The organism is Rhodanobacter sp. IGA1.0, from assembly GCF_040208325.1.
Classification (GTDB): domain Bacteria; phylum Pseudomonadota; class Gammaproteobacteria; order Xanthomonadales; family Rhodanobacteraceae; genus Rhodanobacter; species Rhodanobacter spathiphylli.
On sequence record NZ_CP157948.1, the window covers coordinates 3,514,166 to 3,571,836 of the forward strand.

Sequence of the window (57,671 nt, forward strand, 5' to 3'; positions counted from 1 at the left end):
GGTGACGAAGTCGCCGGCCTCGCCGAACTTGGTGCGACCGGCGCTGTAGTAGCCCAGCCCCGGCGCGTACAGGCAACGCTCCATGTATTGCGCGAATGGCATCGGCCCGTGCGAGGCGATCTGCTCGCGCAGCAGTTGCAGCAGGTGATCGGAGTGGGCGCGCTCGTCGGCGCCCGGTTCGGGTAAACGGGTTTGCATGGATGCGGCCCTGAAATTCAGCGCCGCAAGGATAGCGGATGAAGCCGCCGATCCCGCGTGACGGATGCCGTCGCCACGCGGGCCGGGGCTCAGAAATCCTTCTGCAGGCTCAGGTACACGCCGCGACGCGGGCCGAATTGCGGGGCGCCCACGCCGATGCCGCTGCCATCGCGCAACTCGTAGGTGCGGTCGAGCGCATTGATCACCGCCAGTTGCGCGTGCAGCTTGCCGAAACCGTCGAAGGCGAAGTCGTGCGCGACGTTGAGGTTCAGCTGGAAGTACGCGGGCAGCGAGGCGCCGTTCGGCACGTCGCCGTCCTTGCGCAGGCCGCTGCCGAAGAGATAGTCGGCGCCGACGCGGGTGCTGTCGTTCAGCGCGAGGTTGACGCCACCGGACGAGGTGAGCCTCTGGTCGTGGTCGAGGAAGATCCAGTGGTTGTTGACGTAAGCCAGGTCGTCGGGATCGAAGTTGTACTGGCTGGTGATGATGCGCCGGCCGATCGCCTTGCCCAGCGAGGCGTTGAAGTACGCCGACAGCGGGCCCTGCTCGTAATTGGCGGTGAACTCCACGCCCTTCACCCGGCCCGCCGCGTAGTTGAAGGTGGAATAGACCAGGGCGGAACCGAACTGGCCTTCGTCCTGCAGGCGCTGCACCTTGCGGTAGTAGGCGTCCACGCCCACGGTCCAGGCCGAGCCGAGGTTCTGCGAGATGCCTGCGTCGAAATAGTCCGAGCGTTCGGCCAGCGGCGTGTTGTTGCCGGTGTCCGCCACGGCGTTGGTGGTGCCGTCGAATTTCGCGATGTTGCTGCTGGCGATCATCTCGGTCGCTGGCGGCGTGAAATAGCGCGAATAGCCGGCATGCACCACGGTGCTGCCGGTGGCCTGCCAGACCAGGCCGGCGCGGGGGCTCAGCTGGCTCTCGCTGCGCACCAGCTGATAGCGGTCGCCACGCAGGCCGTAGTTCAGCGTCCAGTTGGCGCCGAGGCTCCATTCGTCCTGCACGTAGGCCGACCAGGTCCTTGCGGTGAGGCGGCTGGCGTCGAGGATGTTGACCGGCGTGGTGCTGGCCTGGTGGCCGTCGGCGTCGACCGGAAACGCCCACGCATTGTTGCCGCTGGCCGCACGCTCGAAGCTGCCGTAGACGCCGTAGCGCAAGGTGTGGCGATCGCCCATCGGCGTGGCGAAGTCCGCTTGCAGCGTGCTGGCCCGGTTGCTGCGGGTGACGGCTGAGGCGACGCCGTTGAACATCAGTTCGCCGATCCGGTCCGGCGCATAGGCGAGGCCGCTGTAACGCTGGCCCAGCGACACCTGATAGCCGGTGGCGCCCAGCTTGCCCTGCAACGCAAGCACGCCGAAGCGGGTGTTCTCGCGCTGACGCTCGTCGAGATCGGCGGAATTGAAATCCACCGTATCCAGATAGCCGAATGCCGGCTGTTGACCCGGATTGTTCGGAATCTGGAAGCGGTTGTTGGCCACACCGAACAGGAAGCTCAGGCGGGTATCGTTGTCGATCAGGTAGCTGATGTCGCCGAAACCCTTCGCTTGATTGGTGTGGTCGTGGATCGGCTTGCGGCTCGCCGTGGGATTCTCGATGCCGGCATCGTTCTCCATGTAATTGCCGGTGAAGAACCAGCTCCAGCGATCGTGGCTGCCCCATACCGACGCGTTCGGGTTCAGCGTGGCGTTGCTGCCGCCGGTGATGCCCACGCTGCCGCCATTGCCGAGGTCGTGGCCGCTCCTCGTGGTGATGTCGACCACCGCCGCCGTGCGCAGGCCGTACTGGGCCGGCAACGCACCATCGAGCAGCTTCACGGTGTGGATCGTGCGCGCGTCGAGACTCTGGCCGAAACCGCCGATCGACTCGGGAATGATCACGCCGTTGATGCGGTACTGCAGGTTCGCGTGGTCGCCGCGGACGTGCAGGCCGCCGTAGGAATCCTGCACCACGCCCGGCGCCTGCAGCAGCACCTGGTTGATCGGCGTCGATGCACCCAGCGGCAGCTGCGCGATCGCCTGGTGATCGATCACGTACTGGCTGCTGCCGGTATCGGGCGACAGTGCGTTGCGTGCCTGGTCGAGCGCGCCCGACACCGAGATCGCATCCAGATCCTGCACCTGCGGTTGCCGGTTGCGACTGCCGCTGTCGGCCGGATCGTCGCCATGCGCCGCCGCGGTGGCAGCCGCGGGGTCGGCAACGGTAGCGTGGACGGCGAGCGGCATGGCCAGTGCGACGGCAAGCGCCAGGGCGAGCGGGGAGTGTGTCATCGGGAGTTCCGGCGGGGACGAGGAAATTGTTGTGATGTTATAACATAACTTTCATGACTTCCGGCCGCCCGTGCCGGAAGTCACGCGTCGCGTTGAACCCCGCTTCACGCGCACTCCCTAGACTGCGAAGGACGCAGCTGCACGCATTCGCCCCATCCGCCCGGAGTCGCCCATGAGCAAGTCACCCAGCCAGCAGGTTCCCGCGGTCATCGCGCCCGGCGAGCCGGGCAGGATCACCGCGGCGATCCTCGATTTCGTCAGCGTAGTGCCGGACAGCCGGATCGACAGCAGCAGGGACCCGGCGAACAAGGCGCGCAGGCTGGCCAGCCGCGCCGCCCAGCGCGCCGCGCTGACCGCGGGCTCGCTGGCCTTGCCGCCGGGCCCGCTGGGCTGGCTGACCTTGCTGCCGGAGCTGATCGCGATCTGGAAAATCCAGGGCCAGATGGTCAGCGACATCGCCGCTGCCTATGGCCGCCACGCGAGTCTGGGGCGCGAGCAAATGATGTGGTGCCTGTTTCGCCACACCGCGGCACAGGCCTTCCGCGACCTGGTGGTGCGCATGGGCGACCGGCTGATCTTCCGCCGCATGTCGTGGGGCGTGGCCCAGCGCGTGGCGAAGCAGATCGGCGTGAAGTTCACCCAGCGCACGCTGAGCAAGGGCGTGTCGCGCTGGCTGCCAGTGGTCGGCGCGCTGGGCGTCGGTGCCTATGCGTATTACGACACCGGACAAGTGGCCGCCACCGCGATCGAGATGTTCGAGAGCGAGGTGACGATCGAGGAAGCAGCCGACGCGGACGCCGCGGCCACCGGCAAACCAAGGCCGGCGCCGAAGCCGAAGCCGAAGCCGAAGCCGAAGCCGGCAGCGAAAGCGGCGCGGCGGGTAGCCGGCAAGCTGGTCGACAAGGCGGTCGCCACGGCCGCCCGCAAGGTCGCCGGCGCCGCGCAAAAAGCTGCCGGCAAGACGCGCCCGAAGAAACTCGACCCACCGCAGCGCGGGTGACGCTGACGCGGCTTTGCGGCAAGCTGCAGGCTGCACAGTTGCCGGAGCCGCCGCATGCCACCTTCCGATGATCGACCCGGTGCAGATCGACCCGGCGCGGCTCGACCCGTCGCGCTGATCACCGGCGCCGGCCGCCGGGTCGGCGCGGTGATCGCGCGGATGCTGCATGCAGCGGGCTACGACGTGGCGCTGCACTACCGGCATTCGGCCACCGACGCACGCGCGCTGGCCGACGAGCTCGAAGCGCAACGCGGCGCCAGCACCCTGCTGCTTCAGGCCGAACTCGCCGAGCTGTCGGCGTTGCCCGGCATGATCGATCGGTTACTCGCGCGCTATGGCCGGCTCGATGCGCTGGTCAACAACGCGTCGGCCTTTTTCCCCACGCCCGTGGACACGGCCACCGCCGAACAGTGGAGCGCGCTGTTCGCCTCCAACGCGCAGGCGCCGTTCTTCCTCAGCCAGGCCGCCATCCCCGCGCTGCGCGCGTCGCGCGGCGCCATCGTCAACATGGTCGACATCTATGCCGAGCGCCCGCTGGCCGGGCATCCGTTGTACTGCATGGCCAAGGCCGCGCTGGCCGCGATGACCCGCTCACTGGCGCTGGATCTGGGCCCCGACATCCGGGTCAACGGCATCGCCCCAGGCGCCGTGCTGTGGCCGGGCGACGGCAAGGCCTACGACGACCAGCAGGCGATGCTGGCACGCACGCCGCTCAAGCGCGCCGGCGCGCCGGACGACGTGGCCAGTGCGGTGCTGTGGCTGCTGCGCGATGCGCCGTTCGTGACGGGGCAGATCATCCGGGTGGATGGGGGAAGGACGTTGGCGGTGTGAGGTTGGGGGCGTCGCTTCGATGGGCGACGCGGCGGCGTGGACCCCACCCCTGCCCTCCCCTGCACGCAGGGGAGGGTATCCCGGTTGCTTCGAGCTTCTGCTTTGCTCCCTCCCCTGCGTGCAGGGGAGGGTCGGGGTGGGGTCGCTCTTGCGCTATTTCTTCTTCGGCGCGAACGCCTGCTGCAACAGGGCCTGGTCGAAGCCCACGCTGGCCTCGCCAGCTTCGGCGTAGCGATACAGCGCCGCCGAATAAATGCCTTGCAGCGAAGACTGGATCAGTGCCAGCAGGACGAAACCCACCACCACGATCACCGCCGCCAGCACGATCGCGACGACCGACTGCATCGCCACCGCGCCACCGATCAGCACGGCACTGACCAGCACCGCCAGGAACATCAGCAGTCCGAACACGACGCCGATGCCGCCGTTGCCGATGAGGTTTTCGCCCCAGCTGCGCTTGAGCAGTTCGACGCTTTCCTTCACCGCGTCGACCGGACCGACGTCCTTGCTGGCCAGCACCGGCACCACCAGGAAGGTGGCCACGGTCCATGCCAGTCCGATGAAGCCGATCACCAGCCGACCGATCAGGCCCAGCCGCTCCTGGATCATCCGCAGCAGCAGGCCCACCGTGGCGGCGATCAGCGCATAGCCGAAGATCTGCGGCAGCTTCGAGCGCGCCAGCGCCAGGCCCGCGCCCACGCTGGTCGGTTCGCCGCGCAGATGCATCAGCGCCACGCCGGTCAGGGCGGTCTGGAAGAAGATGATCACGAAATACTGCACCAGGTAGAACGCGAACATCAGCAGGTAGCTGCCCACCGACATGCGCTGATGGAAGTCCTCGCCCGCGTGCGCGCCGCCGATCACCATCATGCCCACCGGCACCAGGAAACTGGCCGCCACCAGCAGGGTGCACAGGCCCGACAGCAGCGGAAACACCAGCAACGACTTGTCCGAGCGCAACACCGCGGCGCTCGCCTTCATCAACGCCCAGCTGCGGGCAAATTTTCCGGCCATGTTCCTGCTCCCCTCGATCGTGGACACGCATTCAGACAGACGGGCCCGGGCCCGTGAGGTGCCTTTCTAGCATCCGCGCGGCGAACACGACAGTGCGTCGCGTTCAGTCGGCCAGCGAGTCGGCCTGCAACGGTTCGTTCCCCGCGGGAAAGGCCGCCCACAACTCGGCCATGCTCCGCCCGCTGACCGGATGGCGGAAGCCCGGTGCGATATCGGCGATCGGCCGCAACACGAACGCATGCTGCAGCTCGTTGCGGGGAATCTGCAGATGGCCAGGACCGTCCAGCACCAGGTCGTCGTAGAACACGATGTCGACATCCAGCGTGCGATCGGAGTAGCGCGGCACGTCGCGGCGGCGGCCGTGGCGATCCTCCAGCGCGTGCAGCCAGTCGTTCAACGCCTCGGGTACCAGTTCGGTATCCAGTCCTGCGGCCAGGTTCACGAAGGCGGCGCCATCGAAGCCCACCGGGGCGCTGCGATACGCCGGCGACACCACCAGCTCGCCGAAGTGCTCGCGCAATTCCGTCAGCGCCGCACGAAGATGGCGGTGCGGTTCGAGGTTGGAACCCAGGCTCAGATAGACACGCGCCACCGCTCACGCCTCGTCAAGTTGGATCGCCCGCCGATCGACCGTCGATTTTGCCGGGGTTTCGCCGCGCAGCGCCAGCGCCGAACGCACGTCCTGGCCGGAAGGCTGCTGGTAGAGCGCCAGCCCGAACTCCGGCAGCAGGGCAAACAGGTGGTCGAAGATGTCTGCCTGGATGCCTTCGTACTCGGCCCAATCCACCGTGTCGGTAAAGCAGTACAGCTCCAGCGGGATGCCCTGCGGGCCGCTGGCCAGCTGGCGAACCATGCAGCTCAGCTGGTGGTGGATCTGCGGATGGCTGTCCAGATAGGCCTGCACGTAGGCGCGGAACGTGCCCAGGTTGGTCAGCCGCCGCCGATTCGCCGCAACGCCGGCCGCATCGCCCAGCGCCTCGTTCCACTGCTCCACGTCGCGCTCCCTCGACGGCAGGTACTCGGCCAACAGCTGCAGGCGCGACAGTCGGCGGATTTCCCGCTGATCAAGGAAACGCACGCTGGCGGCATCCAGATGCAGCGCGCGCTTGATCCGCCGCCCGCCGACTTCCTGCATGCCGCGCCAGTTCTTGTACGAATCGGAGATCAGCCGCCAACTGGGGATGGTGGTGATCGTCTTGTCCCAGTTGCGCACCTTGACCGTATGCAGCGCGATATCGATCACGTCGCCATCGGCGTTCAACTGCGGCATCTCGATCCAGTCGCCCACACGCAGCATGTCGTTCGAGGACAGCTGCACGCCGGCCACGAACCCGAGGATGGTGTCCTTGAAAACCAGCATCAGCACGGCCGACATCGCGCCCACGCCCGAAAGCAGCAAGCCGACCTGCTTGCCGGTGACGGCGGCGATGATGACCAGTGCGGCAACGATGAACAGGCCGATCTTGACCAGTTGCAGCAAGCCCTTGATCGGGCGCTGCTGGCCCCGCGGGGTGCGCTGGTACATGGCCTCGCTGGCCGACAGCACGGCGCTGACCGCCATCACCACGCAGAGCACCACCAGCGCCGTCATCGCCCTCCCCAGCAGCGCTTCGATCCGCTCCGGCACGCCGGGCACCAGCACGATGCCGTACTGGACGATCAGCGCCGGCAGCGCGCGCGCCAGCCAGCGGAACGTGCCGTAACCGAGCAGGGCGTCGTCCCAGCCGGTGGCGGTGCGCCGCGCGATACCGCCGACCAGCCGGCGCAGCAGACGATGCATCAGCTGGCCGGCCAGCCAGGCCAGCGCGAGCAGGGCGAGCATGCCCAGCGTGGTTTGTATCCAGGGAAGATCCAGCAGATCCTGCAGTCGTTGCATCGGAGCGTCCTGTCGGCTCGTGGGTCGCACGCGGCAGAAAACACGCGCGGATCGGGGCGGCATGGCGCGCGGAACACCGCGTCAACCGGGAAACATGGGGTCTGCGCGGCGACGAAACAACCGCTGGCGCCGTGCGCTACTGTGGCCGCATGCCACGCTCGATGCGCACGCCCACCGACTTCGCGCCGCGCACGGCGCCGGGCTTGGACAACTTCAGCCGCACCCAGCTCACCCCGAATTCCTCGCGGATGATCGCCGCGCAGCGCTCGGCCAGGGTCTCGACCAGGCCGAAACTCGACGCGCCCACGTAGTCGATCAGTCGCTTCGACACGTCCTTGTAGTTCAGCGTCAGCGCGATGTCGTCGCTGGCCGCCGGCAGCGTGTTGTCGAACGCCATCTCGATATCGAACGCCAGTGTCTGCCGCACGCGGCGCTCCCAGTCGTAGATGCCGATGACGGCATCGATGCGCAGGTCTTCGATGAAAACGATATCCATGACGGTATTCATTGGGGCGACAGCCGTAGAGGGTCGACGAGACGGCGTCGGGATGCAAGTCGCGAGCAGGCACCCGTGCGATCATGGACGCATGACCGCCTTCAGCACGCTCCCGCTCAAACCCGCCCTGCTCGCCAGCGTGGAAACCCTCGGCTATGCCGAAATGACCCCGGTGCAGGCACAGAGCCTGCCGCCGATGCTGGAGGGCCGCGACGTGATCGCGCAGGCGCAGACCGGCAGCGGCAAGACCGCGGCGTTCGGCTTGAGCCTGCTGCAGGCGATCGATGTGGACACGATCCGGCTGCAGGCGCTGGTGCTGTGCCCCACCCGCGAACTGGCCGACCAGGTCAGCAAGGCGATCCGCAAGCTGGCCGCGAACATCCCCAACGTCAAGCTGCTGACCCTGTGCGGCGGCATGCCGCTGGGCCCGCAGCTGGCTTCGCTCACGCACGACCCGCACATCGTGGTCGGCACGCCCGGCCGCGTGCAGGAGCACCTGAAGCGGCAGAGCCTGCACGGCGGCGGGATCAGGGTGCTGGTGCTGGACGAGGCCGACCGCATGCTCGACATGGGCTTCTCCGAAGCGATCGACGACATCATCGGACGCATCGCGAAACATCATCAGACCCTGCTGTTTTCGGCCACCTATCCGGACGAGATCCGCGCGGTGAGCCAGCGCGTGCAGCAGCATCCGGTCGAGGTCACGGTGGATGCGCCGGCCGACGAGAGGCCGGCGATCGAGCAGCGTTTCCACGAAGTGGAGCCGGCGCAGAAACTGGACGCGCTGGCGCAACTTCTGGGCGGCGAGCGCAGCGAGCAGGCGCTGGTGTTCTGCAACATGCGCCGCGACGTGGATGCGGTGGCGCAGGAGCTCGACCGCCGCGGTTTCTCCGCGCTGGCCCTGCACGGCGACATGGAGCAGCGCGACCGCGACGAGGTGCTGGTGCGTTTCGCCAACCACAGCTGCGCGGTGCTGGTGGCCACCGACGTGGCGGCGCGCGGGCTGGACATCGTGGCGCTGCCGCTGGTGGTCAGCTACGACATCGCCCACGACCCGGAAACCCACACCCACCGCATCGGCCGCACCGGTCGCGCCGGCCAGGTCGGCCTGGCGATTACCTTGTGCACGCCGCGCGAGCGACCGAAGGCGGGGAACATCGAGGAACTGGCCGGCGTGCCGCTGCCATGGCGGCCGCTGAAGATCGCGCCGCCGCGCGGCAAGACCCTGCACCTGGCGCCGATGAAGACCCTGGTGATCGACGCCGGTCGCCAGGACAAGCTGCGCCCGGGCGACATCCTGGGCGCGCTCACCGGCGACGCCGGGCTGGACGCGAAGGACATCGGCAAGATCGACGTGTTCGCCACCCGCGCCTACGTGGCGATCACCCGCGCCCTGGCCAACAAGGCGCTGGAACGGTTGCGCGCAGGCAGGATCAAGGGACGCAATTTCCGCGTGCGGCCGTTAGGCTGAGCGCAACCACCTCGCCGGACGTTTCCGCCATGCCACGCTGGTTCCACCGCACGCTCGCCTTCCTGCTGTTCGCCCCGGTGGCGCCCGCCTGGGCCGCGATACCGGTTTACGGCTACAAGGTGGTGCACGCCTGGCCGCACGACACCGCCGCCTACACCGAAGGGCTGTTCTACAAGGACGGCCATCTGTACGAGAGCACCGGCCAGGTCGGCGAGTCGACCGTGCGTAAGGTGGCGCTGGAGACCGGCGAAGTGCTGCAGCGCCATCGCCTGCCCCGCCAGTATTTCGGCGAGGGCATCGTCGACTGGAAGGGCCGCATGGTGCAGCTCACCTGGCAAAGCGGGACGGGCTTCGTCTACGACCTGGCCAGCTTCACCCCGCAGAAGACCTTCAGCTACCCCGGCGAAGGCTGGGCGCTGACCCGCGACGACCGCCAGCTGTACATGAGCGACGGCACGGCGGAGCTGCGCGTGCTGGACCCGGAAACGCTGGCCGAGGTTCGCCGCATCCAGGTCACCGCCGATGGCGTGCCGGTCACCCATCTCAATGAACTGGAATGGGTCGACGGCGAGATCTACGCCAACGTGTGGCTGACCGACCGCATCGCCCGCATCGATCCGGCCAGCGGCCACGTGGTGGGCTGGATCGATCTGTCCGGCCTGTTCGACATCAGCCAGCTGCCGAACCCGGTCGACGACGTGCTCAACGGAATCGCCTGGGACGCGGCAGGCAAGCGCCTGTTCGTCACCGGCAAGTGCTGGCCAAGGCTGTTCGAGATCCGGCTGGTGCGCCGCGCGGATCGTTGAGCCGCCGAGCGCGAACGGCTAACGCCGCAGCCACGCCGCCGCGCCGCGCCCCGCCAGCAGGCCGCTGGCGAAACAGGCGGTGAGCAGGTAACCGCCGGTGGGCGCTTCCCAGTCCAGCATCTCGCCGGCGCAGAACACGCCGGGGCGCTCGCGCAGCATCAGCGTGTCATCCAGCGCTTCCAGCCGCACGCCGCCGGCGGTGCTGATCGCCTCGGCCACCGGACGCGGTGCACGCAAGTGCAACGGCACAGCCTTGAGCCGCGCCGCCAGCGCCGACGGATCGGCCAGCGTGGGCTTGTCCAGCAGTTCGAACGCCAGCGCGCTTTTGGCCGCGTCCAGTCCGGCGCGACGGCGCAGCCAGTCGCCGATGCTGTGCTTGCCGCGCGGCGCGGCGAGGCGTTCGGCCAGCACCGCCGCGGCGTAGCCGGGCACCAGGTCCAGCATCAGCAGCGCCTCGCCACGTTCGCGGATCTGCTCGCGCAACTCGGCGCCGATCGCGTACACCAGGCTGCCCTCGATGCCGTATTCGCTGAGCACGAACTCGCCCTGCCGCGAATGTGCGACGCCTTGCCGGTCCACCCAGTGCGCCACCACCGGCTTCAACGGCGCGCCGGCGAAGCGGCTGGACAGGTGTTCGCTCCATGGAATCTCGAAACCGCAGTTCGCCGGCTGCAGGGGCGCGATGTCGATGCCCGCCTGCTGCAGCGGCGCCAGCCAGGCGCCGTCGGAACCCAGTTGCGGCCAGCTGGCGCCGCCCAGCGCAAGGATCACGGCATCGACAGGCACCACGCGTTGCCCCTGCGGCGTGGAAAAATGCAGCGCGTCGTGCGCCTGCCAGCCCAGCCAGCGGTGGTGCATGTGGAAGTTCACCCCGGCTTCGCGCAGCCGGCGCAACCAGCCGCGCAACAGCGGTGCGGCCTTCAGGTCACGCGGGAACACCCGGCCCGAACTGCCCACGAAAGTCTCCACGCCCAGGGCGGCGGCCCACGCACGCAGCGCGTCCGCATCGAAGGCGTCGAGCCAGCGCGCCACCTCGTCGCGGCGCGCGCCGTAGCGTTTGACGAAACCGGCGCGGGGTTCGGCGTGGGTCAGGTTGAGGCCGCCCTTGCCGGCCAGCAGGAATTTCCGCCCGACCGAGCCTTTCGCGTCGTACAGGTCGACCGTTGCGCCGGCGGCACACGCGGCCTCCGCCGCCATCAATCCGGCCGGGCCACCGCCGATGATCGCCAGCCGGGCTGAAGTTTGTTGAGTCATCCGGGCATGGTCGCACGCTGCCCGGGCAAAAAGAATTCGCGTGCCGGCGCGGCGCCGCCGCGCGCGCATTTTTTGCTGAATTGAGCCTGACTGGAAAATCTCCGCGAATCCCGTTCCGGTGAAACACCAGCCTGCTCCTTCGGGTAATGGCGCCCAAGATATTGCGATTACCATTTGGTAATGGAACGAAAGCGCAATCTATTGCGCAATTGACGACGCGTAAAACCACGCGGACCCGGATATCGCAGCATCCTGATAATCCAATCAAAGTCCATGACCGCTTCCGAATGGTCATGTTTCGCGCCGCCAGGCCCGATCGTCGAGTCGGGGCACAAACGGCCGTGCGTAGCCATTTACTCGATGTTTCGACCGTGTCATTGCGCCAATCGCATTAACCGAAAGTTATTGCGATGCTTGTCGTTGCATTAGCACCTGCAGCGATGTGACATGGATCACTCGGCATCCGAAAAAATCCTATTGACCGTTTCTCGAGACAAACCCTAACGTCCACTGATTCGCCAATGGGTCGATTGGCGAACAGACCCCAGCGACGCCATGCGATCAGGCATGGCGCCGGCTTGAACGAGAAAGGGAAATCCGTGCGCCACCCTGACGACGTCATGGGAGGGAAGGACACAGCACGCGCGGGGTCGGAAGACATCCACAAAGCCAAGGCGGCCGTGCCTGTTCGCGGCATTCCATGAGGTCCGCGCGACCCCGGGGGTTCGTGCGTCCTCGAAAAGCCCGGAAGTGCCTGTTTCGGATCACTTGCGCCCGCTGCCGGGCCAGCGATGCAAGCCCGATTTTGCACCGAGCCACGGAATACGTGGCCTGCCCTCAGGTTCGACGGACAGCCGTGTCCGTCGCCTTCATCCACTGATTGGGAATTCGTCCATGACAAACCACGCTGGTCTTCGAGGTATGGCGGCACCGAACTATCGCAAGGCCCTGCTGCCTGCGGCTCTTGCGCTGGCCATGATGTCGTTGTCGGCGCACGCCGCCGACAACTGGGTCGCCACGCGCACCGGCCCCGCGCTGCTGAACACCGCGGCACCCGTCACCACCGCGTCCACGCTGTCCACCCAGGCCACGACCCCGCGCTACAGCCTCAACATGACCGGCAACCCCAGCCTCGCCGGCACCATGGTCAGCCCGCTGGAGGCCAGCCAGCCGCTGCATGTCGCGGTCAGCCTCAAGTTGCGCCACGCCGATCAGCTCGACCAGTTCCTGCAGCAGCTCAACCAGCCCGGCAGCCCCGGGTACCACCAGTACCTCACGCCCGCCCAGTTCAAGGCCAGGTTCGCGCCGACCGATGCGCAGGTGCAGGCGGTGGTCGCCCATCTGCAGCAGAGCGGCTTCACCAACATCGAGGTGGCCGGCAACAACCAGCTGATCACCGCCGATGGCAACGCGCTCAACGTGACCAGCGCGTTCCGCACCAACATGAAGCGCTTCGAGTATCGGGGCAGACCGCACTTCGCCAATGATTCCGTCGCCTCCGTGCCGCAGGCGCTGGGCAATATCGTCAACGCCGTGGTCGGCCTGCAGAACGTGGTCGTCAAGCACACCATGTTCCACAAGGCCACCCTGGTCACCGCCCAGACCCAGGCCGCCAGCGCGGTCGCCCACAGTCCGGCCGACTTCTCCGCGATCTATGGCGGCAGCAGCATGCCGGCCGCGACCAACACCACGGTCGGCGTGATCACCTGGGGCAAGATGACCCAGGTGATCACCGACCTGGGCAGCTTCACCAGCAGCGCCGGCCTGCCCACGGTCAACACGCAGACCGTCAACGTCGGCAGCGGCACGTTCTGGAACGACGCCGACTCCAACGTGGAATGGGCGCTGGACTCGCAGTCCATCATCGGCACCTCCGGCGGCGTGCAGAAGCTGATCTTCTACGCCGCGGTCAACGGCACCAACGACGGCTCGCTGACCGACGCCGGCATCAGCGCCGCGTACAACAAGGCGGTCACCGACAACGTCGCCAAGGTGGTGAACATCTCGCTCGGCGAAGACGAGACCGCCGCCAACAGCTCGGGCACGCTGGCCACGGACGACCAGATCTTCGCCCAGGCTGCCGCGCAGGGGCAGACGTTCTCGGCCTCGGCCGGTGACGAAGGTGCCTACGAATCGTACGGCGGCGACCTCTACAAGCACGGCACGACCACGCTGCTGTCGGGCGTCAGCCTCAGCAACTATTCGGTCAGCGAACCGGCGGTATCGCCCAACGTGATCGCCGTGGGCGGCACCACGCTTTCCACCAACGGCGCGGCCTGGTCCGGCGAGACCGTGTGGAACGAGGGGCTGTCGCAGGATGGCAACAACACGGCCGACGACCGCCTGTGGGCCACCGGCGGTGGCGTGAGCAAGTACGAGGCGGCACCGGCATGGCAGACCAGCGCCCTGGGCAGCTCGATCACCAAGCGCGTGCTGCCCGACGTGGCATTCGATGCGGCGCAGTCGACGGGGGCACTGATCTACGCCAACGGCAGCCAGTACCAGGTCGGCGGCACCAGCCTGGCCTCGCCGATCTTCGTGGGCGCCTGGGCGCGCATCCAGTCGGCGAACGGCAACGCGCTGGGCTTTCCCGCCTCGAAGTTCTACGCCGCATTCCCCGGCAACCCCTCGCTGCTGCATGACGTGACCTCGGGCAACAACGGTTACAACGGCTATGGCTACAACGCGGCTGCCGGCTGGGACTACACCACCGGTTTCGGCAGCTTCAACATGGGCGCGGTGAGCACCTATGCGCAGGCCAACTGGGGCGGCAGCACGCCACCGGCCAACAACCCGCCGGTGGCGAGCTTCGGCGACACCACCAGCGGCCTGACCGCCAGCTTCACCGACAGCTCCACCGACAGTGACGGCACGATTGCCTCGCACTCGTGGAACTTCGGCGACGGCGGCACCTCGACGACGGCCAGCCCGAGCCACACCTACGCCGCCGCGGGCACCTATACCGTGTCGCTGACGGTGACCGACAACGACGGCGCCAGCAACACCAGCACGCAGTCGGTGACGGTGACAGCTGCCGGCGGCGGCGGTGGCAACGTGCTGCAGAACGGCGTGGCGCTCACCGGCCAGGCCGCCGCCACCGGGGCGCAGCTGGCCTACACCGTGGTGATTCCCGCCGGCGCGACCAACTTGGTGATCGCCGAATCCGGCGGCACCGGCGACGCGGACCTGTACACGAAGTTCGGCTCCGCGCCGACCCTGTCCAGCTATGACTGCCGTCCGTACGTCAGCGGCAACAGCGAAAGCTGCACCGTGGCCTCGCCCCAGGCAGGCACCTACTACGTGATGTTGAACGGCTATGCCGCGTTCTCCGGGGTCAGCATCAAGGCCAGCTGGAGCACGGGCGGCGGCAGCGGTGGCGGCAACGTGCTGCAGAATGGCACGCCGGTCACCGGCCTGCAGGCCACGAAGAACAACGCGGTGAACTACACGATGGTGGTACCCGCTGGCGCCAGCAACCTCAAGTTCGCGATCTCCGGTGGCACCGGCGACGCCGACCTGTACGTGAAGCGCGGCTCGGCACCCACCACCAGCAGCTACGACTGCCGCCCCTACGTGGCCGGCAACAGCGAGACCTGCAACATCTCGCCGTCCACCGCAGGCACCTACTACGTCATGGTGCGGGCCTACAGCAGCTACAGCGGTGTCACGCTGACCGGCAGCTACACGCCGTAAGCGGTTGCAGACCTGAGGAGCGCACGGAGGCGCACCCGCATTCAGGCAGGGACCAGGCCCGGTCGGCAACGACCGGGCCCTTCTGCATATGGACGTCCAGACGTCCATGGATTGCGCTGCCGAACACTCAGTCGCGCTGGAACACCGCCAGCTCCGGCTGATGCAGGCTGAAGCCCTGCACCCGGTTCACGCCCAGTGCGGTCAGCGCCTGCACGGTCTCGGCGTCGGCCACCCATTCGGCGATCACCTCCAGGCCCAGTCGATGCCCGATGTCGGTCACCGCCTTGACCATCAGGTGGCTGACCGGATCGGTGAGCATGTCGCGCACGAAGCTGCCGTCGATCTTGATGATGTCCAGTGGCAGGTTTTTCAGATAGGTGAACGAGGACATGCCCGCGCCGAAATCGTCCAGCGCAATGCGGCAGCCGGCGCTGCGCAACAAGGCCATGCATCGCGCCACCTGCGACAGGTTGCGCACGGCCACGGTCTCGGTGATCTCGAAGCAGACACGCGAAGGCTCCACCCGGTAGCGCTGCAGCAGTTCGATGATGCGGTCGACCAGGACCGGGTCCTCGATGCTGGCGCCGGACAGGTTGATCGCCACCATGTCCAGCCGGTTGCCGGCCGGGTGCAGTCGCTCGAAGTTGGCCAGCGTGGTCTCGATCACCCAGCGGTCGACCGACGGCATCAGGCCGTAGCGCTCCGCCGCCGGCAGGAACACGCCGGGCACCACCAGCTGCCCGGACTCCTCGCGGAAACGCAACAGCATCTCGATGCCCGGCTCGGCGCCGTCGCCCAGCGGCAGTGGCCACACTTCCTGGTAGGTGAGCTGCAGGCGATGTTCGTCGACGGCCCAGCGCAGGCGGTTGGCCCACTCCATCTCGCTGCGCCGGCGCACTGTCTGGTCGTCGCGCTCGGAGTAGAAGTGCACGCGATTGCGGCCGGACTCCTTGGCCACGTAGCAGGCGGTGTCGGCCTGGGTCAGCAGATCCTTGGCCGAGATGCCGGCCGGCTCGGCGACCACACCGCCGATGCTGGCACTGATCGTGTAGCTGCGCTGTTCCCAGATGAACACGTATCCGTCGATGCAGCGACGCACGCGTTCGGCGATCCGCTCCGCTTCCTGCTGGTCGGCCACCCGGGTCAGCAGCACCCCGAACTCGTCGCCGCCGAGCCGGGCCAGCACGTCGGTGCCGCCCAGCTGCTTGCGCATCACGATCGAAAGCTGGGCCAGCAGCTGATCGCCGGCGAGATGGCCGGAGGTGTCGTTGATCAGCTTGAACTGGTCGAGGTCGACGTACAGCAGCACGATGATCGGCGGGCCCGCCACGCCGGCCACCAGCGAATCGTGCAGGCGGCGCTCGAATTCGCGCCGGTTGTACAGATCGGTCAACGCATCGTGGCTGGCCTGGTGACTGAGCAGCTCGGTCAGCTGGCGCTGTTCGGTGATGTCGCTGGCCACCATCAGCAGCTTGCTGCGTCCGTCCAGCTCGATGCGCGAGATCGCCACGCTGGCCCAGAAGCGCGCGCCGGAAGCGCCGTGCAGGCGCGCCTCGATCCGGCTGCAGCCGCGGGTCTCGGCATCGCGCAGCTGCCCGCGCAGGATCTCGTCGTCGAACAGGTCGGGCAGGTGCTGTTCGGTGACCTCGTCGCCGAGTCGATCACGCGAAGTGCGGTTCGCGTAGGTGATCCGGCCGCCATCGACTTCGGCCAGCAGCACCAGCGCAGGCAGCAACTCGTTCAGGGCGCGGAAGCGCTCCTCGCTCTCGCGATAGCGCCGGCTCATCTGCCAGCCCAGCTCGAGCGCGCGCTGCCGCGTCCCGACGATGGAATACACCAGCAGGGCCAGCAGCAGGCTCACCAGCAGGCCGCCGGGCAGGGTCGACTGGCGCCAGTCGATCGCGGGAGGGGTGATGTCGCGTGGCTGCATCACCACGTCCCAGACCCTGCCGCCGTAGGCCAGTCGGCGCTCGAAGCGATAGCCGCCGCGGACATCCGGCGCGCCGGGCATCGAGTCGTACAGCGGCAGCACGTGGCCGGCTTCCGTCACATCGGCCAATTGCAGTCGCAGGTCGCGTCGCACGTCATCCTGCAGGACGCTGTCGATCAGCTTGCTGACCCGAAAGGACACGGCGATGGAGCCGCGCATGCGCTGGTGCCGTTGCGCGAGCGATTGCGGCGGGTCGCCCGGGCTGAACACGGGCAGGCGCAGGGTGATGCCGTCCTCGGTGCCGCTGGCGCCGCGCTGCTGCACCGGGCGAAACGGCGCGGACAGGGTGGCCTGGTCGCTGTCGCGCGAGGCCAGCAGGCCAGCCAGGTTGTGCGGCTGCGCCCCCACATCCAGGCCGATCACCGCCGCATTGCCGCTGGCAGGCTCGACCCAGCGCGTCACGTAGCGCTCACCCGCGCCAGCCTGTTCGCGTTGTGCATAGGCCAGCGCCAGCAGGCTGGGAAACCGCTCGCGGGGGCGCAGGTTGGTGTAGAAGTTGGCGAACTCGACCTGGGTCACCTGGTCCGAGGCGAGGAACAGCGTCTGCACGGCGCGCAACATCGCTTCGGCCGAATGCAGCTTGTCCTGCAGGGCCGAGAACGTGCGGTTGGCCAGTTCGCCACGAACGAAGGACTGCTCGGCCAGCCGGCGTTGCTGCTGCTGATGGTGCACGGACAGCGCCAGGGCCAGTCCGCCCAGCAGCACGAGCAGGCTCCACAGCCACGCACTGAGCCGCCATGGCGATGGCTTGGCCAGCGACAACCGGCTGTCATGGCCTTCCCGCCGATCCACCCGGGCCGGGTCAAGCTCGTCGCGATCCATGTTCTCTGGCAGCCCCGCTCAGCGTCCGTTGCCTCGATGGTACAAGAGCGACATGTGCTCTGACCGTTACGAGCCGCACGCGGATCAGCGTCGCTCGCGGGGCTTCGCGCGGTGCGTCGGCGTGGCGGTCCACGGGTCATCGGGCCAGGGATGGCGCGGATAGCGGCCCTTCATTTCCTTCCTGACCTCGGGATAGGTGCGCTCCCAGAAACCCTTCAGGTCCTGGGTCACCTGGATCGGCCGCCCCGCCGGCGAGAGCAGGTGCAGGGTGACCGGCACGCGACCGGCGCCCACGCGCGGGGTGTCGGCCAGGCCGAACAACTCCTGCAATTTCACCGCCAGCACCGGCGGCCCGTCTTCGACGTATTCCAGCCGGCGCTGCTGGCCGCTGGGCACCACCAGGCTTTCCGGCGCCTGCGCATCCAGCATGCGACGCTGCTGATGATCCAGACGCGACACCAGCGCCTGGGACAGATCCTCCGGCCCCAGCGCATCGAGTCGATGCCGTCCTGCCAGGCACGGCGCCAGCCAGTCATCCAGCGAAGCCAGCAAGGCCACGCCGGAAACATCGGGCAGGCCGAGCTCGGGCATCCACTGGCGCAGGGCCTGCATCCGAGCGCGCAGGCGCCGCGCATGATCGCTCCACGGCAAACTGTCGATGCCCCGCGCGCGCACGGCGGCGAGCAGCGCAGGCAAGGCGTCGGGCGGTTTCACCGGCACGCTGTGTCGTTCCAGCACGATCGCGCCGAACCGCGATTCGTCGAAGGCCTCGGCGGCGCCGCGCTGCTCGTTCCAGCACAGGCTGCGTTCGCGGGTGAAGCGGGTCGGGAAGTCGCGCTCCAGCACGCGCGGGTCCAGCGGCGCAGCGGCCAGGATCAGGCTGTCGCGACTGTCGCGGCGCAACTCGATGACGACCAGCCACGGCTCGCCCAGCAAGGCGGTGTTCTCGTGCAGGCGTGCGCCGCGGCCATTGGCCAGCGTGTAGCGCGTAGGATTGCTGTCGTCGCGGCGCGCCACCCGGTCGGGAAAGGCGTGCAGCAGCAGGTCGCCGACACTGTGGCTGTGCGGCACGCCACTGGCGGCGCTGCGCACGTCGAGGCGACGGCGCCAGCCCTTGCTGGCCTGTTCGATCGCCGCCAGCGCGCCGGCGTCCGCGTCGCGCGCCTGGGCGCCGCGACGGTCGCGCCAGGCATGCAGCGCAGCGAGGCGCACGCGCAGGTCATCATTGCGCGCCTGTTCGCCGCGCATCGGCGAACGGGCATCGAGCAAGGCCAGCAGGTCGGCCACCAGCGCATGCAACGGCGGCGGCGCATGCAGGGCCGCCGCCGCCATGCGTGGGCTGGCGCCCAGTTCGAGCATGCGCCTGCCCAACGCGGTGATGCGGCCATCGTCGCCCAGAGCACCCAGTTGCTGCAGCAGTTCGCGCGCCTGCGCCAGCGCACCGGCCGGCGGCGGATCGAGCCAGGGCAGGTCGGCCTCGCTGCTGCCGGTGATGCCCCATGCTGCCAGTTCCAGCGCCAGCGGGGACAGCTCGACCTGGGCAATCTCCGCGGTGCGCGCCGGTTCCAGCCGGCGGCTCTGCGGCCACAGTCGATACGCCGTGCCTTCCGCCACGCGACCGGCGCGGCCGGCGCGCTGGTCGGCCGAGGCCTGCGCGATGGTCACCGTCTCCAGCCGGGTGAAGCCGGAGTTCGGGTCGAAACGCGGCTCGCGCGCCAGGCCACTGTCGACCACTGCGCGAATGCCCGGCAAGGTGATGCTGGACTCGGCCACGTTGGTGGCCAGCACGACGCGGCGCGAGCCCGGCTCCGCCGGCGCCAGCGCCGCCTGCTGATCGATCAGCGAGAGTTCGCCATGCAGGGCCAGCACCTCGACGTCGTCGCGCGTCAGGGTCTGCGCCAGCACCGCCTGCACGCGGGCGATCTCGCGGCGGCCGGGCAGGAAGGCCAGCACGTCGCCGCCGTTTTCCTCCAGCGCCTGACGCACCACCCGCGCCAGCTGGTGTTCGATCGCCTCCTGCGTGCGCGCGGGCGGATGTTCGATGCGCACCGCGAAGCTGCGACCGGGGCTGGACAGCCGCGGCGCGTCCAGCCATTGGGCGATGCGCTCGCCATCCAGCGTGGCCGACATCAACAGCAGACGCAGCCCGGGCCGCAGGGTGGCCTGCACGTCCAGCGCCAGCGCGGCGCCGAGATCACCGGCGAGATGGCGTTCGTGGAATTCGTCGAACACGATCGCGCCGATGCCTGTCAGTTCCGGATCATGCTGGATCAGCCGGGTCAGGATGCCTTCGGTGACTACCTCGATGCGGGTGACCGCGCTCACCTTCGACTCGAAGCGGATGCGGTAGCCGACGGTCTGCCCGACCTCCTCGCCCAGCTGCCGCGCCATGAACTGCGCGGCGGAGCGCGCCGCGATCCGGCGTGGCTCCAGCATCACGATCTTCTGCCCGGCCAGCCAGTCGGCGTCGAGCAGGGCCAGTGGCACCTGGGTGGTCTTGCCCGCGCCCGGCGGCGCTTCCAGCACCAGCCGCGGATGCGTCGCCAGCGCGGCGACGATCTGCGGCAGCAGCTCGGTGATCGGAAAGGTCGGCGTGGATGCAGTCATCCACGCGAATGATAGTGGCTGCAGGCGGAGCAGGCCCGGCCTGCCCCGCGAGGGCGTGGCGTTATGGCGACTTCACCGGTGCCCGGCAATCGGCCAGGCGCTTGCGCGCCAGCTCCAGGCCCTTCGCATCCTGCGCATGCTGGCGCGCCTCGATGACCACCTGCCAGTTGCGTTCGCACAGCTGGCCCTGATGCGTGCCCTGTTGCCACGACTGGATCGCCAGGTTCTGCGCGTTCAGATAGTCGCCCTTGCCCAGCGCCAGTTCCGCATGCTGCTGCATCTGTTCGGGCCAGCTCGGCACCGGTGGCGGTGGCGATTGCGGTTGGGGCACAGCCGGCAGCGGCACGGTGGTGGCCGCTGCCGCGGGAACGGGTTCGCCCGACTTGCGCAGCGGGGTCAGCGACTCGAACTTGTTCTGGTAGTCGTCGGTGACCTGCTTGGCATCGGCGCCGCCGCGGATCACCCGCGGCGTGATCAGCACGATCAGCTCGGTGCGGTTGCGGCTGCGATTGGTGCTGCCGAACAACCGCCCCAGCACGGGGATGCGGTTGAGGCCGGGAATGCCGGTGTCGGTGTTGCCTTCGGCCTGCTCGATCAGGCCGCCCAGCAGCACGGTCTGGCCGCTCTGCACGGCCACCTGGGTGGCCAGCTTGCGCTGCGAGATCGCCGGATTGCCGTTGACCAGCGCCACCGTGCGATCGGCCTGGCTCACTTCCTGGCTGATGTTCATGTAGACCAGGCCGCCGGGATTGATCCGCGGCTGCACGTTGAGGATCACGCCGGTGTTGAGGTACTTCACCTCGCTCTGGCTGGTCGTGTTGCCGAGACCGGAGTTCACGCTGACCGAATTGATCGGGATGCTGTTGCCGACCTGGATGCTGGCGGTCTGGTTGTTCATCACCACCATCGACGGCGCTGACAGCGTCTTGGTGTTGCCGCTGGTCTCCATCGCGCGCACGGCGACCTGCAGGTTGCTGTTGAGGAAGGAGTAGAAGAACGGCTCGCCACCGAACGCGTTGCCGCCCTGGCCCAGGCCGATCTGGCGATGGCGGTAGGGCTGGCCCGGCACGAGTACCGAGTTGCCGCTGTCGTCGCTGGTGGTGGTGCTGCCGGTGAGGCCTTCCAGGTACCACTGCACGCCGAACTGGAATTCGCCGGTGAGGTTCACTTCCAGGATGCGCGTCTCGATCTGCACCTGCATCGGCACGTTGTCGAGCTTGCCGATCGCCGACTTGATCTCTTCCCACTGCGAGGGCCGCGCGCGCACCAGCAACTGGTTGTTGCTGTCGACCGAACTGATCCGCACGCTGCCGTCGCTGGAGCTGTACTGCTGGTCGCCGGCGGCGCCGTTGCCACCGGCGGCATTGCCGAAGCTGCTGCCCGAGGTGCTGCCGAAACCGCCGCTGGTGCCGCTGCCGCCGGCATCGCGAGCGCCACCCATGTTCAGGCCGCCATTGCCGTCGGTGCCATTGATGCCGCCACTGATGCCGCCGTTGCGCGAGCCATCCGACGCGTTGCCGAAGGCGCCGGCGGTGCTGCCCATGCTGGTGCCGCCGGCGCTCTCGGCGCTGCCCAGGGTGGCGCCGGTGAGGCCCGGGCCGACCTGGCCGCCGCTGTCGCCGGTGCCGCCGCCACCGGCGCCGTTGGTGTAGATGTTGGCCAGGTAACGGGCCAGGTCCGAGGCCTTGATGTTGCGCACGTCGTAGACGAACAGCTGCGGCTCGTTGCCACCGCCACGATCGATGCGGGCGATCCAGTCGCCCACTTCGCGCAGGTAGTCGGGCTGGGTGCTGATCACCACCAGCGCATTGGTCCGCTCGATCGGGATGAAGCGCAGCATGCCGGCCAGCGGGGTGTCACCGTGCACGCCGAACATGCCGTCCAGCTTGGGCATCAGGTCGCCGACCGTGGCGTACTGCAGGTTGAACACGCCCACCGACATGCCGCGCAGCCAGTCGACGTCGAAGGTGCGCACCATGCTCTGGTAATTGACCAGCTCCTGCGGCGTGCCCGACATCACCAGCAGGTTGCGCGCCGGGTCCGCCAGCAAGGTGGCGTCGGGCCGCGCGAACGGCTTGATCAGCTTCTGCATCTCGGTGGCCGAGATGTAGCGCAGCGGGAACAGCCGCGCCTGCAGCCCGCCCTGCGGCGCGGTGGCGCCCAGGCTGGGCACCAGGTTGCCGGCCACCGCGTCCTTCTGCGGCATCACCACGTAGCCGCCGTCGCGATGCACCAGCGCGTTGCCGGTCCAGCCCAGCAGGGTTTCGAGGATCGGCAGCGCCTGGCCGGCGTCGACCGGCTCGGAGGTGGAGAACGAAATGTTGCCCTGCACGCCGGGCACGATGGTGTAGTTCTGCTTCAGCAGGTCGCCGAGGATCGCCTTGACCACCGCCTGCACCGGCTGGTTCTCGAAGTTGAAGGTCACCGCGCCACTGCCGCTGGCCGCGGGCCTGGGCGTGGCCAGCGCGCCGGGATGGATGAACTGGCCGCTGCCGTGGCTGATCTCGGGGCTCGCCGTGGCCTCGGCACCACTGGCCACGCTGGTGTTCAACGGCAACGGCGCCGGCACCGGGTTCTGCGTGCCGGCCATCGCCTCGCGCTGCAGGGTGCCGTCGTCATGCGGCTGCGGCAGGCTGGCGCAACCGGCCACGCCGACCACGAAGGCGAGCGTGGCGGCGCGCAGGGTTTGCTGGGTGAGCGTGCGGAACATGGATCAACGTACTCCTTCGTTGGCCGCGGCGGCGCGGGCGGCCCGACGTTTCTGGATATTCTGGCGCAGGCGCTCGGCCGGCGATTCGCGCGGCGATTCGGGCGTGGCGCGGTTGGGCATCGGCGGCACCGGCGGCGCGGAACGACTCGGCGCGGCACCTTCACCGGAGGCATTCCGATCGGCGCCGCGCGGCGGGTCGATCGGCGCGCCGGCAGGCAGCTTCAGTTCGGTGCGCCCGCCGGAGGCATCGAAGATGGCCGAGCGGGCGCGCACCTCGACCAGTTCCACGCTGCCGTCGGGCAACGATTCGCCTTCGCGCAGGCGCACTTCGCGGTCGGCCTGGCGATCGTGCAGCAAGGCCATGCGCAATGCTGGCGTGAGGATCACGCCGGTGAGTTCGAGGTCGCCGAGCTGGCTGCCGCCATCGGCCGCGGAAGCGGTCGGCTTGCGGTCGGGCGCGAACAGCGGCTTCTGCCAGACCAGGGCGAACTGCTGCAGCGGCAACGGCTGCGGCAGGTTGGCGGAATTGCCGGCCGGCGGCAGCGGCGCGCGTGCGCGTGGCTCGTCCCAGTGCACGCCACGACCGACCCCCAGCAGCAGGGCCAGCAGCAGCGCCGCCAGCGCGATGGCGCCGAGCATCAGCCAGGGCGTGAGACGACGCTGGGCGGCCGCGTTCATGGCGCGTCTCCCGTCGAAGCCACTGGCGTGCCGGGCGATGCGGGCGCGGCCCGCGCCGGCCGCACATAGCCGGACAGGGTGAACTGCACTTCCAGCGGTACCGCGCCACCCTGCTGGGCGGCCACCGGATTTCGATAGATGCTGAGGTCGTCGATGAACAGATACGGCGTGCCCTGCTCCAGTGCCTGCATCACCGCGGCCAGCGGCTCGATGTCGCAGCTCAGGCTGATGCTCACCGCGGCCTTGCGATACGGTTCGCCGGCGGCCGGCGCGGGACTGGGCAGCGGCATCTTCTGGCTCACCGTGCACGATCCGCTGCCGGCGTGCGCCGCGACCACGTCGACCACGCGCTGCATGAGGTCCGCCGAAGCGGTGTTGGGATCGTCCGCCGAGAGGAACGCGCTGCTGGCCGCCTGGCCGGCACCGAGCGCGGCGATCCGCTGCAGCAGCGCGGGCTTCTCGGCGATCGCGGCGGCGTAGCGGCTCTGCGTGTCGCGCAGGTCGGCCATCTCGCCGCGGATCTGCTGCAACGGCGCCACGAACCACCAGTGCAGCAATACGAAGTAGGCCAGCAGCAGCACGAGCAGCAGCAGGAGCACCGCCGCGATGCGGCTGTCGCGCCGGTTCATCGCCGCCAGCTTCATGGCGTGCCCCCGGCACTCGCGGCACTCGGCGCAGGCGGCTTCGGCTGGTTGACCCGGGCGGTGAGGTAGAAGCGCTCCTTGCCGGTGGTGGGATCGGGCTGGATGCTGCCCTGGAAACTGGCGTCGGTGATCAGGCGCGAATCCTTCAAGGTGTCGAGCAGTTTCGCAGCCTGCTGGCTCTGCCCCTGGAAGCCGATCTGGCCGGTGTTGTCCACGCTGAGGCGCTCCAGCCACGCGCTGTCGGGCAGGCGCGCGGTGGCGTCTTCGAGCACGCTGAGCATCGCCACGCTGTTCTTCTTGCGCTGGGCCAGGAAGCCGGCGGCGCCGGCGTTGTCCTGCAGCTGCTGGCGCAGCGCAGCCACCTGCTGCGCTTCGCCGCGCATGCCTTCGACTTCCGTGCGCATCTGCTCCAGCGCCAGCTGCCGGTTGTGCAGCCATTCGCCCAGCACGCAGGCCAGCAATACCACCACGGCCGCGGCCAGCAGCAGGTTGAGCCGGCGCCGCGGATGCGCATGGCGCGGCACCTGCGCCGCCGGCAACAGGTTCACGCCGAGGCGGCCATGGCCATCGGCCACGTCCACCGCGTCCACACTGATCGACTGTGCCTGCAGACGCGCCAGCACGGGATCGAGGACGTCGCGGGTGACCACCACCAGTTCCGCGTTGAAGCGCCCGGCCGGCGCCGCCGTCGCCAGCTCGCGCACGGCGTGGTGCACCTGGGCCAGGTTGAACGGGGTCTGCCGGTCCATCTCGAAACCGGCCACCTGCATCAGGTTGTCGCGTGCCGCCAGCGGCAGGCTCAGCGTGCGCCGCAGCACCAGGGCGGACGGCAGCACCAGGGCCAGGCGCAGATCCTCGCGATCGACGCGTTGCAGTGCATCGCGCAACGCCGTCGGCGGCTTGCCGGCGCCGTCGATGCCCGGCTCCGTTTCATCCCAGCTCGACAGCAGCCCGGCGTGACCGTTGCGGCGCAAATCCCAGCGGGGGCCGGCGCACTGCAGCAGGTACCAGTCGGCGCCACTGCCGAAGGCACCGCGCCAGCGCGACGGCAGCAGCGCACGCAGCTCGCCACCCCACCAGTACAGGAAACCCGGCAACGGCGAGGCACGCCAACTGCGGCGTACGACATCGACCAGCGGCCGCAGTGACTGCGTTGCCGAACTCATTCCGCCTCCCCTTCCTGCCAGCGCAAGACGGCGTACGGTTGCGCCTGCCCCGCCTGCAGGCGAATCGTGGCGCGCAGGACCGCGCGCGTGCCGTCGGCCAGCGTAGCCTCGGACCGGATACTATGCGTTGTTCCGCTGCCCAGAACCAGCTGCGGGTCCTTTGCGTTCTGCTGCCGTGCAGCCTCGATCTGCTGGCGCTGTTCCGGCGTCATCCCCGGGATCGCCGCCAGCGCCAGCGGCGGCGCGGTGTTCGGATCGGGGCTGGAACTGCCGGACCAGATCGTCAGCGCCGGCGCCAGCAGCCGGTACAGCGAGGGCGTGACGCCCAGCACCATCTGCAACTCCTCGACACTAGCGAACGGGCCGTGGCGCGGACCGTAGTTTCTCCCGGCCGCGAGGTACCCGGCCCGGGCGCTGGCGTCATCGCCTTCCACCGCCGGCAGGCTGCGCCAGTCGACCACGTGATCGACCAGTGCCTGCGCCGGTGCAGGCTTCAAACCGGCCGCCTGGAACAGCGCCAGCAGCACCTCGGGCGAGGCCGCGTTGAGATCGACCTTGCCGCCTTCATCGATGGCGCGCACGGTGATCGTCGCGTTGTCGTAGTGGAAGGTGTAGACCCGCCCATCGGCCATCCAGCGCTGCTTCGCCTGCGGGTCCTGCAGGGCATAGGCCGCCCGCATCAGGCCGGCCTCGGCGGCGTAGTGCGCCTGGGTCTGGGCGAACTGGTAGCGCGCCTGCAGGCCCTCGGTGCGCGCCAGCGCGGCATAGCCGCCGAGCAGGATCGCCAGCAGGGTGCACGCCCACAACACCAGCAGCAGCGCGACGCCGCGCTGACGCCCGTGCAGGTGCGGCGCCGCCCGCCTCATCGCAGGCTCCCGCCGCGCAGACCCATGCGCACCAGTCCGGCCGGCGAGGCATTCACCCGCAGCGGCACCTCGAACTGCGGCCACTCGACGGTGCCGCTCACCTGCAGCTCGACCCGCACCAGTTGCGGCAGCACGCGGCCATCGGCCCAGGTCGGCGACCACGCCACCGCGGCACCTTTCGAATCGACGCCGCGATAACTGAAGCTGCCGCTGCTGACGTGGTCGACCAGCACCTGCGGATCGCCCAGCGCCTGCGGCGGCTGGCCGTCGGGCGGCAGCAAGGCCAGGCTGAGTTCCAGCCGCTGGCCGCCGTGGTCATCGTCGACCAGGCGCAGCTGCTGCAGTTGCGGACCGAGCTTGCCCAGGTAACCGGGCAGCGGCGCCACGTAGCGCATCTCCCGGGCACTGCCGACGAAGTAGACCGGTTCGCCATGATCGGTGCGATCGATCGGCTGGGCCAGGCTCTGCGCCAGTTCGCGGCGCAGGAACTGCTGGGCCGAGCGCACCTGGTCCAGCCGCTCGATCGCCGCCGTGCCGGAGCGCACGCTGTGCGTGGCGGTGCGGATGCCCGAATACACGCCGACCAGCAACAAGGCCAGCAACACCAGCGAGGCGAGCACTTCCAGCAGGGTGAAACCAGCCTGCCGTTTCATGGTCCGGCCTGCGCCTGGCCCGAGGCCAGTGGACCACCCAGCCGCAGGGTGCGGAAGTGGGCCGCCCGCGGATGGGCCTGCGGCCCCCACGAGACGGTGAGGTCGAGCTGGTACAGCTGCAGCGGCGCGCCCGGCACCGCGGGCCCGCCCGTGTTCCACGGCCGCACGTCGAGCTGCCAGCGGTACTGCGTATCGAAGCGGCCGGAACGATTGCCCGGCTTCACCGCCTCGCCCACGAAGGCGCTGTCCAGCAGGCTGCGCGCACGCATCGCCGCCTGGCTGTATTCCGCCGCGTTGTGGGTCAGGCTGATCGACGCGCCAGCCACCTTCATCAGGGCGGTGAACGCGATCGCCAGCAGCATGATCGCGGCGATCACTTCCAGCAGGCTGAAGCCGCGTTGGCGCCGGGAATGGGGAATGGGGAATGGGGAATGGCAAAGGCGGGCAGCCGGCGCTGGCGCGCCTGGCCGATTCCCGAATCCCGATTCCCGATTCCCGAGTTTCATCGGGAAGCCACCGCATCGACCACCCGCACTTCGCCGGTCAGCCACGACACGTTGACGTGCCACTCGCGCTGGCCGCTGTGCAAGGTGATGCGGCCACCGGTGGAGCTGCCATCGGGGAAGAAGCGGATGCGTCCGGTGTGGTCGTTCGGCTGGTCTTCCTTCGCGCTGGTGATGCTGATGTGCATGCCGACAGGCAGCTGCACGTCGTGCCGCCTCGCATCGTCGTAGCTGTTCGCCCGGGTATCGACGTCGAAGTGCTGCTCCTGCCCGCGCACGATCGCCTGCGCCCGGGTGGCGCGCAGCGCGCCGGCCAGTTCGCCGCTGGCCGCGCGCACCCGCGCACTGGCCAGGCCTTGGGTCACCGACACCGACACCGCTGCCACCGCGATGCCGATCAGCAGGATCACCGCCAGCATTTCCAGCAGGGTGAAGCCCCCGCTCTTATGAAACAAAGCGCTTCTTGCCTTCGCCTCCTCCCCCGCTCCGCGGGGGAGGATTGAGGAGGGGGCAGCGCACCCCGCGCGCCCGGAACGGGAAACAGGGAACAGGGAATGGGCAGAGCAGGCAAGCGTGTGAGCGCACGCTTTTCCGATTCCCGATTCCCCATTCCCGATTCCCGGCTTCATTGCCAGTTGCCCACGTCCTTGCTGTAGCCGTCGCCGCCGGGCTTGCCATCCTGGCCGTAGAAGATCAGGTCGAAGCTGCCGTTCTGGCCCGGGTACTGGTAGCCGAAGGCATGGCCCCACGGGTCCTTCAGTTCGGAGGCCTTGGCATACGGCCCCTGCCAGTTCGCCGCGTTCGGCGGCCGGGTCACCAGGCCGTCGAGCTGCTGCGGCGGGGTGCCGTTGTCCAGCGCGTAGTTCTCGATCTTCTGGCTCAGCGTCATCAGCTGCGACTTGCCGGCGCCGTACTTGCCCTTGTCGACGTTCTTGCCGACCTGGGTCACCACCACCGCGCCGATGATGCCGATCAGCACGATCACCGCGAGCATTTCGAGCAAGGTGAAGCCCCCGCTCTTATGAAACAAGGCGCTTCTTGCCTTCGTCTCCTCCCCCGCTCCGCGGGGGAGGATTGAGGAGGGGGCAACGCCACGCGCGCGCCCATTCCCTATTCCCTGCCCCACAAATCCCGAAAGCTTCATCATTGCCCTACTCCTCGGTTACTGGATATTGCTGGTCAGACTCAACAGCGGCAGCAGGATCGCGGCCATGATGATCGCCACCAGCACGGTCATCACGATGGTCAGCGCCGGTACCAGTGCAGCCAGCAGACGATCGATCGCGCGACGGGACTCAAGTTCAAACGTGTCGGCGACTTTCAACAGCATGGTGTCGAGCTGGCCGGCTTCCTCGCCGACCTGCACCATCTGCATCGCCAGTCGCGGAAACAGTTTCGACTGGCCCAGCGCCAGGCTCAGGCCCGCTCCGCCCTTGACCTGTTCCTGCGCCGCGGCCAGGGCCGCGTCGAGCGCGCGATTGCCGGTGACCTGGCGCGCGATGCTCAGCGCGTTCAGCAGCGGCACGCCATTCTTCAGCAGGGTGCCCAGGGTGCGGGCGATCCGTGCCGTTTCCACCTTCAGCAGCAGCGGCCCGACCAGGCGCATGTGTAGCAGGCGGCCATGCCAGGCCTGCCGCGCCGCGGGATCGCGCAGGTGCGCACGCCAGCCGAACAGGCCGCCACCGAGCAGCAGCAGGATCAGCCACCACCAAGCCTGCAGCGTGTTGCCCACGGTCAGCACGGCCTGGGTGATCCACGGAATCGGTACCTGCATGTCCTCGAAGATCGGCACGAACTGCGGCACCACGTAGGCCAGCAGCAGCACCAGCGAACCGAGCACGCCGACCAGCAGGAAGGCCGGGTAGATCAGCGCATTGACGATGCTGCCGCGCATCGCCTGGGCGCGCTCGAGGTAGTCGGCCAGGCGGCGCAGGGTTTCCTCCAGCGAGCCGCCCGCTTCGCCGGCGCGCACCAGGCTCACGTAGAGCTTGGGAAACACGCCGTGTTCCTCGTCGAGCGCGGAGGACAGCGTGTTGCCGCCCCGCACGCGATCGCGCACGCGTTCGATCAGCTTCTTCGCGTGCTCGCCCTCGGGCAGGTCGAGCAGGATGCCCAGCGCGCGGTCCAGTGGCTGGCCGGCGCCCAGCAGGGTCGCCAGCTGATGGGTGAACTGGGCCAGCTGGTCGCCGTTGAACGGCCCGCGCTTGAACAGCGCGACCAAGCCGCTGCCACCGCCCGCACCATCGGCCGGCAGCGCTTCCAGCGGCGTGTGGCCCTGGTCCTGCAACCGGCCGATCACTTCCTCGACGCTGGCCGCTTCCATCTGACCCTGCAGCGTCTCGCCGGCGTCGTTGACCGCCTTGTAACGGAACTGCGCCACCTCAGCCTTCCTGCGTCACGCGCAGGACCTCTTCCAACGTGGTGATGCCGGCCACGGCCTTGGCGATGCCGTCCTCGTACATCGTGCGCATGCCTTCGGCACGGGCCTGCTTTTCGATCTCGCCCTCGTTGGCGCGCTGCATCACCAGGCGGCGCAGCGGGTCGCTCATGGTGAGGAACTCCATGATCGCGCGGCGGCCACGGTAGCCGCTGGGATTGGCCGCGCTGGTGCCGGGCTTCCACAGGCGGATCGGGCGCTCATCGGTGTACTTGTGCAGCTCGAACTGCTCGATCACCTCGGGCAGCGCTTCATATGGAATCGCGGTTTCCGGATCGAGCCGGCGTACCAGCCGCTGCGCCAGGATGCCGTTGATGGTGGAGCCGAGCAGGTAATCCTCCACGCCCATGTCGAGCAGGCGGGTGACGCCGCCGGCGGCGGAGTTGGTGTGGAGCGTGGACAGCACCAGGTGGCCGGTGAGCGCGGACTGGATCGCGATGCGGCAGGTCTCCAGGTCGCGCATCTCGCCGATCATGATGACGTCCGGGTCCTGGCGCATGATCGAGCGCAAGGCGCCTGAGAAATCCAGCCCGATCTGCGGCTTCACCTGGATCTGGTTGATGCCTTCGAGCTGGTATTCGACCGGGTCCTCGACGGTGATGATCTTCACGTCGTTGGTGTTGATCTGGCTCAGCGCGGTGTACAGCGTGGTGGTCTTGCCCGAACCGGTCGGGCCGGTGACCAGCAGGATGCCGTGCGGCTTCTGCAGCACGTCGACGAAGCGCTGCTTGAAGCTGTCGGTGAAGCCCAGCGACTCGAAGTCGAACACCACCGATTCGCGGTCCAGGATGCGCATCACCACCGATTCGCCGAAGCTGGTCGGCACGGTGGACACGCGCAGGTCCAGCTCCTTGCCCTGCACGCGCAACTGGATGCGGCCGTCCTGCGGCAGGCGGCGCTCGGCAATGTTGAGCCGCGCCATGATCTTCACGCGCGAGATCACCGCGGCGGTCGACGACGACGGCGGCGCTTCCACTTCGTGCAATACGCCGTCGATGCGGTAGCGCACCTTCAGCCGGTTCTCGAACGGTTCGATATGGACGTCCGAAGCGCGCTGCTCCACCGCGCGCTGAAGAATGAGATTGACCAGCCGGATGACGGGGGCCTCGGAGGCGAGGTCGCGCAGGTGCTCGACGTCGTCCTCTTCGGCGGCGCTGCCGTCGAGGTTCTCCACGATGGTGCCCATCGCGGAACGGCCGGAGCCGTAGTAGCGCTCGATCAGGCCGTCGATTTCCGAACGCAGGCCCACCCGCAATGCCACCGGCCGCCCGGCGGCCAACTGCACCGCCTGCAAGGGATACGGATCGGCCGGATCGGCGACGATCAACGCCAGCCCGTGGGCTTCGTCCTGCACCGGCACCACGTGCTGCTGCTTGAGGAAACGCAGCGACAGCTCCAGATCCGCCGGCGGCAGTTCCGGCGCATCACGCGCGGACAGCAGCGGCACCTGCAGCAGTTCGGCCCAGCCCTCGGCCAGATCGCGCTCGGACACCAGGCCAAGACGCGCCATCAGCGTGGTCAGCGTGCCTTCGGTCGACTCCTCGTGCAGCCGGCGCGCGCGCACCAGATCGCCTTCCTTCAGGCGACCACGCGCCACCAGCCACGCGCAGACTTCCGCCTCGCGATCCTCCACGGCCATGCTCGCCCCGCCGACCGCCGGCTCAATCACTGCCGACATCCTCCACCCCGCTTGAGTGCACGCGAAACCGTCGACGCCCTGGGGCGAAAACGGCAAACGTCATAGGTATCACATCCGGCCAGGCGCATGCGAATGGCCCGGGATTCGGCCCGCATGCCGTTCATCCCTGGCGCGGCCCTCCATTGTGCCGAGTTCACCGGCGCAATGGCGGCATCGCGCCTAGGAAAAATTCCTGTTCGGCGCCGTTGCGGTTGCCAGTCCGGCAGCTTCCTTCGAAACTGCCGAAGCCGTCGCAAAGTCATCGCCCCGGGCCGGGGTATGACTGAGCTGTCATTGCGCCGTCACGGACAGTGGTCAGGTTGCGGGAAGGGGAATCCGCCAACACATCGAGGGAAATCACGTCATGATGCCTATGCGTCGCGCCGCGGGAATGGCGCTGTGTCTGTTTGCCGCGGCGCTTCCCGCGCTGGCCGCGGATCTCACGATCAGCAATTTCCGCGTACGCGGACCGGCCGGCGGCAACGATGAATTCGTCGAGCTGCACAACGGCTCGCCCAGCGCGCTCGACGTGGGTGGCTACACCCTGCTCGGCTCGAACGACAGCGGCACCACCGGCACACGTGCGACGCTGCCATCGGGTACGTCGATCGCGCCGGGCTGCTACCTGTTGCTGACCAACGGCTCCAGCAGCGGCTACTCCGGCAGCGTGGGCGGCGACGTGATCTACAAGACCGGCATCACCGACACCGGCGGCCTGGCGATCGCCGATGCCGGCGGCACGGTGCTGGACCAGGTCGGCCTCAGCGGCGGCTCGGCCTATGGCGAAGGCACGCGGCTGGCCTCGCTGGGCTCGACCAATGCCGACCGCTCGTATGCCCGCATCAGCAACGCGGCCGGGCTGGTGCAGGACACCGGCGACAACGCGACGGACTTCAGCCTGCAGTCGCCCTCGGCGCCGCACAACGCCGGCAGCGGCTGTTCGGACCTCGGCCTCGGCGTGTCGGTGGCCGATGCGGTGATCGACGAGGGCGACAGCGGCACCACCGCGCTCGACTTCAGCCTCACCTTGAGCAAGCCGGCGCCGTCGCCGGTGCAGGTGCGCGTGCGTACGGCCGATGGCGCGGCCACCGTGGCCGATGGCGACTACGACGCGCTGGACCAGGTGGTGACCTTTGCCACCGGTGACACGGTGCAGAAGATCACCGTCACCGTGCACGGCGACACGAAGATCGAACCGGACGAAGACTTCGCGGTGCAGCTGAGCGAGCCGTCCAGCGGCCTGGCGATTGCCCGCGGCGAGGCAATCGGCGGCATCCTCAACGACGATGCGGCCCAGGTCGAGATCTTCCAGATCCAGGGCAATGGGGACAGCTCGCCGTTCACCGGCCAGCCGGTGATCACCCGCAACAACATCGTCACCAGTGTCGGTCCGGCCGGCTTCACCATGCAGACGCCTGACCGCCGCGACGACCACGTCCGGCTGACCTCGAACGGTGTATACGTGTTCACCGGCAGCGCTCCGACGGTGAAGACCGGTGACGCGGTGGACGTGCGCGCCCGCGTGGCCGAGTACTACGGGCTGACCGAACTGACCGGCCCCAGCATCAGCGTGCGCAGCTCGGGCAACCGGCTGCCGCTGCCGGTGCTGTTCGGTCGCAACCTGCCGTCGACCGATCCGGCGAACCTGTCCTGCGGCACGACCAATTTCGAATGCTTCGAGGGCATGCGCGTCCTGATCGTCAACGGCATCGTCGACCGCGGCAACCAGCGCTACGGCAACGATCCGTTCGCCGAGGTCTTCGTCAGTGCCGGCGGCAGCCGTTCGCTGCGTTCGCAGGGCGTCACCTTCGGCCTGCCGGCGTCGGACCTGCACTCCGGCGTGTGGGACGGCAACCCGGAAGTCTTCGAAATGGACGCCGATGCCCTCGGCGCGGTGCCGACCGGCACCGGGATCAACGGCGGCGCGCGGTTCATCGCCGAAGGCGTGATGAGCTACAGCTTCGGCGACTACGACTTCCAGCCGACCATGCTGCACATCCTCGATGCCAACACGATGCCGCGCCCGGTGCATGACTGGCGGGGCCCCGATGGCCTGCGCGTGGGCAACCTCAACATGCTGCGGCTGTGCGACACCGATGGCGACAACAGCACCTATGAGTGCGGTGATCAGGGCACGCCGACGGCGGACGAATTGCAGCTCAAGCTGCAGCGACTGTCTGCCTACATCGGCGGCGTATTGAAGCTGCCCGACGTGCTGGGCGCCGAGGAGGTGGAAAACCTGTCCGTGCTCGAACTGCTGGCCGCGCAACTGAACGGCGACTACGGCGTGCACTATTCCGCGCACCTGGTCGACGGGCACGATCCCAGCGGCATCGACGTGGGCTTCCTGGTGCAGGATGACCGCGTGCAGATCGCCAGCGTGAGCCAACTTGGCTACGACGCGACCTGGGTGGACCCGGGCACCGGCCAGTCGACCTATCTGCACGACCGTCCGCCGTTGCTGCTCGAAGGCACCAGGCTGGGCAAGGGCAGCTTTTCGTTCCGCCTGATGGTGGTGCACCCGAAGTCGCTGATCGGCGTGGATGGCGGGGCGGATGCCACCCGCAACCGCCTCAAGCGCTTCAACGGCGCGGTGGACATCGCGCAGCGGGTGCAGGCGCTGCAGACCGACGCGAAGTCCGCTTTCGAACCGCTGGTGGTGCTGGGCGACTTCAACGCCTATCCGTTCACCGACGGCTGGACCGACGTGGTCGGCGCGATCGCCGGCACCTACGACGACAGCGCCAACCTGCTCGACCTCGGCGGCAACATCGTGAAGCCGGCGCTGTGGAATGCGGTGCAGTCGGTGGCCCCGAACGACCGCTACTCGTTCCTGTTCACCCAGCAGCTCGGCCAGATCCAGGGCTATCAGAGCACCGGCTCGTTCGACTCCGGCCGTGACGTTCCGGTAGCCCAGGTGCTCGACCAGGCGCTGCTCGATCGCCTCGCCCAGCGCTGCTTCCGCGGTTTCGAATACGGTCGCGGCAATCTGGATGCCCCCGACCAGGTCCAGGACGACGCGGCCGCCGCGACCGATCTCCGCAAGGCCATCGGCGTTTCCGACCACGACGGCTTCGTGCTCGACCTGGCCTGCCCGGGACTGGCGCACGGACACCACTGAGGCTTCATCGCGTCACGACAGAAAGGCCCGCCCAGGCGGGCCTTTCCTTTTCCCGGAATCCCTCCGCGCAGCAGCCGGACGGGACCTGCTTCATCGCGACCTGCGCATGGACACGTGACTGCCGCCTCACGCGATGGCGGCGGGCCTCGGCCACCAAAGAAAACCGGCGCCACATGGGCGCCGGTTCCTGTCTGCTCTCGCGCATGTCCGGGGCCTTTCCGCAGGGCCCGGCGGCCTGATTTACCAGCCGAAGCCCACGCCCACGCCACCGGAGGTTTCCTTGCCACTGACCGCCGCACCGAAGGTCAGGTTGGCCCTCGGCGACAACTGCCGCGAGTAGCCTACCGCCAGCGCTGCGGTGCTGCCGTAACCACCCATGCCCACGCCCACCCGGTTCGGCGTGTTGATGCCCTGGGTGCTGAACGCCATCTGCGCCATCGCCGTGCCCATCGCACCGACCTGGTTCACGCGCTTGTCCATGGCGCGGAAGCGGTTGTTGGTGTCGTTGCGCAGCGAGTTCACGTCTGCCGTGCTGGCGATGTTGGCGAACTTCTGGTCGGTGTACGCATTGGCGCTCTGCAGGGTCTGCTGGGCGTTGGCGTCGCTGTAGTCCTTCGCGCTGACCAGGGCTTGCTGCACCTGGCCGAAGTTGGCCGCGTCGGTGGCCTGGGTACCCGCCGCCACGTTGGTGATCTGGCGGTTGTTTGCCGCCGTGCCCACCGACACCGTGTTGGCACGATCGGCCAGCGAGCCCTGGCCCAGGGCTACCGCACTGGCAGCCGTGGCCGAACTGCCCTGGCCGATCGCCGTGCCCGACGCCGCGCTCACCGATGCGCCTTCGCCGATCGCCACCGCGTTGGTCGCCGTCGCCGCGATCGTGGTATTGGCACCCACCGCGGTGCTGCCATCGGCATTCACCTTCGCATTGCCGCCGATCGCGGTGTCGTTCGGGCCCGCCGCATAGCTGTCGCCGCCGATCGCCGTGCCGTGGTCACCGCCCACCTCGGCATTCGAGCCGATCGCCACGCCACGCGAGCCGGCCAGCACCGAAGCGTCGTCGCTGCCATCGCCCACGGTATCGATCGCCACCGCGCCAAGCTCCTGCGTGCTCTGCTGCAGATCGCCGATCTGCCCCTCGATGCCGGTGACCCGACCGTCCAGGTCGACGATCGCCTGGGCGTTGGCATCGGTCTTCGCATCCACCTGGTCCAGCTGTTGCCGGTTCACCGCATCTGTGGCGGCAACGCCGTCGGCGACGTTGTGAATTGCCGTGCCATCGGCACCGCCCAGGGTAATCGAGTCCTGTGCCACACCGTCGTACTTCACCGCCGCCGCGTCCGTCTGGTCGATCTGCGACTGCAGCGTGCCCAATTGACCCACGGTGGCTGCGTCGGTGGCATCCACGCCATCGGCGACGTTGACGATACGGCGCTCGGCGCCTGCGCTGCCGACGGAGACGGTGTCGACCTGATCGGCGATGGAACCGGCACCCAGCGCCACGCTGTTGTCCGCCTGGGCCCAGGCACCATCGCCAAGGGCCACCGCATCGGTGCCGTCGCTTTCCGCACCCACGCCGGCGGCCAGCGAGAAATCACCCACCGCCACCGAGCTGTAGCCAAGTGCGGTGGCCAGGAACCCCTGGGCCACGCTGTAGCCACCCACGGCCACCGTACCGGCATCCAGCGCACCGCTGTCGAAACCCAGTGCCATCGACTGCTCGCCGATGGCGCCGCCATACCCGTTGCTGTCCTGCGCACCCATCGCGATGGCATACGCGCCTTCGGCGTAGCTGTCCGCGCCCACCGCCGTGGCGCTGGTGCCCAGCGCGGTCGCGTTGTTGCCCATCGCGGTGGCCGCGTCGGCGCCGGTGTAGGCCGCCCCGCCCAGCGACGTGGCGCCCGCGCCGATCGCGAAGGCGCCGTTGCCGACCGCCGTGGCGTTGTCACCGATGCCCGCGGCCTGGTAGCCCAGCGCCATCGCCCCGCGACCTTCGGCCGCGGCGATCGAGCCGAGCGCGATCGAGCCCTCGCCCTGTGCTTCGGTGGCCAGGTAGTTGTTGTCCGGATCAGGGTCGCCGCCGCCGATCGCAATGCTGCCCCGATCGGATGCCTGCGCGTTGGCACCCAGCGCCACACTGTTGTAGCCGTCGGCACCGGCATTGCTGCCGCCGGCGAACGAGCCCTGGCCCGTTGCGTACGCCAGCGCGCCCACCGCAGTGCTGTCGGCGCCATCCGCGCCGGCGCCGGCGCCCAGCGCCGTGGCCCCGAAACCGCTCGCTTCGGTGGTGTAGACCGTGCCGTCGGTGTCCGTGTAGGCGCCGCCCACGGCCGTGGCCGAGTCGGCCGCGGCGGCAGCACTGTCGCCGACGGCCACCGTATCCACGCCCAGGCCCTGGGCGCCGGCGCCCATGGCCACCGCGTAATCGCCTTCCGCGTCGGCCTGCACGCCGACGGACAGGCTGGCCCTTCCTGCAGCCGTGGTGGCGTAGCCCAACGCTGTACCGAAGGCACCGGAGGCCGTGCTGAAACCGCCCACCGCCGTGGCGTAGTTGTTCACTGCACCGGCCAGCAGGCCGATGGCCAGCGACTGGGTGCCCAGGCTGCCGCTGTCCAGACCGAGCGCCAGCGAATAGTCGCCCAGCGCGCCGCCGTAACCGGTGCCGTCCTGCGCTCCCATCGCGATGGCGTACGCCCCTTCGGCGTAGCTGTCGGCGCCGACCGAGGTGGCGCTCTGCCCGCGTGCAGCCGCGTTGTTGCCGATGGCCGTGGCCGAATCCGCGTCGGTATAAGCGGCCCCGCCCAGCGACGTGGCGCCCGCGCCGATCGCGAAGGCGCCGTTGCCGACCGCCGTGGCGTTGTCACCGATGCCCGCGGTCTGGTAACCCAGCGCCATCGCCCCGCGACCTTCGGCCGCGGCGATCGAACCGAGCGCGATCGAGCCCTCGCCCTGTGCTTCGGTGGCCAGGTAGTTGTTGTCCGGATCAGGGTCGCCGCCGCCGATCGCAATGCTGCCCCGATCGGATGCCTGCGCGTTGGCGCCCAGCGCCACACTGTTGTAGCCGTCGGCACCGGCATTGCTGCCGCCGGCGAACGAGCCCTGGCCCGTTGCGTACGCCAGCGCGCCCACCGCAGTGCTGTCGGCGCCATCCGCGCCGGCGCCGGCGCCCAGCGCCGTGGCCCCGAAACCGCTCGCTTCGGTGGTGTAGACCGTGCCGTCGGTGTCGACATAGGCGCCGCCAAGCGCGGTGGCCGAGTCCGCCGTGGCGCTCGCATTGGACCCGATCGCGCTGGCGTTGTTGCCACTGGCGTCCGCATCCACACCGCAGACGAAGGCGCCATCGCCGGTCGGAGTCGCCGGCACGCTGGTGCTGGTTCCGTCGGTCGTGTAGGTGCAGGTGGCGGCGGCCGTCTGGGCATGGACCGTCAGCGGCGCCAATGCCAATCCGAGCACGCCGACGATCAACTGGCGCCGTACGCCGGCGGCACGACCACGGCCGCGCGCCAGTTCCGATGCGACCACCATTGCTCCGAGCGCTGCATTCCAGACCTTGCGGTAAATCTTGTTCATTGCCCTCTCCCGATTATGGCTGCGCTGCTGCGGCGGCGATGAATCGCGCCGCGCGGCTGACGTTGTTCTTTTGCCTGTTCGTCGACGGCGGCCACCAGCAGCCAGGCGGATGGCGGCGATGCGGCGACGAAAATCGCGCAGCACCCGAGGGTGCTGCGCGCCGAGGTCCCGCGCTTACCTGGGGACGTTGTCGCAGGTCACGCCCACCACCGCGAAGGCGGCGGCAACGTCGGCCTCGGCGTAACTGCGGTCGACCGCAGCCTGTTCCACGCCGCAGGAGCCGCTGTCGTAGGTTTCCGAGGGACCCCAGTACAGCGCGTTCGCGTCGTGGAACACCTCGAAGGCCATCTTCGTATCCCAGCCATCGGTCCGCGCCAGAGTGCAGAACGCGCGGTTGTAGACGCCGCTGGAGTAGTGCACGTCGAGGCCGTCGTAGTAGTCGGCCGCGTTGTCGATCGACAATCCGTCGTTGCTCGGCGTGCACATGTCGCGCAGCGCCGCCATGCCCAGCAGGGGCACCGTGGCGGGCTTGACCATGTCGGCGCCGACCATGAAGTCGTTGCTGCCGCGGTCGTAGAACTTCACTGCCTCGCCGGCCATGTCCGAGAACGCCTCGTTCATGCCGCCGGACTGGCCGTCGTACTCCAGGCCTGAATGCTGTTCGGTGAAACCATGGCTGATTTCGTGCCCGGTCACGTCCAGCACCACGAACGGGAAGAAATACTGGTCGCCATCACCGAAGATCATTTCGCTGCCGTCCCAGAAGGCGTTCTCGTAGTTGGTGCCGTAATGCACCCACATGTGCAACTGCATCGGCGTGCCATCGTCATTCTCCAACGGTGGCTTGCCGAACCACGTGTTGTACATGTCGTACACCACGCCGCCGAAATGGTGGGCGTCGTTGATCGGCGAGTAGGCACCGTTGATGCTGTCGCCGAAGCTCACCCAGTTTGCCGGATCGGAACCGCTGCAACCGAACGTCCACTGGGTAACCCGCTGGCCGCCGGCGAGGTTGTAGGTGGCCACTTCATCGTTCTGCAGATAGCAGGTGTTGCCCACGCGCTGGGCGCCGAGCAGCTCCCGGCCCGGGCCGGAATTGTCGTAGTCGTAGAGGCCGGTCAGCTCGTTGCCACCGGGACCGGTGGCGCCTACGGCTACCGGAGTCGTGCTTCCGCCCGGCGGACGACGGCCGTCGGTCAGGCCTTCCCACTGGCGGATCACCTGGCCGTTGTTGGCATCGACCAGCGCGGTCGGTCGCGACGGCTTGCCGTGAACGGTCACCAGGTAGGAGGTCTGATAGACCAGCCGGGCCTGGCCATTCGCCTGCGGATAGACGTATAGACGGCTCTTTGCGTTGTCGGTCACCAGCGCGGACTGGCCGCGCGCGGACTGCAGCGCAGCCTGCGCCTGCAAGGCGGTCATGCGGGGATGCACCGACGGCAACTGCGCACCCAGGTCGCGCTCCGCCGAACCCCGTGCCGTCAGGACAACGCCGGAGGCATTGCGCTCCACCACCAGATGCCGGCCATACACCGGCACGCCGAGATAGGTCTGCTGCTCGCGGGTCTTCACCGTGCCGTGCGCGGTCCTGAGCTGGTTGCGCGGCACGAACGCGTTGCCGGTACCGAGGTTCAGCCGCGCGGCCATGGCCGACGAAGTGATTTTCCCGAGCGCCTGCGCGTGGACGTCCACGCGGGTCGCAGCCATGCAAAGCGGCATCGCAAGGCCGCCCATGACGGCGAGCAAGGCGCCGACGAGTTTCTTCTGGAGCATCAGTTTCCCCTTTCGGACGATGGATCAGCGAAAGCCGGTGGCTGTCGCCGGATCTGGACGGAATGTCATTCGCACTCCCTCGGGAGTTGACGACGCGCCGACGCTAATGACCGCTCCGAAAGAGTGTCAATGCGAAAAATTCGCAGTACGAAGGATTTATGAAAGTAATTACGAATAATCGACAGATAATCGAAATATAATGCGACGCATGGTCGCTTCCGCGCTCCTGTCCCGGAGCAATGGAATACGCCAAAGGCCTCGACGCGACTCATCTTTGGACGGTGGCGGCAGTCCACCCTGGCGCGGCGAACCCGGGCGAATCGCAAGATAATGCGCTTCGCGCGCGTGATCGCATTCCGCTCGCGAGACGCCCGTCGGGGCGTTGGCACAAGGCGAAAATGCGCACACCCATTCCTCCGCAACGGGATTAAGATCGCGCGCGAGAAACGCGAAACGCGAGCCGCGTGCCAGTCCGATGCACGCCGTGGATTTCCACGGCAATAAAAAACCGGCGCCACGAGGGCGCCGGTTTTTTTGAACGCGACCCGGTGAACCGGGTCGCCGGGTTTACCAGCCGACGCCCAGGCCGACACCACCGGACGTCTCGTTGCCGCTGACCGCCGCACCGAACGTCAGGTTGGCCTTGGGCGACAGTTGACGCGAGAAGCCGACCGACAGCGCCGCCTGGCCACCGTAGGCGCCTGCGCCGACACCGAGCCGGTTCTTGGCATCGATGCCCTGCGTGCTGAACGCCATCTGCGCCATCGCCGTTCCCATGGCGCCGACACGGCTCAGCCGCTGGTTGACCGTGTGGAAGCGGCCGTTGACTTCGTTGCGCAGCGAACTGAGATCGCTGGTGCTGACGAAACCGGCGGTCTTCTGGTCGGTATAGGCATTCGCCTGGCTCAGCGTCTGCTGGTCGCCCACATCGGCATAACCCTTCGCGGTGACCAAGGCTTCCTGCACCTGGCCCAGGTTGGCCGCGTCGGTGGTCTGCGTACCAGCCGCCACGTTGGTGATCTGGCGGGTGCTAGCCGCCGTGCCCACCGACACCGTATTCGCCCGGTCTGCCAACGAGCCCTGGCCCAGCGCCACCGCACCTTCGGCGGTCACCGAACTGCCCTGGCCGATCGCCGTACCCGACGCCGCGCTCACCGATGCGCCTTCGCCGACCGCCACCGCGTTGGTCGCCGTCGCCGCGATCGTGGTATTGGCACCCACCGCGGTGCTGCCATCGGCATTCACCTTCGCATTGCCGCCGATCGCGGTGTCGTTCGGGCCCGCCGCGTAGCTGTCGCCGCCCACGGCCGTGCCGTAGCTGCCGCCCGCCGCTGCGCCGGAGCCGATGGCCACGCCCTTGGAGCCCTGCGCCACGGTGGCCGGATCGCTGCCATCGCTGGCACCATCCACCGCCACGCGTGCGCTCGTGGCATCGCCAGCGGCCTGCGCCTGCTCCACCGCCGTCAGGCGCCCATCCAGGCCGTTGATGCTGCTCAACGCACCGGACAGTGCCAGGTCGAGCGCGCCCAGCGCGTCGCCGACGTTGTCGTAGCTGCCGCCCTGGATCGCGAAGTTCGGCATGACGATGCCACCGCCCGCCTGCAGCATTGCGCCTCCGCCGAATGCGCCGAGCACGTCGGCGATCTGGCCTACCGTGGCCGCGTCGTCCGCCACGTCGCTGGCCTGCAGATTGCTGAGCCTGGTGCCGTTGGCACCGGCCAGGGTGACCTGCTCCTTGCTGGCGTCGTCGTAGGTCACCGCGCTGTCGGCAAGATCACCCAGGCCATCGGACACGCTGGTGATCGCCGCATCCAGCTGGCCCTTGTTCACCGCGTCGGTGTCTTCCGTGCCCGCCGCCACGTTGGTCACCTGCCGCTCCGCTCCGACCGCGCCCACCGACACGCTGTTGTCGCGGTCCGCTTCCGAGCCCACGCCCAGCGCCACCGCATTGGTGCCCGAGGCAAACGCATCCACGCCGATCGCCGTGCTCTGCTGGCCCACCGCCCACGCGTTCGCACCGATCGCCGTCGCGTCGTCGCCAAACGCCCAGCTGCCCGCTCCGATCGCCACCGTGTTGGCGCTCTCGATGCCGAAGGCCGCATAGCCGGTCTCCGCGCCATTGCCGATCGCCACGCTGCCGTCACCCAGCGACGATGCACCCGCACCCATCGCCACGTTGCCGTCGTTGTACGCGCTGGCACCGTAGCCCACCGCCGTCGACAGCATCCCTTCGGCATAGCTGGTCGCGCCCAGCGCCACGGCCCCGTCACCGACCGCCGCCGCCTGGAAGCCGCCGGCCAGCGACTGCTCGCCCGCCGCATAGGCCAGACCACCCACCGCCGTCGACAGATCGCCGTCCGCTTCGGCACCCACGCCGAGCGCCGACGAGGCCAGCCCCGCCGCCTGCGCGCTGGCGCCCACTGCCGTGCCACCCATGCCCGCACTGGTCGAGGCGAACTCGATCGGGTCCCCGTTGGCGTCGGTCAGCAGCGCGCTGCCATCGTCCTGCGTGGCCATCCCGCCGACCGCCACGCTGCCTGCGCCGCTGGCCTGCGCGCCGGCACCGTAGGCCGCACTATTGTTGCCCGACGCCGATGCGCCATAACCGGTCGCCGTGGCGTAGTCCGCATTGGTCTGCGCCAGGCTGCCGATCGCCGACGAGCCCACGCCGAACGCACTGCTCAGCGCGCCCACCGCCAGGCTGTTGTCGTCCAGGGCAAACGCGCCGTAGCCCACCGCCACGCTCTCCGTGCCGGCCGCATAACTGCTCGCGCCCGACGCCACCGAGTGCTCGCCGTCGGCCAGTGCATCCTCGCTGCCGTCGTCCGCACCGTCGGCCTGGAAGAAGCGCGTGGCGCCCGTCACCGAGTCGTTCAGCTGCGCCACGTTCACTGCGTCGGTGGCTTCCGTGCCCGCCGCCACGTTGGTCACCTGCCGCTCGCTGCCGGCGCTGCCCACCGATACCGTGTTGTCACGGTCGGCGATCGAATCCGAGCCCAGCGCCACCGAGTTCTCGGCCTGCGCCTCGGCCGAATTACCCAGTGCCGTGCTGTTGAAACCGGATGCCACCGACCAGCTGCCGATCGCCGTCGTGTAATCCTCCGAGGCCTCTGCCTGGAAGCCGACCGCCACCGCAGTGACGCCACCGGCGATGCTCTCGGCACCCAGCGCGGTCGCCACGTCGCCGGACGCCAAGCTGTAGAAGCCCACCGCCGTCGACTCTTCGCCACTGGCTTCGCTCAACACGCCCAGCGCGGCACTGCCGTCGCCGCTGGCCAGACTGGCCGCGCCGAACGCCGCGCTGAATTCGCCGGAAGCCACGCTTTCCGCACCCACGGTCGTTGCGTAATCCGCGGTCGCTTGCGCACTCGCACCGGTGGCCACGCTACTCTCGCCGCTGGCCAGGCTGCCGTAACCCGAGGCGGTGCTGTAGTCAGCCATCGCGCTGGACAGTGAACCCGATGCCGAGGCACCGACCGCATCGGCAAGGCTGCCCGCGCCGATCGCCATGCTGTTGTCGCCATAAGCCGAAGAGCCGTAGCCGTACGAAGCGCTCTCGGCGCCTGCGGCAAGGCTGCTGGCGCCCGACGCCACCGAGTGCTCGCCCGAGGCGAGTGCATCCTCGCTGCCGTCATCCGCACCGTCGGCCTGGAAGAATCGCGTGGCGCCCGTCACCGATTCGTTCAACTGCGCCACGTTCACCGCGTCGGTGTCTTCCGTGCCCGCCGCCACGTTGGTCACCTGCCGCTCCGCTCCGACCGCGCCCACCGACACGCTGTTGTCGCGGTCCGCTTCCGAGCCCACGCCCAGCGCCACCGCATTGGTGCCCGAGGCAAACGCATCCACGCCGATCGCCGTGCTCTGCTGGCCCACCGCCCACGCGTTCGCACCGATCGCCGTCGCGTCGTCGCCAAACGCCCAGCTGCCCGCTCCGATCGCCACCGTGTTGGCGCTCTCGATGCCGAAGGCCGCATAGCCGGTCTCCGCGCCATTGCCGATCGCCACGCTGCCGTCACCCAGCGACGATGCACCCGCACCCATCGCCACGTTGCCGTCGTTGTACGCGCTGGCACCGTAGCCCACCGCCGTCGACAGCATCCCTTCGGCATAGCTGGTCGCGCCCAGCGCCACGGCCCCGTCACCGACCGCCGCCGCCTGGAAGCCGCCGGCCAGCGACTGCTCGCCCGCCGCATAGGCCAGACCACCCACCGCCGTCGACAGATCGCCGTCCGCTTCGGCACCCACGCCGAGCGCCGACGAGGCCAGCCCCGCCGCCTGCGCGCTGGCGCCCACTGCCGTGCCACCCATGCCCGCACTGGTCGAGGCGAACTCGATCGGGTCCCCGTTGGCGTCGGTCAGCAGCGCGCTGCCATCGTCCTGCGTGGCCATCCCGCCGACCGCCACGCTGCCTGCGCCGCTGGCCTGCGCGCCGGCGCCGTAGGCCGCACTGTTGTTGCCCGACGCCGATGCGCCATAACCGGTCGCCGTGGCGTAGTCCGCATTGGTCTGCGCCAGGCTGCCGATCGCCGACGAGCCCACGCCGAACGCACTGCTCAGCGCGCCCACCGCCAGGCTGTTGTCGTCCAGGGCAAACGCGCCGTAGCCCACCGCCACGCTCTCCGTGCCGGCCGCATAACTGCTCGCGCCCGACGCCACCGAGTGCTCGCCGTCGGCCAGTGCATCCTCGCTGCCGTCGTCCGCACCGTCGGCCTGGAAGAAGCGCGTGGCGCCCGTCACCGAGTCGTTCAGCTGCGCCACGTTCACTGCGTCGGTGTCTTCCGTGCCGGCGGCGACGCTGGTGATCTGGCGGGTCAGGCCGTTGTCCACGTCACCCACCGACACCGTGCCATCACGGCTCGCCCAGGAATAGGCGCCCAGCGCGACGCTGCCGTCGCCGAGCGCGGTGCTGCTGTCACCCACGGCCACGCTGCTGGCACCGGCTGCCCAGCTGTTGATGCCGAGCGCACTGGCGTTCTCGCCTGGCGCGTAGGCGAAATAGCCCACCGCCGTCGCGCCGTAGCCAGCTTCGGTGATCGCACCGACCGAGGTCGCGTAGTCGTCCGTTGCCTGCGCGCCTGCACCGAGCGCCGTGGCGTTTTCGCCACTCGCTCCGGTCGAGATGTAGAAGCCCGCACCGGGAATGAGGTCGGCTACGCCGCCCAACGCCACGCTGCCGTTGCCGGACGCCACGCTCTGCGGACCCACGGCGACTGCGTAATCACCCACCGCATTGGCGACGGCACCCAGCGCCAGCGACAGATCGCCACTGGCATACGCGCCCACGCCGAAGGCCGAAGAGGCGAAGCCGCTGGCCTGCGAACTGGCGCCCACAGCCGTGCCCGCCACCGCGGCGCTGGTAGCGCCCACGGTGACCGGATTACCGTCCATGTCCTGCACCAACGGGTCACCGTTCTCGTCCACCGCCGCTCCGCCCATGGCCAGGCTGGCCGGGCCGGTCGCCTGTGCATAGACGCCAAAGGCCGCACTGTTGGTTCCCGTGGCCACCGCGTTGTAGCCGACCGCCGTGGCGAAGTCAGCATTGGTTACGGCGCCACTGCCGAATGCCGAAGAACCCACGCCCATGGCCCCGGCGCCCGAGCCCACCGCCGTGGAGTAGTCGTCGGCGGCATAGCTGCGATAGCCGTACGAAGCGCTCTCGGCGCCTGCGGCGTAGCTGCTCGCACCGGAAGCCACCGAGTGCTCGCCGTCGGCCAGTGCATCCTCGCTGCCGTCGTCCGCACCGTCGGCCTGGAAGAATCGCGTGGCGCCCGTCACCGATTCGTTCAACTGCGCCACGTTCACCGCGTCGGTGTCTTCCGTGCCCGCCGCCACGTTGGTCACCTGCCGCTCCGCTCCGACCGCGCCCACCGACACGCTGTTGTCGCGGTCCGCTTCCGAGCCCACGCCCAGCGCCACCGCATTGGTGCCCGAGGCAAACGCATCCACGCCGATCGCCGTGCTCTGCTGGCCCACCGCCCACGCGTTCGCACCGATCGCCGTCGCGTCGTCGCCAAACGCCCAGCTGCCCGCTCCGATCGCCACCGTGTTGGGGCTCTCGATGCCGAAGGCCGCATAGCCGGTCTCCGCCCCATTGCCGATCGCCACGCTGCCGTCACCCAGCGACGATGCACCCGCACCCATCGCCACGTTGCCGTCGTTGTACGCGCTGGCACCGTAGCCCACCGCCGTCGACAGCATCCCTTCGGCATAGCTGGTCGCGCCCAGCGCCACGGTCCCGTCACCGACCGCCGCCGCCTGGAAGCCGCCGGCCAGCGACTGCTCGCCCGCCGCATAGGCCAGACCACCCACCGCCGTCGACAGATCGCCGTCCGCTTCGGCACCCACGCCGAGCGCCGACGAGGCCAGCCCCGCCGCCTGCGCGCTGGCGCCCACTGCCGTGCCACCCATGCCCGCACTGGTCGAGGCGAACTCGATCGGGTCCCCGTTGGCGTCGGTCAGCAGCGCGCTGCCATCGTCCTGCGTGGCCATCCCGCCGACCGCCACGCTGCCTGCGCCGCTGGCCTGCGCGCCGGCGCCGTAGGCCGCACTGTTGTTGCCCGACGCCGATGCGCCATAACCGGTCGCCGTGGCGTAGTCCGCATTGGTCTGCGCCAGGCTGCCGATCGCCGACGAGCCCACGCCGAACGCACTGCTCAGCGCGCCCACCGCCAGGCTGTTGTCGTCCAGGGCAAACGCGCCGTAGCCCACCGCCACGCTCTCCGTGCCGGCCGCATAACTGCTCGCGCCCGACGCCACCGAGTGCTCGCCGTCGGCCAGTGCATCCTCGCTGCCGTCGTCCGCACCGTCGGCCTGGAAGAAGCGCGTGGCGCCCGTCACCGAGTCGTTCAGCTGCGCCACGTTCACTGCGTCGGTGTCTTCCGTGCCCGCCGCCACGTTGGTCACCTGCCGCTCGCTGCCGGCGCTGCCCACTGATACCGTGTTGTCACGGTCGGCGATCGAATTTGAGCCCAGCGCGACGGCCTCGTACGCACCGCTCTCCACGTGGGAGCCCGACCCCAGCGCGATGCCGTTGTAGCTGTCCGCCTGGGCCATGTAGCCCACCGCCGCGGCCTGCTGGCCGGAAGACTGGCTGGCCGTTCCCAGCGCCGTCGAACGCAAGCCGGTGGCCTGCGTTGCGACCGTGCCGTTTTCGCCAATGCCACCCAGGGCCACGCTCTCGCCACCCGACGCAACGCTGTAGCCGCCCACCGCCAGGCTGTTCGCGCTGGACGCCTGGGCACCCAGACCCAGCGCCATGGAGCCGGTACCCGATGCTTCGCTGTTCACGCCGAGCGCCAGCGACAGATCGCCCGTTGCCCTGCTTGAAGGACCCACGGCGATCGCCAGCGCGCCGGTCGCCTTGCTGTCGTTTCCGATCGCCGTCGCCACGCTGCCGCTGGCGTCACTCGCCGCACCCAGCGCCATGCTCGCGGCGCCTCCGGCCTGGCTGCCATTGCCGACCGCGACAGCCAGCATGCCCAGGCTCTGCGCGTTCGTACCCATCGCCAATGAATAGATGCCGGTGGCCTGTGCCTCGTAGCCGATCGCCGTGGCGAAATCGCCGGCTTCGGCCGACTGACCGCCTGCGGTGCCACCCATGCCGACAACCGGAGCAACCACCGGGTTGCCAGCCGGGTCTGCCTCGAACTGCGCCGCCGATACCTGGCCGGCGCCCAGCGCCAATGCCAGGCCAGCTGCTGCGACGCTGGCGCGCAGGCGCTTCGAGGCGCCGCCCTTGCCGCTCGCGCTGGCCAGCTCGGAAGCGACCACGAGCATGCCCAGCGACTTGTTCCATACCTTGCTGTAGATCTTGTTCACATCGTACCCCTGCGGTGGTGACAACCGGTCAGATGACTGGCGCCGGACATTTCTGCCGGTGCGTGAAGGTCCCCGCACCTCATGCGGGGGTGCATGCCGCACGTTGCGCGCGCTCATGCATGTCATGGACGTCCAGACGTCCATATGAATTCCTGGTTCCAGCATGGGCGGCGGGCTCCCATGCCGCGGGAGCCCGCTACCGCAACACGCGCCGGCAAGGCCGGCGCGTGCGACTTACTGCGGTGGCGCGACGAAACTGCCCTGCACGTTCACGCCGGCGTACGGCTTCACGCCGATCACCTTGATGAGGTACGTGCCCGCATTCGGCCTGGTCAGCACGACCGACTCGGTGTTGCCGGCATGGACCGACTTGTAGCCATAGTCGGCACTGGTCGGCTCGGCATCGACCGAAACGAACACCGAGACGTCGCCAGTGCCGCCGAAGGTGCGGATGCTCAGGCCGCGCGCACCTGCCGGAACATCCAGCGAGTACAGGGTTTCGCCACCGGCAGTGCCGGTCTGCCCACCCAGGGCCACGCCGTTGGTCAGCTTGATTGCGTCGGCATCACCACCCGGGCCGCCCGAGTTGTCCGGACCCCAGGCGTCATACTGCGCCTGGGTCTCGGCATCGCCCAGGCAAGCCGCCAGGCTGCTTGCCTGGCCACCCGTGATCAGGCCATCGCTGGCCAGCGCGGCGGCGTAGTTGCCCATCGCGGTGCGATAGTCACCCACGTTCGCGGCGGCGGCGGCGATGATCTTCGCGTTGGCCACCACGTTCGCGCCGACCACCAGGCCACCGGGTACCCAGGTCGGGATGCCGGTGTTGCAGGTCAGCAGCATCTGGCTGCCCTCATTGAGCTTCCAGCCCTCGTCCTTCAGCAGCGCCGGGGTGAGATCGAGATCGATCTGCCCTTCGAGATCCTGGTTGATCGCGTATTCCATGATCGCGTTCGGGGTCAGGCGCGTGTCGTAGTGCGAGAACGACGAACCCTGGGCCAGCACGGTGGGCGCGTACAGCTGCACGTTGCCTTCCGCATCGGTGCCGCCGAGGCGTGCCTGCGGGTCAGGCGTGAAAGCCACCATCAGGTTGGCCAGGTTGGCCTTGAACGTGTTGCCGTCGGCCTGGGTGATGCCGATGACCGGAATCGTGATCGAGGCGTCCTCGCCCGCCGGAATGATGGCACCGGCCGCGTTGTTGGCGATGATCACGCCGGTGGCCCCGGCGTTCTGCGCGTTCTTCACCTTGATCACGAACGAGCAGGTGCCCCGGTCGATCAGCGCGATCTTGCCGCTGACGCCGGCATCCACCGCGTTGCAGGCCAGCGGATCGGTCGGAGCCGCCACGCTGCCGGCGAAGTTCGCCGGGGTCGGCGCCGCGCCGAACGCCGCCGGGTTGTAGTCGTAGCTGCCGGCGATGCCTGCCGGCGCAGTGACATCGAAGGTCACCAGCGGAGCCAGCGACAGCGACGCCTCGCCCTTCACGTTGCTGCCGGTGAACACGACGTGGGTGTCATTGAGCGCGGCGGTCTTGCGCTCCGCGTCGGTCATCGCCGTCCACATCTTGCCCGTCGAGTTGTCCTTGACGAAGGTCGAGTAGATGTCCTGCTGGTCCTGGTTCTGCTTGCCGGTTGACAGGTTGTTGAACCCGGAGAAGCCCAGCCCGTGGGCCATTTCATGCAGCACCACGTTGAGGAAGTTGATCTGTCCGGCCGGCGTGTTGCCGTCCAGGCCGAAGTACCAGGCCGAGGTCTGCAGGCAGCCGGTGCTGCCCAGCTTGCTGTTGAAGCGGCTGACGATGTCCGGGGTATTCGCGGGCAGGTCGTTTTCCGTCGCCGCATCCGTGCCACTCAGCGCATCGGTGAGGGCGGAGTGGTACCAGGTGTCGGGAATCGCGCCGGCCGGCGCCGGGCTGTTGAAGGCGAAAATGTAGTTGGTGCCCGACGAACCCAGCACGCCCGAGGTGGCGTCGCAGCTCAGCGGAGTGAAGGTGACGGTGTTGATGACCGGCACGTTGCTCTGCAGCACCGCGCCCCACAGGTCACCGGCGAACTGGAACACGTTCAGCGCCTGCTGACCGCGCGTGGTGCCCGGGTTGCCGCCCACCGGCGAAACCGGCGTGGCGTCGTCCAGGCCCTGACCGGTGCCGGCATCGAGGTTGACGATCTTGATTTCGCCGGCAAACGCGGCGGTGCTGGCGAAACTGCACATGCCCAGGGCCAGCAGGGCGGCGAACAACTGCTTGCGGCGGATCATTGCAGCACCTCCTGCACGGGCTGGCTGCTGGTGGCAGCTTCGTCCTGGTGGTGAATGGCCACCGAACCGTCCGCCCGCGTCTGGGCGACCAGGCTGCTCACCAGGGTCTCGGGCACCTGCATCACGGCCGCGTACTTGCCGGTCTTGGTCCGCTTAAGGGTCTTCACCGCCTCCAGCTCGTTGCGCGGGCGTTGCGACAGCGCGTTGGCGGTTTTCAGGGGAGCCGCGTTGGCCTGCTTCAGCATGGCCGCGGACAATGCCGCGCGCTGGGCCGCCGACGGCGCGACCATCCTCCCGGTCGCCGGGTCGATCGCCACCTGCACGCCCTGGACGTTGACCGAGGTCACCTCCGGTTGCGCCACTTTCTGTTCGGCTGCGTTCGCCGCGCCCGCAACCAGCACGCCAGACAGCACCAGGCCGATTGCCCGTGCCACGACTTTCTTCTGCATGAAAACCCCTCCGTTGAGTGCCGCATCGTCAGCCGATGCCAAAATTTCGGGACGCTCCCCCGAGCGCCCCTGCACAGCAAGAATTTTTCGCGACGGAAGCGGGCCTGGGAGATCGACTTGCCGAAACCCGGTTAGCGCCCTGGGCAAGACCGGACGGCAACTTTCCACCGCGCAAAACCGACCACCAACCGCTATCGGGCGAACCCGCCCTAGCCGAACCGAGAATTCAATTCTGCGGACGACGTCATGGAAGCTATCAGCAAGTTCTTGCGAGCGTCAACGTAATTTCCTGTGGTCACGGAATGGCCTTTGCTGCCCTGCAAGATGTGTCGGGCTTGCCTGTCCGCAGGGGTCTGCCAGAATGGTCCGCTCCATCGCGACCCGGACCCATGCGACTGCTCGATATCGGTGCCAACCTCACCCACGAGTCCTTTCACCACGATCTGGATGCTGTGATGCAGCGTGCGCAGGCGCACGGCGTGGACCGGATGATCGTCACCGGCGCGTCGCGCGACGGCAGCGCCAGCGCCCGCGTCCTGGCGGCCCGGCATCCGGCCCGACTGTTTGCCACGGCTGGCGTCCATCCCCATCACGCCGTTGAATACGACGATGCGACCGACGCGGCGCTGCGCGAGTTCGCGCAGGACCCCGCGGTGGTGGCCATCGGTGAAACCGGCTTGGACTACAACCGCAACTACTCGCCGCGCGGGGTGCAGCTGGAGGTGTTCGAACGTCAGCTGCAGCTGGCGGTGGAGGTGGGCAAGCCGCTGTTCCTGCACCAGCGCGACGCCCACGGCGACTTCGTCGCCCTGCTCGCCCGCTACCGCGACAAGGTTCCGGGGGCGGTGGTGCACTGCTTCACCGATACCGGGGAGGCGCTGCGTGACTACCTGGCGCTGGACTGCCACATCGGCATCACCGGCTGGATCTGCGATGAACGCCGGGGCACCCACCTGCGCGAGCTGGTGCGCGGGATTCCGGCGAACCGGCTGATGATCGAGACGGATGCACCCTACCTGCTGCCGCGCACGGTGCGCCCGCAGCCCGCGCACCGGCGCAACGAGCCGATGTACCTGAAGCACATCTGCGAGGAAATCGCCCGCGATCGCGGCGAGAGCCTGGCCGTTACGGCGGCGAACAGCACCGCGACCGCCGAGGCGTTCTTCGGCCTTCCGCCCGCCTCGTGACCGGGGTGCGCAACGGCGCGGCGGCTCAGTCCGCCAGCACGCGCGTCTCGCCCGGAGCGAGGCCGGCGAGCCGGTGTTCGCCGATCTGCACGCGGATCAGGCGCAGGGTCGGGAACCCGACCGCGGCGGTCATCCGGCGCACCTGCCGGTTGCGTCCTTCGCGCAGCGTGAGGCTGATCCAGCTGGTCGGGATCGCCTTGCGAAAACGCACCGGCGGCTTGCGCGGCCACAGCCATGCCGGCTCGTCGACCAGTTTCGCCTCGGCCGGCAGGGTCGGGCCATCGCTCAGCACCAGGCCTCGCGCAAGCGCCTGCAGCGCTGCCTCATCGATGCTGCCGTCGAGCTGCGCCAGATAGGTCTTGGCCTGCTTGTGGCGGGGATCGGTGAGTCGATGGGCGAGGCGGCCGTCGTCGGTCAGCAGCAGCAGGCCTTCGCTGTCCTGATCCAGCCGTCCAGCGGCATAGACGTCCTTTTGCACGACAAGATCCGCCAGCGTCGGACGACCGCGATCATCGGTGAACTGGCAGAGCACGCCGTAAGGCTTGTTGAGGGCGATCAGCATGGGGGCGGGACAGCGCAGCGCATCAGGCCATGCTCAATGCGCTTCATGTCCGGCGGGCGCCGTCGGCTTGACGAACTTCAGCGTCATCCGGTCCGATTCGCCGATCGCCTGGTACTTCGCCTTGTCCCGGTCGCCCAGGGTCAGGGTCGGCGGCAGGGTCCAGACGCCCTTCGGATAGTCTCTGGTGTCTTTCGGATTCGCGTTGACCTCGCTGCTTTCCTCCAGCACGAAGCCGGCATCGGTGGCCAGCTTCACCACGTACGGCGTGGGCAGGTAGCCGCTGCCTTTCACCGCATCGATCACGGCGCCTTCGCCGGCGCGGTGATCGACCACGCCGAGCACGCCGCCGGGCTTGAGCACGTCGAAGAAGGCCTTGAACATGGCCGGGCCGGTACCGGCCGTGCCTTTATCGGCAGCAATCCAGTTGTGCACGTTGCGGAAGGTCAGCACCACGTCGGCCGAACCGGGCGCCCCGAACTTCGGCGCGGCAGCATCGAATTCGACGATGCGGGCGTTGCCATAATGCGCCGGGTCCGCAGCGAATTTCCGGCGCAACGCGCTGTCGTCGCTGCGAGCCTCGCTGTCGGCGGACGGGGCTTTCTCCGCGGCGATGTAATGGCCGTTGTCGTTCAGCAGCGGCGCCAGGATTTCCGCGTACCAGCCACCGCCGGGGGTGATCTCGATCACCGTCTGGTCGGGCCGCACGCCGAAGAACTGCAGGGTGGCCTTGGGATGGCGGTAGGCGTCGCGCGCGCGGTTGGCGGGCGAACGCCAGCTGCCGGCCAGCACGCCGTCCAGCTGCGAAGCGGTGAAATCGCTCGCGCTGGTGGGCGGCACCAGCTCATCCACCGGCTGATCCGACTCCACCGATCCGGCCGACGCGGCCTGTGCGCGGGAGGGCCCGGGCAGCAGCAGCGCGGATGCCAGCAGCAAGGCTGCCGCGATGCCGATCCCGGCAGGTTTCGCCGCTGCGGTTGCACGAATCATGGTCAACTCCCTGGCGTGTGGCGGAACGTTCGAACTTCCAATATCACGAAAACCATGTGCAATCCCGGTGCAGGCCTCAGGACGGACGCGGGCACACCGATTGCAGGCCGTCGATGTGTTCGTGCAGATCCGGCGCGATGCCCTGCCACATCGGGTCGAGGATGAAGTCGATGCCTTCGTAGCGGGCCAGCTTTGCGGCCGGGATGAAATCCGCGTCGCCGGCGATCAGGATGATCTGGTCGACCAGCTTCTTGTAGGTCAGCGCCGCGATGTCGATGCCGATCTTCATGTCGACCTGGGTCTGGCGCATGTCCGGCTCGAAGTGGCCGTCGTCCAGATCGTCCCAGCGCAGGCTGCCGTCGCGCAACTGCTGGTAGGCGCTGCGCTTCAGCTGCCACTCGCCGCGCTCGGACAGGCGCCCCAGCCGCAGCGCCATCTTGCGCTGGCGACGCAGCTGGTCGTGCAGTTCGCGGCGAAACGCGGCCGCGCCGGTACGGCCGAAGTCGATGCTGTCGCCGCTGACCGGCTTGATGAAACTCTTTTCCAGCGGCGGGCAATCGTAGAAGAAGATCCGGTACAGCTGCTCGCGCGGGCGGTCGACCGCCTTCAGGTGCTCCAGCGCCATGCCGAACACGGTCTTGGCCACCGCCCGCGCATCACCGGCGTCGCGCTCGCCGTAGACCTTGCGATAGCGGGCAAGAAAGAAGGCACCGTCGATGAGGATGGCAGTGCGGCTCATGGAACGACCCTGGGCATGACGTGTGCAGACATGGAAACGGCGAACGCCGTCAGCGTGGCTGGCGGCGCCCGCACATTCTACGTCAGTAGTGGATCACCGAGCGGATCACCTTGCCCTCGTGCATCAGGTCGAACGCCTCGTTGATGCGTTCCAGCGGCAGCACCTCGGTGATCATCTCGTCGATGCGGATCTCGCCGGCCATGTAGCGGTCGACGTAGCCCGGCAGCTGCGAGCGGCCCTTCACCCCGCCGAACGCCGAACCGCGCCAGACCCGCCCGGTGACCAGCTGGAACGGCCGCGTGCTGATCTCCTGGCCGGCGCCGGCCACGCCGATGATGATCGACTCGCCCCAGCCCTTGTGGCAGCACTCCAGCGCCGAACGCATCACGTGGACGTTGCCGATGCACTCGAACGAATAGTCCACGCCGCCGTCGGTGAGCTCGACGATCACCTGCTGGATCGGCGTGTCCGGGTAGTCCTTCGGGTTGATGCAGTCGGTGGCGCCGAGCAACTTCGCCATCTCGAACTTGGCCGGGTTGGTGTCGACCACCACGATGCGGCCGGCTTTCGCCATCACCGCGCCTTGCACCACCGACAGGCCGATGCCGCCCAGGCCGAACACCGCCACCGACGCGCCCGGCTCGACCTTCGCCGTGTTCAGTACCGCGCCGATGCCGGTGGTGATGCCGCAACCGAGCAGGCAGACCTTCTCCAGCGGTGCCGCCTTGTCGATCTTCGCCAGCGAGATCTCCGGCAGCACGGTGTATTCGCTGAACGTGCTGGTGCCCATGTAGTGCAGCAGCGGCTTGCCGTCCAGCGAGAAGCGCGACGTGCCGTCGGGCATCAGGCCCTGGCCCTGGGTCACGCGGATCTTCTGGCACAGGTTGGTCTTGCCGGACAGGCAGAATTTGCACTCGCCGCATTCGGGCGTGTACAGCGGAATCACGTGGTCGCCGACCTTCAGCGAGGTGACACCCTCGCCCACTTCCTCGACGATGCCGCCGCCCTCGTGACCCAGGATCACCGGAAAGCGGCCCTCCGGATCGGTGCCGGACAGGGTGAACGCATCGGTGTGGCAGACGCCGGTGGCCACGATGCGCACCAGCACCTCGCCGGCTTTCGGCCCGGCCACGTCGACCTGTTCGATGCTGAGTGGCTTGCCTGCTTCCCAGGCGACGGCGGCGCGTGACTTCATGGTTCAACTCCTGACGGCGGTCGACAACGACCCACGATGATGACGTGTCCGGGCAGATTGCGAAACCGCTTCAAGCCTGTGAAGAAAACCACTTCCTGTGGTTTTCTTCTATCGCGAGTCCGGTACATGCCCGGGCTCGCTCACATGAAACAGTCACTTGCGTGACTGCTTCATGCCCGGCCCTCCTGGCCGGCCTGAGAGGTTGAAAAACTCACAACCTCTCAGTCCATCGCCGTGTCCCCGGGCCGGAACGCCGACATCTGCCGCCGGTAATCCTCCGCCTCGGCCAGCAGCCACTCGCGGAACAGCTGCAGGCCGCGATGTTCCAGCGAGCGTGGCGGATACACCAGCCAGTACGCCTCCTTGACTGCCATGTAGCGCTCGCCCAGCACCTGCAGCCGGCCGGCATCGATCAGCGACTTCGACGTCACCATCCGTCCCAGCGCCACGCCAAGACCCTCCAGCGCCGCATGGCGCAGCGCATCGAGGCTGTCGAACTGGGCCACGTAACGCTGCGGGCGGGCGCCGCCGCTGCGCTTGAACCAGTCGTCCCAGCGCGTCGACGGCGCCGGCTCGCCGAGCAGCGGCCAGCGCGACAGGTCGCGCGGATCCGTGTCGCCCATCCGCGCCACCAGCTCGGGCGCGGCCACCGGCGCGATCCATTCGCCGAACAGCCGCTCGCTGTGCAGGCCGGGCCACTCGCCGCGGCCGTAGCGCAGGCCGACATCCACCGGTTCGCGCTCGAAATTCACCAGGGTCGACCCCGACTGCAGGCTGAGCTCCAGCTCCGGATGCGCGGCCACCAGCCGCGGCAGCCGGGGCACCAGCCAGCTCGACATGATGCCGGGGCTGGCGCTGAGCGTGAGTGCGTCATGGCGGCGCGTGCGATATGCCGCCAGCGCGTGCTCGATGCCGTCGAGGTGGCCGCCGACCGCCTCCAGCAGGCTGCAGCCTTCGACGGTCAGCGTCACGCCGCGCGGACCGCGTTCGAACAGGCGCCGTTCCAGGCGTTCTTCCAGCTGGCGCATCTGGTGGCTGAGCGCGCTGACGGTGAGGTTCGCCTGCGCTGCGGCGCGCGACAGGTTGCCCAGTCTGGCGACCAGCACAAACTGCTGCAGCAGGCCCAGCGGCAACTTTCCCATCTTGAATTTCCTTCAAGCCTGACTTGCGAATATATCGCTTTCTGGCGGCCTGGCGCGTGCGTATCTTGAGCGCTCCCCAAGTCGCAGCCCTCCCAAGGAGGCTCCCCATGAACTCGCTGTGGAAAGACCTGTTGTTCCTGCACGGCCACCTGGTGCGCAAGGAAGACCTGGACTGGCGTACCGACGCTCCGCTCAAGCCCGCCCGGGACGACAAGCAGGCCAGCCTGGCCAAACGCACCGTGATGGCTTGCTGCGCCCATGTGTGGCCGCGCCTCGCCGGCCCGCGCTGAACCTGGCGCGGGCTTGAATACTGCGGATATGCAGCCACTTCGACGAGATGGCGCGCCGCCGGCCGGGCCGCGCGCGGTTCCTTCGCCTGCCACCATCCGGGGTATTCCATGCACCAGCGCCCACTCGGCAACTCGCCGCTTTCCATCGCCCCGCTCGCCTTCGGCGGCAACGTGTTCGGCTGGAGCGCCGACGAGAAGCGTTCGTTCGAACTGCTCGATGCCTTCGTCGATGCCGGCGGCAACCTGATCGACACCGCGGACGTCTATCCGGCGTGGGTGCCGGGCAACCGCGGCGGTGAATCGGAAACCATCATCGGCAAGTGGCTGAAGCGGAGCGGCAGGCGCGACCGCGTGGTGATCTCGACCAAGGTGGCCAAGTGGGCCGAGCAGCCGGGCCTGTCGCCGGTGAACATCCGACAGGCGGTGGACGGCTCGCTGCAACGCCTGCAGGTCGACTGCATCGACCTGTACCAGGCGCACGAGGACGACGCCAGCGTGCCGATGGAGGAAACCCTGGGCGCCTTCGCCCGCCTGATCGAGGCGGGCAAGGTGCGCGTGATCGGTGCGTCCAACTTCAGCGCCGACCGCTTCGCCGACGCGCTGGCGATGTCGCAGCGGCACGGCCTGCCCCGCTACGAAAGCCTGCAGCCGGAGTACAACCTGGTCAGCCGCGCCGGCTACGAGCAGGCACTGGAGCCGCTGATCCGCCGCGAAAACATCGGCGTGATCAGCTACTACGCCCTGGCCAGCGGCTTTCTCAGCGGCAAGTACCGCAGCGCCGCCGACCTGGCCAAGAGCTCGGCACGCGGTGGCGCGGTGAAGAAATTCCTGAACCCGCACGGCCTGCAGGTGCTGGCCGCGCTGGACGCGGTGGCCGCCGCCCACCACGCCACCCCGGCCCAGGTCGCGCTGGCCTGGCTGATCGCCCGCC

At 68.6% G+C, this 57,671-nt stretch carries 39 protein-coding genes (2 of these 39 running past the window's edge); 9 read left to right on the forward strand and 30 right to left on the reverse strand.

Annotated elements, in window-relative coordinates; all coding sequences use genetic code 11:
* Nucleotides 1-198, reverse strand: the beginning of a protein-coding gene (locus ABNK63_RS15825; RefSeq protein WP_350016164.1) for an SAM-dependent methyltransferase. 996 nt of this gene lie to the left of the window's left edge; 198 of the gene's 1,194 nt are visible here — the first part of the coding sequence; the start codon lies at nt 196-198; the stop codon falls past the left edge of the window.
* An 89-nt stretch (nt 199-287) separates the two neighbouring features.
* Nucleotides 288-2,462 carry a TonB-dependent receptor gene (locus ABNK63_RS15830; protein ID WP_350016165.1) on the reverse strand — a complete coding sequence of 725 codons (2,175 nt, stop codon included), beginning with the start codon at nt 2,460-2,462 and terminating at the stop codon, nt 288-290.
* A gap of 172 nt (nt 2,463-2,634) precedes the next feature.
* On the opposite strand from ABNK63_RS15830, the gene ABNK63_RS15835 reads away from it, so the two are divergent.
* A complete protein-coding gene (locus ABNK63_RS15835; RefSeq protein WP_350016166.1) occupies nt 2,635-3,462 on the forward strand; it encodes a hypothetical protein in 828 nt (275 codons plus the stop codon).
* Between the two features lie 54 nt (nt 3,463-3,516).
* Nucleotides 3,517-4,293 carry a pteridine reductase gene (locus ABNK63_RS15840; RefSeq protein WP_350016167.1) on the forward strand — a complete coding sequence of 259 codons (777 nt, stop codon included), beginning with the start codon at nt 3,517-3,519 and terminating at the stop codon, nt 4,291-4,293.
* A 153-nt stretch (nt 4,294-4,446) separates the two neighbouring features.
* Here the strand turns inward: ABNK63_RS15840 and ABNK63_RS15845 are convergent, their stop codons facing one another.
* The 4 genes from ABNK63_RS15845 to folB form a co-directional block, all read right to left on the reverse strand.
* Nucleotides 4,447-5,307, reverse strand: a complete 861-nt coding sequence (locus ABNK63_RS15845) for a DUF6159 family protein (protein WP_007806809.1) — start codon at nt 5,305-5,307, stop codon at nt 4,447-4,449.
* Between the two features lie 103 nt (nt 5,308-5,410).
* Entirely contained in the window at nt 5,411-5,899 is a 489-nt protein-coding gene (folK, locus tag ABNK63_RS15850; RefSeq protein ID WP_007806811.1) for a 2-amino-4-hydroxy-6-hydroxymethyldihydropteridine diphosphokinase, read from the reverse strand.
* Nucleotides 5,900-5,902: 3 nt separating this feature from the next.
* Nucleotides 5,903-7,183 carry a mechanosensitive ion channel family protein gene (locus tag ABNK63_RS15855; RefSeq protein WP_350016168.1) on the reverse strand — a complete coding sequence of 427 codons (1,281 nt, stop codon included), beginning with the start codon at nt 7,181-7,183 and terminating at the stop codon, nt 5,903-5,905.
* 136 nt (nt 7,184-7,319) lie between these two features.
* Nucleotides 7,320-7,679, reverse strand: a complete 360-nt coding sequence (gene folB / locus ABNK63_RS15860; RefSeq protein ID WP_007806814.1) for a dihydroneopterin aldolase — start codon at nt 7,677-7,679, stop codon at nt 7,320-7,322.
* 91 nt (nt 7,680-7,770) lie between these two features.
* On the opposite strand from folB, the gene dbpA reads away from it, so the two are divergent.
* Together dbpA and ABNK63_RS15870 are read left to right on the forward strand one after the other, a co-directional pair.
* Nucleotides 7,771-9,150, forward strand: coding sequence for an ATP-dependent RNA helicase DbpA (gene dbpA / locus ABNK63_RS15865; protein ID WP_350016169.1), 1,380 nt, complete (start codon nt 7,771-7,773; stop codon nt 9,148-9,150).
* 29 nt (nt 9,151-9,179) lie between these two features.
* A complete protein-coding gene (locus tag ABNK63_RS15870; protein WP_350016170.1) occupies nt 9,180-9,956 on the forward strand; it encodes a glutaminyl-peptide cyclotransferase in 777 nt (258 codons plus the stop codon).
* A gap of 18 nt (nt 9,957-9,974) precedes the next feature.
* Here ABNK63_RS15870 and ABNK63_RS15875 read toward each other — a convergent pair whose 3' ends face one another.
* Nucleotides 9,975-11,153, reverse strand: coding sequence for a TIGR03862 family flavoprotein (locus ABNK63_RS15875; protein ID WP_350017231.1), 1,179 nt, complete (start codon nt 11,151-11,153; stop codon nt 9,975-9,977).
* A gap of 951 nt (nt 11,154-12,104) precedes the next feature.
* Here ABNK63_RS15875 and ABNK63_RS15880 point away from each other — a divergent pair.
* On the forward strand, nt 12,105-14,903 hold the full coding sequence (locus ABNK63_RS15880) for a pre-peptidase C-terminal domain-containing protein (protein WP_350016171.1): 2,799 nt from the start codon (nt 12,105-12,107) through the stop codon (nt 14,901-14,903).
* 127 nt (nt 14,904-15,030) lie between these two features.
* Here the strand turns inward: ABNK63_RS15880 and ABNK63_RS15885 are convergent, their stop codons facing one another.
* The 13 genes from ABNK63_RS15885 to gspE all read right to left on the reverse strand — a co-directional run bounded on the left by ABNK63_RS15885 (nt 15,031) and on the right by gspE (nt 31,657).
* Nucleotides 15,031-17,715, reverse strand: a complete 2,685-nt coding sequence (locus ABNK63_RS15885) for an EAL domain-containing protein (protein ID WP_350016172.1) — start codon at nt 17,713-17,715, stop codon at nt 15,031-15,033.
* Between the two features lie 84 nt (nt 17,716-17,799).
* Nucleotides 17,800-20,322: an ATP-dependent helicase HrpB gene (gene hrpB, locus ABNK63_RS15890; protein WP_350016173.1), complete on the reverse strand. Its 2,523-nt coding sequence runs from the start codon at nt 20,320-20,322 to the stop codon at nt 17,800-17,802.
* 61 nt (nt 20,323-20,383) lie between these two features.
* Nucleotides 20,384-23,032, reverse strand: a complete 2,649-nt coding sequence (gspD, locus tag ABNK63_RS15895; RefSeq protein ID WP_350016174.1) for a type II secretion system secretin GspD — start codon at nt 23,030-23,032, stop codon at nt 20,384-20,386.
* 3 nt (nt 23,033-23,035) lie between these two features.
* Nucleotides 23,036-23,710, reverse strand: a complete 675-nt coding sequence (locus ABNK63_RS15900; protein WP_350016175.1) for a hypothetical protein — start codon at nt 23,708-23,710, stop codon at nt 23,036-23,038.
* A complete protein-coding gene (gspM, locus tag ABNK63_RS15905; RefSeq protein ID WP_007806832.1) occupies nt 23,707-24,354 on the reverse strand; it encodes a type II secretion system protein GspM in 648 nt (215 codons plus the stop codon). Before gspM ends, ABNK63_RS15900 begins: the two co-directional genes overlap by 4 nt.
* On the reverse strand, nt 24,351-25,520 hold the full coding sequence (locus ABNK63_RS15910) for a PilN domain-containing protein (protein WP_350016176.1): 1,170 nt from the start codon (nt 25,518-25,520) through the stop codon (nt 24,351-24,353). Before ABNK63_RS15910 ends, gspM begins: the two co-directional genes overlap by 4 nt.
* Complete coding sequence (locus ABNK63_RS15915; protein ID WP_007806835.1) at nt 25,517-26,386, reverse strand: type II secretion system protein GspK; 870 nt, start codon at nt 26,384-26,386, stop codon at nt 25,517-25,519. The genes ABNK63_RS15910 and ABNK63_RS15915 overlap by 4 nt, the downstream gene beginning before the upstream one ends.
* A complete protein-coding gene (locus ABNK63_RS15920) occupies nt 26,383-27,039 on the reverse strand; it encodes a prepilin-type N-terminal cleavage/methylation domain-containing protein (RefSeq protein WP_350016177.1) in 657 nt (218 codons plus the stop codon). The genes ABNK63_RS15915 and ABNK63_RS15920 overlap by 4 nt, the downstream gene beginning before the upstream one ends.
* Entirely contained in the window at nt 27,036-27,416 is a 381-nt protein-coding gene (locus ABNK63_RS15925; RefSeq protein ID WP_350016178.1) for a type II secretion system protein, read from the reverse strand. Before ABNK63_RS15925 ends, ABNK63_RS15920 begins: the two co-directional genes overlap by 4 nt.
* A gap of 125 nt (nt 27,417-27,541) precedes the next feature.
* Entirely contained in the window at nt 27,542-27,961 is a 420-nt protein-coding gene (locus tag ABNK63_RS15930; RefSeq protein WP_050981429.1) for a GspH/FimT family pseudopilin, read from the reverse strand.
* Nucleotides 27,962-28,167: 206 nt separating this feature from the next.
* Nucleotides 28,168-28,536: a type II secretion system protein GspG gene (locus tag ABNK63_RS15935; protein WP_007806842.1), complete on the reverse strand. Its 369-nt coding sequence runs from the start codon at nt 28,534-28,536 to the stop codon at nt 28,168-28,170.
* A gap of 168 nt (nt 28,537-28,704) precedes the next feature.
* On the reverse strand, nt 28,705-29,922 hold the full coding sequence (gene gspF / locus ABNK63_RS15940) for a type II secretion system inner membrane protein GspF (RefSeq protein WP_007806844.1): 1,218 nt from the start codon (nt 29,920-29,922) through the stop codon (nt 28,705-28,707).
* Between the two features lies 1 nt (nt 29,923).
* The gene (gspE, locus tag ABNK63_RS15945) at nt 29,924-31,657 is read right to left on the reverse strand and encodes a type II secretion system ATPase GspE (RefSeq protein ID WP_350016179.1); all 1,734 of its coding nucleotides are present in this window, start codon (nt 31,655-31,657) and stop codon (nt 29,924-29,926) included.
* Between the two features lie 364 nt (nt 31,658-32,021).
* On the opposite strand from gspE, the gene ABNK63_RS15950 reads away from it, so the two are divergent.
* Nucleotides 32,022-34,778 carry a lamin tail domain-containing protein gene (locus tag ABNK63_RS15950; protein WP_350016180.1) on the forward strand — a complete coding sequence of 919 codons (2,757 nt, stop codon included), beginning with the start codon at nt 32,022-32,024 and terminating at the stop codon, nt 34,776-34,778.
* 240 nt (nt 34,779-35,018) lie between these two features.
* Here the strand turns inward: ABNK63_RS15950 and ABNK63_RS15955 are convergent, their stop codons facing one another.
* The 5 genes from ABNK63_RS15955 to ABNK63_RS15975 all read right to left on the reverse strand — a co-directional run bounded on the left by ABNK63_RS15955 (nt 35,019) and on the right by ABNK63_RS15975 (nt 50,638).
* Nucleotides 35,019-38,345 (reverse strand): ESPR-type extended signal peptide-containing protein, encoded by a 3,327-nt coding sequence (locus tag ABNK63_RS15955; protein ID WP_350016181.1) that lies wholly within the window; start codon nt 38,343-38,345, stop codon nt 35,019-35,021.
* A gap of 174 nt (nt 38,346-38,519) precedes the next feature.
* On the reverse strand, nt 38,520-40,052 hold the full coding sequence (locus ABNK63_RS15960) for a M4 family metallopeptidase (RefSeq protein ID WP_350016182.1): 1,533 nt from the start codon (nt 40,050-40,052) through the stop codon (nt 38,520-38,522).
* A gap of 633 nt (nt 40,053-40,685) precedes the next feature.
* Nucleotides 40,686-47,936 carry an ESPR-type extended signal peptide-containing protein gene (locus tag ABNK63_RS15965; RefSeq protein WP_350016183.1) on the reverse strand — a complete coding sequence of 2,417 codons (7,251 nt, stop codon included), beginning with the start codon at nt 47,934-47,936 and terminating at the stop codon, nt 40,686-40,688.
* A 234-nt stretch (nt 47,937-48,170) separates the two neighbouring features.
* Complete coding sequence (locus ABNK63_RS15970; RefSeq protein ID WP_007807101.1) at nt 48,171-50,189, reverse strand: PA domain-containing protein; 2,019 nt, start codon at nt 50,187-50,189, stop codon at nt 48,171-48,173.
* The gene (locus tag ABNK63_RS15975; RefSeq protein ID WP_007807098.1) at nt 50,186-50,638 is read right to left on the reverse strand and encodes a hypothetical protein; all 453 of its coding nucleotides are present in this window, start codon (nt 50,636-50,638) and stop codon (nt 50,186-50,188) included. Before ABNK63_RS15975 ends, ABNK63_RS15970 begins: the two co-directional genes overlap by 4 nt.
* Nucleotides 50,639-51,027: 389 nt before the next feature.
* Here ABNK63_RS15975 and ABNK63_RS15980 point away from each other — a divergent pair, with 389 nt between their 5' ends.
* Nucleotides 51,028-51,825, forward strand: a complete 798-nt coding sequence (locus ABNK63_RS15980; RefSeq protein WP_350016184.1) for a TatD family hydrolase — start codon at nt 51,028-51,030, stop codon at nt 51,823-51,825.
* Nucleotides 51,826-51,850: 25 nt separating this feature from the next.
* Here the strand turns inward: ABNK63_RS15980 and ABNK63_RS15985 are convergent, their stop codons facing one another.
* The 5 genes from ABNK63_RS15985 to ABNK63_RS16005 form a co-directional block, all read right to left on the reverse strand.
* Nucleotides 51,851-52,387, reverse strand: coding sequence for a pseudouridine synthase (locus tag ABNK63_RS15985; RefSeq protein WP_007807094.1), 537 nt, complete (start codon nt 52,385-52,387; stop codon nt 51,851-51,853).
* Between the two features lie 33 nt (nt 52,388-52,420).
* A complete protein-coding gene (locus tag ABNK63_RS15990; protein ID WP_350016185.1) occupies nt 52,421-53,374 on the reverse strand; it encodes a methyltransferase in 954 nt (317 codons plus the stop codon).
* Between the two features lie 76 nt (nt 53,375-53,450).
* Nucleotides 53,451-54,113 (reverse strand): NYN domain-containing protein, encoded by a 663-nt coding sequence (locus tag ABNK63_RS15995; RefSeq protein ID WP_007807090.1) that lies wholly within the window; start codon nt 54,111-54,113, stop codon nt 53,451-53,453.
* 82 nt (nt 54,114-54,195) lie between these two features.
* On the reverse strand, nt 54,196-55,308 hold the full coding sequence (locus ABNK63_RS16000; RefSeq protein WP_350016186.1) for an S-(hydroxymethyl)glutathione dehydrogenase/class III alcohol dehydrogenase: 1,113 nt from the start codon (nt 55,306-55,308) through the stop codon (nt 54,196-54,198).
* 221 nt (nt 55,309-55,529) lie between these two features.
* Nucleotides 55,530-56,450 (reverse strand): LysR substrate-binding domain-containing protein, encoded by a 921-nt coding sequence (locus ABNK63_RS16005; protein ID WP_350016187.1) that lies wholly within the window; start codon nt 56,448-56,450, stop codon nt 55,530-55,532.
* Between the two features lie 107 nt (nt 56,451-56,557).
* Between ABNK63_RS16005 and ABNK63_RS16010 the strand changes: the two genes are divergently transcribed.
* Together ABNK63_RS16010 and ABNK63_RS16015 are read left to right on the forward strand one after the other, a co-directional pair.
* Nucleotides 56,558-56,740: a hypothetical protein gene (locus tag ABNK63_RS16010; RefSeq protein WP_007807083.1), complete on the forward strand. Its 183-nt coding sequence runs from the start codon at nt 56,558-56,560 to the stop codon at nt 56,738-56,740.
* Nucleotides 56,741-56,848: 108 nt separating this feature from the next.
* Nucleotides 56,849-57,671 carry the 5' portion of an aldo/keto reductase gene (locus ABNK63_RS16015; RefSeq protein WP_350016188.1) on the forward strand. It continues 122 nt past the right edge of the window, so 823 of the gene's 945 nt are visible here — the first part of the coding sequence; its start codon is at nt 56,849-56,851; its stop codon lies beyond the right edge, outside the window.

What these genes read in the sequence shown, in the direction of transcription:
- ABNK63_RS15830 (WP_350016165.1), bottom strand. Translation starts at nt 2,462, where the DNA reads ATGACACACTCCCCGCTCGCCCTGGCGCTTGCCGTCGCACTGGCCATG.
- ABNK63_RS15835 (WP_350016166.1), top strand. Translation starts at nt 2,635, where the DNA reads ATGAGCAAGTCACCCAGCCAGCAGGTTCCCGCGGTCATCGCGCCCGGC.
- ABNK63_RS15840 (WP_350016167.1), top strand. Translation starts at nt 3,517, where the DNA reads ATGCCACCTTCCGATGATCGACCCGGTGCAGATCGACCCGGCGCGGCT.
- ABNK63_RS15845 (WP_007806809.1), bottom strand. Translation starts at nt 5,307, where the DNA reads ATGGCCGGAAAATTTGCCCGCAGCTGGGCGTTGATGAAGGCGAGCGCC.
- ABNK63_RS15855 (WP_350016168.1), bottom strand. Translation starts at nt 7,183, where the DNA reads ATGCAACGACTGCAGGATCTGCTGGATCTTCCCTGGATACAAACCACG.
- folB (WP_007806814.1), bottom strand. Translation starts at nt 7,679, where the DNA reads ATGGATATCGTTTTCATCGAAGACCTGCGCATCGATGCCGTCATCGGC.
- dbpA (WP_350016169.1), top strand. Translation starts at nt 7,771, where the DNA reads ATGACCGCCTTCAGCACGCTCCCGCTCAAACCCGCCCTGCTCGCCAGC.
- ABNK63_RS15870 (WP_350016170.1), top strand. Translation starts at nt 9,180, where the DNA reads ATGCCACGCTGGTTCCACCGCACGCTCGCCTTCCTGCTGTTCGCCCCG.
- ABNK63_RS15875 (WP_350017231.1), bottom strand. Translation starts at nt 11,153, where the DNA reads ATGGCGGCGGAGGCCGCGTGTGCCGCCGGCGCAACGGTCGACCTGTAC.
- ABNK63_RS15880 (WP_350016171.1), top strand. Translation starts at nt 12,105, where the DNA reads ATGACAAACCACGCTGGTCTTCGAGGTATGGCGGCACCGAACTATCGC.
- ABNK63_RS15885 (WP_350016172.1), bottom strand. Translation starts at nt 17,715, where the DNA reads ATGGATCGCGACGAGCTTGACCCGGCCCGGGTGGATCGGCGGGAAGGC.
- hrpB (WP_350016173.1), bottom strand. Translation starts at nt 20,322, where the DNA reads ATGACTGCATCCACGCCGACCTTTCCGATCACCGAGCTGCTGCCGCAG.
- gspD (WP_350016174.1), bottom strand. Translation starts at nt 23,032, where the DNA reads ATGTTCCGCACGCTCACCCAGCAAACCCTGCGCGCCGCCACGCTCGCC.
- ABNK63_RS15900 (WP_350016175.1), bottom strand. Translation starts at nt 23,710, where the DNA reads ATGAACGCGGCCGCCCAGCGTCGTCTCACGCCCTGGCTGATGCTCGGC.
- gspM (WP_007806832.1), bottom strand. Translation starts at nt 24,354, where the DNA reads ATGAAGCTGGCGGCGATGAACCGGCGCGACAGCCGCATCGCGGCGGTG.
- ABNK63_RS15910 (WP_350016176.1), bottom strand. Translation starts at nt 25,520, where the DNA reads ATGAGTTCGGCAACGCAGTCACTGCGGCCGCTGGTCGATGTCGTACGC.
- ABNK63_RS15915 (WP_007806835.1), bottom strand. Translation starts at nt 26,386, where the DNA reads ATGAGGCGGGCGGCGCCGCACCTGCACGGGCGTCAGCGCGGCGTCGCG.
- ABNK63_RS15920 (WP_350016177.1), bottom strand. Translation starts at nt 27,039, where the DNA reads ATGAAACGGCAGGCTGGTTTCACCCTGCTGGAAGTGCTCGCCTCGCTG.
- ABNK63_RS15930 (WP_050981429.1), bottom strand. Translation starts at nt 27,961, where the DNA reads ATGCTGGCGGTGATCCTGCTGATCGGCATCGCGGTGGCAGCGGTGTCG.
- ABNK63_RS15935 (WP_007806842.1), bottom strand. Translation starts at nt 28,536, where the DNA reads ATGCTCGCGGTGATCGTGCTGATCGGCATCATCGGCGCGGTGGTGGTG.
- gspE (WP_350016179.1), bottom strand. Translation starts at nt 31,657, where the DNA reads ATGTCGGCAGTGATTGAGCCGGCGGTCGGCGGGGCGAGCATGGCCGTG.
- ABNK63_RS15950 (WP_350016180.1), top strand. Translation starts at nt 32,022, where the DNA reads ATGATGCCTATGCGTCGCGCCGCGGGAATGGCGCTGTGTCTGTTTGCC.
- ABNK63_RS15955 (WP_350016181.1), bottom strand. Translation starts at nt 38,345, where the DNA reads ATGAACAAGATTTACCGCAAGGTCTGGAATGCAGCGCTCGGAGCAATG.
- ABNK63_RS15960 (WP_350016182.1), bottom strand. Translation starts at nt 40,052, where the DNA reads ATGGCTGCGACCCGCGTGGACGTCCACGCGCAGGCGCTCGGGAAAATC.
- ABNK63_RS15970 (WP_007807101.1), bottom strand. Translation starts at nt 50,189, where the DNA reads ATGATCCGCCGCAAGCAGTTGTTCGCCGCCCTGCTGGCCCTGGGCATG.
- ABNK63_RS15975 (WP_007807098.1), bottom strand. Translation starts at nt 50,638, where the DNA reads ATGCAGAAGAAAGTCGTGGCACGGGCAATCGGCCTGGTGCTGTCTGGC.
- ABNK63_RS15980 (WP_350016184.1), top strand. Translation starts at nt 51,028, where the DNA reads ATGCGACTGCTCGATATCGGTGCCAACCTCACCCACGAGTCCTTTCAC.
- ABNK63_RS15985 (WP_007807094.1), bottom strand. Translation starts at nt 52,387, where the DNA reads ATGCTGATCGCCCTCAACAAGCCTTACGGCGTGCTCTGCCAGTTCACC.
- ABNK63_RS15990 (WP_350016185.1), bottom strand. Translation starts at nt 53,374, where the DNA reads ATGATTCGTGCAACCGCAGCGGCGAAACCTGCCGGGATCGGCATCGCG.
- ABNK63_RS15995 (WP_007807090.1), bottom strand. Translation starts at nt 54,113, where the DNA reads ATGAGCCGCACTGCCATCCTCATCGACGGTGCCTTCTTTCTTGCCCGC.
- ABNK63_RS16000 (WP_350016186.1), bottom strand. Translation starts at nt 55,308, where the DNA reads ATGAAGTCACGCGCCGCCGTCGCCTGGGAAGCAGGCAAGCCACTCAGC.
- ABNK63_RS16005 (WP_350016187.1), bottom strand. Translation starts at nt 56,450, where the DNA reads ATGGGAAAGTTGCCGCTGGGCCTGCTGCAGCAGTTTGTGCTGGTCGCC.
- ABNK63_RS16010 (WP_007807083.1), top strand. Translation starts at nt 56,558, where the DNA reads ATGAACTCGCTGTGGAAAGACCTGTTGTTCCTGCACGGCCACCTGGTG.